We start from the raw sequence: 48,461 nt of genomic DNA, 5'->3' as shown, positions 1-48,461 counted from the left end.
TTCTTTTCGGCAAACCTTTTACCGCAAGTACAGAGATATCTTCTTTTTTTAATATGAATGAAAACATACTTGCCAAAGGCAGGAATATCCTTGATAACCTGCTCACGATAGTCGTGTATTGTGTTTGTCAGTTTGCCACAGCAAGGACATTTGTGTTTCTTACGCTCAAGTTTGCAATGTATGTGAATAGTGTTGTGATTTTCTTCAACTTTTTCTATTGAAAGCCCTTGCAATCCTGTGAGTTTTTCTGTAAAATATTTGTAGAGCATATTTATTCCTCCGTTCTGGTTTCTTGACAATTCCATTTTAACGGATTTTCGGAAAATATGCTCTACTTTTTTTGAAAATTTTTTAAATTAATTTTGTAGGCTCTTTCCTTACCCCAACATTTAGTATAGAGCCAATATAAATTGATACTATAAGCATTTGCGTGCATTTTTTGCCCTTGCAATTCATTATTTTGGATGAATATTCTGTTACTTTTCTTGCTATTTTGCCAGATCAATTTTATACGCTGTTCCATAATTTAATCCTTATACAGCCGCACACATTAATTAAGCAGAAAAACTCCGAAGTTGAGATATGCTGCGAAGGTTACCCATATTAAATACGGTATTTGCAGCAATGCGGCTGTTTTGCTTATCGGATAAAACATTTTTATCATAAGGATAATCAGCAGCCACAAAATAATTATCCATATAAATGAAAATAAATAGGCGCTCATATTAAAGAAAAATATCGGCCAGAAAAAATTTACAAGCAGCTGTATGCCATATACTATAAGCGCATTGCTCTTTTCAAGTGCGTCACTTCGATATATAATATATGCTGATATTCCCATAAGAATAAAAAGTATTGTCCACACAATAGGAAAGAGGTAGTCGGGTGGGGTGAGCGGCGGTTTGTTTGCACTTTTAAAATCGTCCATTCCCACCATTGTAATTATTCCCGACAATACACCTATTCCAAGACTGATTGCAAGGCTTATTGCAAGCTGCTTGTAATTTACTTTGTGTACGCTTGACATATTTATCACCTCAAAAAAATACTCCTGTTCTATTTTATGAACAGGAGCATTTTTTATTCGGGAATTAGAAAGTAAGGAGAACTAATTAAAGGAGTTTAAAACTTATGAATTTAAAAATTACTGGTAATCGCAAACATTTACCCATGAGAGTAAAAATTCACGCTCTTCTTCTTTGCCCTTAACAGACTGAGAAGCGGCTACAATTGGCAGCCATTCCTGAACATACTGACGAGCTGTATCTGTCTTATCGCAGAAGAGCTTTAAGTATTTTTCAGCAAGATCGTCTTGTTTGTTGAGCTTGAATAAAAGATATGTTCTTGCAGCATCAGCAGAGCCGTTGCCCTGAGTTGCGTGCGACCAGTCGAGAATATACGGTGTGCCGTCAGCAGTAATGATAATATTACTTGGGTTAAAGTCGCCGTGGCAAACCTTTGTATGCTTAGGCATACCGTTTAAGCGTGTAGAAAGCTCATATCTTGTTGTTGCGTCAAGACCTGTTTCTGAAATCTTGCGGAGCATTTTATCTTTTAGCTTGTTGAGCAAAGGAGCTTTCTTTGAGAGAACCTCGATCTGAAGATTTACGAATAACTCAAGATATTCGTCGAGCTTGTCGGGATTTTCTTCCATAAGCTGAGCAAGTGTTTTGCCCTCAATATAGTCGGTAATAATTGCCCACTTGCCGTCAATCTTTGTAACTTCCTGTAATGACGGAATGTTTAATCCTGTTTCCTCTACACGGGCCTGATTGAGTGCCTCGTTGAGTATATCTGATTTTGGGAAAGATTCGTCAAAAACCTTAATGGTCTTATCGCCATCTTTATATATAGCCTTATTCTTTCTTTCGGCAAGAATTGTTTCAAATTTCATAAAAGTCATTCCTTTCAATAAAAACACTAAGCAATTTCTTGTTTGCTTTGGCTATATTATACAACAAGTTTATGCCGAGGTATAGAGGTAAAATAACAGAAGTTTAAAAAAATCTTTGTTTAAATACACAATGGCTTTTTGCTAATTTTGTATGAGTAAATAAAAAATATTATCAAGATTAAGCAAAAAGCACAAAAATTATGTTAAAATATTAACTAAACTATTGACAAATACTTAACAATCCTTTGTGCAAATTGACAAAGTTTTAACGATAAATATTTAACAATGATACTTCCTTTTGTTGCCGCAAATAAACACAACTTATGCGTTAAGGCGCAATTCATTTATTCCTTTTTCCGGCAGATTATGTTATAATATCTGCGGATAGGTGATTTATGTGGATAACGATTATTTGGTTAAGAAAAAGCCGATGTATGCGCTTTTTGTGTTTGCGTTGCCGATTATTATAGGCAATATTTTTCAGCAAACATATACAATGGCGGATTCGGCTATTGTGGGGCGGTTTGTAAGCGAAAAAGCCTTGGCGGCGGTTGGTGCGTCATATTCGCTTACAAATATATTTATTTGCGTGGCAATAGGAGGCGGAATCGGTGCGTCTGTAATAGTCAGCCGATATTTTGGCGCAAAGGATTACAAAAAGACAAAAACAGCCGTTTATACCGCTCTCATCGCATTTACGGCGCTGAGTATTTTTCTCGGAATTATAGGGCTTGTGTTAAGCCGACTTATTCTTATGGCGCTCAACACTCCGCCTGATGTGCTCGATATGGCGGTAGATTATCTGAATATCTATTTTGCAGGCTTGCCGTTTCTATTTATGTATAATGTGCTGTCGGCAATGTTTAATGCGCTCGGAAAATCAAAAATACCTCTGTATTTCTTGATTTTTTCATCTGTGTTCAATGTTGCGCTTGATCTCTTGCTCGTCATAAATTTTGATATGGGAGTGACGGGAGTTGCGTGGGCAACGCTTATTGCGCAGGGTGTTTCTGTTGTGCTTTCGTTTGCCGTACTTGTATGGGAATTTAAAAAGCTGAACATTGGTCATGCAAAATATTTTGAAAAAAGCGAGCTTTTGCCAATGGCAAAAATTGCGTTCCCGTCAATCATACAGCAGTCAACGGTATCTATCGGAATGATGCTTGTGCAGTCGGTTGTAAACGGCTTTGGTTCAGAGGCGTTGGCAGGATATTCCGCCGCAATTCGTGTGGAGTCTCTTTGCATTGTGCCTTTTAACAGCATAAACAATGCGGTGTCTTCCTATACGGCGCAGAATTTGGGCGCAAAAAATGAAAAGCGAGTTATTGAGGGTTACCACGCCGCTAATATTCTTGTAGTTGCTTTTTCTCTCTTGCTCATTATCCTTATAGAGCCGTTTAACAGTCAGATTGTGTCAATGTTCCTTGGTGATGACGGCACAATAACCGCAATGAATACAGGCTGCGGTTACCTCAGCTTTATGGGCTGGTTTTTCTGCTTTATCGGCTTTAAAATGGCAGTTGACGGACTTTTGCGAGGTGCTGGAGATATGAAAATGTTTACAGTCGCAAATTTTGTGAATCTGTTTATCCGAGTATTTGTTGCAATGGCATTTGCACCGATTTTCGGCTTGCAAATGGTATGGATTGCAGTGCCGATCGGTTGGTTTTCAAATTGGGTTATATCCTTTTTGGAGTACAGAACAGGCAAGTGGAAACGCATATATAAAGGATAGCTATATAAGTAATAAAAATATTATATAAAATATAGGTATATGATTTATACAATAAGTCATATGCCTTGCTTTTTTGTTCAAAAATCATTTATACCCTTTGGTCAAGTAAACAAAATTGTTTTTTATTGTTGTAAATAAAATTAGGCAATGATATAATTTTAAATAAAGTTTGAATTTAGGAGTTGATTTTTATGAAAACAAGCAAAAAAATTATAAGTTTGTTGCTTAGTGCAGCTATCATTATGTCTGCCATGGTGATAACAGCTGTTTCGGCGGCTGCCGCAGCAGACGGCTCAGAGGTATATTTTGATAATTCGGTTTTTAATTGGGAAAATGTTTATATTTATGCCTATGGTACAAAAGAGAATGCCAAATGGCCGGGTCAGCCGATGAGCGCAACTGATGACGGACTTTACAAGGCAAGCTTTACTTCAGCATATAAATCAGAAAGCATTATTTTTAATAACGGCAAAGAAAAGGACGAGGGCAAGGAGCAGTATCCAAAGGCAAGCGGACTTTCTTTAAAGGCAGGTCAGTGCAAACTCCTCACAGCCGCAAAGCAGTGGGTAGATTACGGCAAGCCTGATTCTCATGGATACGGAATTGCTTACACAGCCTCCGGTACAAACTTTTCATCAGAATTTTTGCAGGTTCAGCTCGGACTAAAAAATGCCTCAGTAGGATACTATTCTGTTGACGGTTCGGCAAAAAAATCTTATACCGACGGCACAATTATTGAAATAGGCGAGGGTAAAATCGGTAACAGCGAAATTACTCTTGTGCTTACAGCAACAGGCGATGACGGTGTTGAAACCACACAGACTTTCACTTACAACAAAACATTTACAGCAGGCAAAACAACTTTTTCTGCTGACTCGGACGGACACACAACAGCTCCCGAAAGCGGCTATTACGGAACAAACCCGAATATGCAGCTGGGTAAATACAAGACAATTTCTGTTGACGGCGATGTAAGCGATTGGGACAGCTCAATGATTATTGCTCAGGGTACAGCAAACGATGACCCCCGAGTATATATGCCATCTTCAATGCATGAGCAGCCGTGGGACGCATACGCTCTCTATGGCGCATGGGACGATGAAAACCTCTACTTTATGTGGGAAATGGCAAATACAACATACATTACTTCTCCGAGCGATAATTTTGCGGCATCAAATGAGGCTCGCCCTTGGAGAAACAGTATTCCAATGTATATTGCACTTTCAATAGACCCAAGCAAGCAGGCAACAGGCAAGGCAGTAGGCACAAACAAAGACGGCTCTGTTTACACAAATCCGTTTGTATGGGGGTGTGACGGCGGCGTTGCCAGAAATGGCGGTGTAGGCTTTACAACTCACATTGACACACTTGTTGCTTTCGATTCAAACAATTCAAACGGCGGCGCATCAATCTTCAAGGCTGATGTTCAGGATACGGACGGAACATACCTGTTTGATTATGATACAAGAGTTCCGATTGGCGTAACAAACTATCAGGCACAGGATAACCGGAACGGATTCAAAATTAAATTTGCAAACGGCTCAAAGAGCGAAACTCTCTACGGTGTAAGAGAAGTAAAGGACGGCAGAACTTTAGGCGACAACACTGACCCTAACTCAAATTGGGTTGATTTCTTTAAGCTCGGCTACAAGAAAAACTACGGTTATGTTTACGAGGTTGCTATTCCTTACTCTGCACTCGGTATCGACAGAAATTATGTAGAAACTCAGGGCATAGGCGCAATGCAGATTCTCACATACGGTACTTCGGGTATGGATACACTTCCACACGACCCCTCAATGCTTGATGTTGCAGATGTTGAATACAGCTACGATCCTTCTACTTCACACGAAAAAGAGGATATAGACAACATTACAGTTCCGCTTGCAAGACTTGGCAAGCTCCTCCCTGATACACAGGTTCAGGAGGCAGAGTTTGAAGTAAACTTTGGCGCAGACAAGAGCTCATCTCAGCCTGTCGGCACAGCACTTGAGCTTAAAGCAGAGCCGTACAACAACCATGGCAATGTTACTTACGAGTTTGCGGTAAACGGCGCAACTGTAAAGACTTCATCTGACAATACATACAATTTTACAGCAAATAATGCAGGCACATACACATTGTCAGTAAAGGCTGTTGATTCAGACGGCTGTATAGCTGAAAGCACAAAGTCATTCTATATTTCGGACGGCGGCGAGCAGGAAACTATCCTCAAGGGCGATGTAAACCGCAACGGTGTTGTAGATGTAAACGATGTTACACACTTACAGGTTCACATTTCAAACGGCGATAAAAATCCGCTTATTGATGTTACAAACAAGGCTTGGTTTGACGCTGCCGATATGGACGGCGACGGCAACCTTGATATTCTTGACGCAACCGCATTACAGATTTATATCGCATAATTCGTAAAAGTTATAATCATATTCAAAAGGATTGCAGAGCAAAATCTGCAATCCTTTTTTGTGTATACAGGATGTAAGAATAGTGTAAAATTGCCTATATTGTATTGACATATAAGCTATTTGGTGTTAAATTAATATTGAAAATAAGCGGAGGTGAGATTTAATGGACAGTTGTGGTAGTTTTGATCGAAGTATTTATAAAGGTGTTATGGAAATACATAAATACAAAAAGCTGTCCGTTAAATTCTGACAGCTGTATATTGCCTTGCAATTAAATATTATTTCTGTTCCACCGAATACTATTCTATACTGCACAACAATTAATTGTTAGACTGCTATGGATAGCGGTGGTATTTTTATGCCATTTTTTAGGCTGATAGGAGGTAATAGTATGACAGATAAGGTATTAAACAAACCAATTTATGCAGACGAAATCGTAAAAATTTTTAGAAGTGGACTTTCTAAGGATGAGCTTATCAGAAAAATATCTGATTATCATACGGGCGACATTGCAGACGCTTTAGAGAAAATGACAGCGGAAGAAAGAAAAAAGCTGTATCCCGTTTTAGGCGTTGAGCTTGTGGCTGAAATTTTTTCTTATATTGAAAACTCCGAGGAGTATATTAAAGAGATTAACTCTGATAAAGTAGCAAATCTTATTTCGGAAATGGACTCCGACGATGCAGTTGATATTCTTGAAAAGTTGAATGAAAACGACAGAAAAAGAATTGTTGCATTGCTTGATAATGATGCAAAACAAGATGTCCGTATGATTTTGTCTTATGCTGATGATGAAATCGGCAGTGAAATGACAACAAACTATATTGTAATCAGCAAAAATCTTTCTATAAAAGATGCAACTCACGAATTGATTTCTCAAGCAGGTGAGAATGACAATATAAATACGATTTATGCCGTTGATGAAAATAATTGCTTTTACGGCGCAATTGATTTAAAAGATTTAATTATTGCAAGAGATTACCAAAAACTTGATGACCTAATTACAAAATCATACCCGTTTGTAAAGGCGCACGAAAAAATAACGGATTGTATTGAACAGTTAAAGGATTATGCCGAGGACTCTATTCCTGTACTTGATGATAAAAAGCATATTCTCGGAGTTATTACGGCGCATGACATTGTGCAGGTAGTTGATGAAGAAATGGGCGAGGATTACGCAAAACTCGGTGGTTTGACGGCGGAAGAAGACTTGAATGAAACGGTTTTTAAAAGTACTAAGAAAAGACTGCCATGGCTTATTATTTTGCTTTTCCTCGGAATGGGCGTATCGTCTGTTGTTGGAGTTTTTGAAACTGTGGTAGCCGTTATTCCCATTGTAATATGTTTTCAGTCGCTTATATTAGATATGGCAGGCAATGTAGGAACTCAGTCGCTTGCCGTCACAATAAGAGTGCTTATGGATGAAAACCTGACAGCTAAAGACAAAATAAAGCTCACTGTCAAAGAAATGAAAGTCGGCTTTTTAAATGGAGTTTTGCTTGGCACAATGGCATTTGTTTTTGTGGGCCTATACATTTTCTTTATAAAAGCAAATGATATCGGCTACTCGTTCATTGTATCGGGCTGCGTTGGTTTTTCGCTTTTAGCATCTATGGTAATTTCAAGTTTAATCGGCACACTTGTTCCTATGTTTTTTAACAAAATAAAAATTGACCCGGCAGTAGCATCAGGCCCGTTAATTACAACAGTAAATGACCTCGTGGCAGTGGTTACATATTACGGTATGGTGTGGATATTGCTGATAAACATTCTTCACTTAACATAAATTTATGTGGTAACTCAAAAATAAAGTAACTATATTAAGCAAGCAAAGTAAATTAAATCGTTGCTTGCTTTTTCGAGAAAAACAAACATTATAAATTAAACACCGCCCGACATTTAATTATGCCGAGCGGTGTTTTTAGGTTAAATTATTAACGGAATTAATTATTCAAGGTCAAAGAAGTCAAAGTAAATATTTTCATTTACGGTATGTTCAACAGGAGTTGGGGTAGAGGTTGTGATGATGTCCTCGTTGTTTATTTCCTAAATCTCTATTTCAATCTTCTTGTAAGCTAATTTCATTATAAAAGGCTCTCCTTATACAATAATTTATTACATACATTATAATAGCACACATACACCAACAAAACCACAACAGAGAAATGTTTTGAGTATAGAAAATACTGTGGAAATAACAAAATTATTGTGCAATAATTTTAGCGTATTCCATATTTACAACAGGCATTTGCAATGCTATACTTTTGGTGTAATACCAAGGTGTTACAATCTGAAACGGAGATGGTAATAATGAAAACATTTAATTGGGCAACCCTCGGTTGTGGAGTAATTGCGAATGAGCTTGCACAAGCAATGCAGAGCCGTGGTCAAAAGTTGTATTCTGTTGCAAACAGAACCCACGATAAAGCGGTTGCCTTTGCCGAAAAATACGGTATCGAAAAAGTGTACGACAACATTGATGATGTGTTTGACGATGAAAATGTCGATATTATTTACATTTCTACACCGCACAATACACATATCTCTTATTTGAGAAAAGCACTTAAAGCCAAAAAGCATGTGCTTTGTGAGAAGTCTATCACGCTCAACTTTGATGAGCTGAAAGAGGCAATAGATCTTGCAAAGGAAAACAATGTGGTGCTTGCCGAGGCAATGACAATTTACCATATGCCTATATACAAGGCGCTTAACGATAAAATAAAATCGGGCGACTTGGGCGAGCTGAAACTTTTGCAAATGAACTTTGGCAGTTACAAAGAATATAATATGAATAACAGATTTTTTAATAGAAATCTTGCAGGCGGAGCAATGCTCGATATCGGAGTGTATGCGCTTTCTTTTGTAAGATGGTTTATGACCTCTTGCCCAAACGAAGTGCTCTCACAAGTCAAATATGCGCCAACGGGAGTAGATGAACAGGCGGGCATCCTGCTGAAAAACAAAGAGGAAGAGATGGCTTCTGTCATACTTTCGCTCCATGCAAAACAGCCTAAGAGGGGAACTATTGCCTTTGACAAGGGATATGTTGAAATTTTTGAGTATCCGAGAGGAGAAAAGGCGGTAATTACTTACACTGAGGACGGACACACCGAAACTATCTGCGAGGGAGAAACAAAGAATGCCCTGCGTTACGAGGTGGAGGATATGGAGCAGACAGTTGCAGGAAGGGCAGACCTTATGCACCTTGATTTTACAGAAGATGTAATGAAAATAATGACAGATATTCGCAAGGAGTGGGGAATGACCTACCCTGAGGAAGAATAATAATAAATGGTTCTATGATAAATGTTGGGGTAGTAATGCTATCCTAATATCCTAAAAATTTCAACAAACTAAAAAGGCTTCCCCTCAAGGGGGAAGCCTTAATAACTATGTTCTTAACCCCAACTATTGACAAAGAACCCTTTATAACTTTGTCTAACTTTTTGGGGTCAGTTCATTTTTGACAGCCGTTTTTATTATATATTCCAAAAACCGAGTAAAATTGAAAAATAGTGAAAAACACTTCCGGCAATGGTGAACAAGTGCCATATTGAGTGAAAGTATTTTACCTTTTTTATTGCGTAAAATATAATTCCGAGTGTGTAAAATGCTCCGCCGATTATTAAAAATACAAGAGAAATGCTCGGCATAGACGCAATGAGAGGTTTAATTGCAAAGATTATTACCCAACCCATTGCCACATAGCAGAAAATTGACGGGATTCTTGCTTTTTCAAGGTTAATTGAATTCATTACAATTCCGAATATCGCCGCACCCCACACTATGCCGAATAATATCCAACCTACTGCGCCTTGCAGATAGTAAAGAGTAATGGGTGTGTATGTTCCCGCAATCAGCAGAAAAATTGTGTTGTGATCCATTATTCTGAAAAAAGCCTTGGCTTTTTTGTTTGTAAACGAGTGGTAAAGAGTAGACATTGTGTAAAGAATAATAAGAGATGCGCCGTATATGCACGAGCTTACAATTCCCCATACATTGGTGTGGATAACAGACGCAACTATCATTACAACCGTACCTGCGATTGAAAGTCCTGCGCCTACGCCATGCGAAACAGAGTTAAATATTTCTTCGCCGAGCGTGTATTTTCGTTTCTCAGACATTTTATGCCTCCAAGTATTGTTAAATTCTATTTTATTATACATTTTAATTTGATTTTGTTCAATAACCTGTATAATGCAAATTATAAAATTTAAGGCGTTTGGTATTGATTTTCGGCATAACGGTTTTTATTGATTTTTGCAAAAAATATTGAATTATGAAAAAGTTAAATATATAATAAAGATATAATGAAATTGGCGGTGAATTTATGGAAAAGATAAGATTTCTTGAATGTCTTTCAAAGCAATATCCAACCATAGACAGTGCTGCAACCGAGATTATTAATTTGCAGTCAATTTTAAATTTGCCAAAGGGAACAGAGCATTTTTTGTCTGATATTCATGGTGAATACAAGGCTTTTGCCCATGTACTGCGCAACGGCTCGGGTGCTGTGATGAAAAAAATTGACGATGTTTTTGGCGACACCCTTTTTGAAGATCAAAAAGAGGATTTGGCTTCACTCATCTATTATCCGTCAGAAAAGTTGCAGTATGTAAAAAATCAGGGCAAAGCCGACAGCAGCTGGTATCGCACCACCTTATACAGACTCGTGTCTGTGTGCCAGATTGTATCTTCAAAATACACTCGCTCAAAGGTCAGAAAGGCTATGCCTGAAAATTTCAGATATGTTATTGAGGAGCTTATTACCGAGAAAAAAGAGGTTCTAAACAAAAAGGCATATTACGATGAAATTATCAATACTATTATTGAAATCGGCTGTGCGGATGAATTTATTGTAGAAATGTCAAATCTTATTCAGCGGCTTGTTATCGACCATCTGCACATTATCGGGGATATTTACGACAGAGGCTACGGCTCACACTTTGTTATGGACAGCCTGCTCAATTATCACTCTCTTGATATTCAGTGGGGCAATCATGATGTGCTGTGGATGGGCGCTTTTGCAGGGCAGACCGCCTGCATTGCAAATATTGTGCGCACAAGCCTTTTGTACGATAATCTCTCTGTGCTTGAAAACGGATACGGAATAAGTATGATGCCGCTCGTGCTTTTTGCAATGGAAACCTATGCAGATGACCCCTGCGCTCAGTTTACAATTCGCAGTCGCCATGCCAGTGAAATGGATACCCAAACTGTGCTTGCCATGAAAATGCACAAGGCAATTACAATTATACAGTTCAAACTTGAGGGGCAGCTGATTGCAAAACACCACGAGTATAATATGGAAAACAGGCGCTTGCTTGACAAAATTGATGTGCAAAAGGGTACGGTAACTGTTGAGGGCAAGGAATACCCAATGCTTGACCGATATTTTCCGACCATTGATTTTGACAATCTGTATGAGCTTACAAGCGAGGAACAGTCGGTGATTGCAAAGCTGAGCAATTCTTTTGTGAACTGTGCAAAGCTGAAATCGCACATTAATTTACTTTTGCAAAAAGGCAGTCTTTACAAGGTTTGCAATAATAATCTGCTTTTCCATGGCTGTATTCCTATGAACGAGGACGGCAGTTTCAGAAATATAAATCTTTTTGGTGAAGATTTATGCGGAAAAGAACTTTACGATGAACTTGAGCGCTGGGCAAGAAAAGCATTTTTCTCCGTAAATGAGGACGATAAGCGTGTGGGCAGAGATATTCTGTGGTTTTTGTGGAACGGTGCGGATTCTCCGCTTTACGGCAGAGATAAAATGACCACTTTTGAAAGGTATTTTGTTGCAGATGAGAGCACCCATAAAGAGGTTAAAGATGTTTATTACAAGCTCTTTAACGACGAAGAAGTGGTGAACCGAATTTTTAAAATGTTCGGCATAAAGGGCGAGAACGCACATATAATAAACGGTCATGTGCCGATTCACCATACAGAGGGTGAAAGTCCTGTTAAGTGCAACGGCAAGGTGATTATAATTGACGGAGGATTTTCTCAGCCATACCATAAGGTGACGGGAATTGCAGGCTATACGCTGATTTATAATTCCTATGGCTTAATGCTGACGGCGCACGAGCCGTTTAAATCGGTTGATTACACAATCCGCAGCGGCAGAGATATGCAGACCAATCAGGTGGCAACTGAAGTAAGCCAAAAGCGAATACTTGTGGGGGACACCGACAACGGCAAAAAAATCAGAGAGAATATTAAAGATTTAAAAGACCTAATAAAAGCCTACCGTAACGGTACATTAAGACAAAATCAGAAGAATTAAATAAAGCCGAGCTCTTGATGGAGTTCGGCTTTGCTTATACAAAAAATCAGGACATTTTCACATTGAAAATGTCCTGAAAAATTATTAACCCTTTACAGCACCGGCTACAACGCCTTCAATAATGTATTTCTGACAAGCAAAGTAGAAAATAATTATCGGAATAATGCTGAGTACGATGAGCGCCATAATGGCACTTGTATCTGTGTGACCATAACTGCCGTTAAGATACTGAATATGAATAGGAATGGTTTTGTAAAGCGACTTATCAAGAATAAGATAAGGGAGAAGATAGTCGTTCCAGATCCACATTGTTTCGAGAATACCAACCGAAATAAATGTAGGTTTCATAATCGGAAGAACTATGCCGAAGAAAGTTTTTAGCGGACCTGCGCCGTCAACATCGGCCGCCTCCTCAATTTCAATCGGAATAGATTTTACAAATCCCGAGAACATAAACACCGCAAGACCTGCGCCAAAACCAAGATATATAACCAAAATACCAACGGGGTTTGTGAGGTGGAGAATGTCAGCCGTTTTTGAAAGTGTAAACATTACCATCTGGAAAGGTACTACCATTGAGAAAATGCAGAAGTAGTAGATGATTTTGCAGATAATTGAGTTTGATCTCTGCAAATACCATGCACACATTGATGTGCAGAGCAAAATCAGAAATACACCGCCAACGGTAATAAAAAGTGAGCATAAAATTGTTTTCCAAAATGGGAAATTACCAAAGAACATACCTGTAATATAGCTCTTGAGTCCGTAAAAGGTTTCTGCATTTGGCAATGCAAACGGATACTTACTGATGCCTGCATTTGTTTTAAACGAGTTCATAAGAACAATAAAAACAGGTGCAACATAAAATACAGAAATTATTGAAAAAATAACTGTGAGTATTTTCATACCCTTTGTTTGCTTTTTCTTAGGCGGCTTTTCTTTTTTAGCCTTAACTTTTGTTGCAGGAGCAACTTTAGTTGTTTCGTTAGCCATTACTGCTGCACCTCCCTCTTTCTTGTAAAGTAAAGCTGTGCAAGTGCTATAACTACAACGATTACAAAGAAGATTACAGCCTCAGCCTGACCAACACCTCTTGAGTTCTGATTAGCGTAGAATGTGTTGTAAATATTGAGCGCCATCATCTGTGTTTGATAAATCATTGTACCGCTTGTTTCTGATACCACGCCCGGAGCGCCGCCTGTGAGGGCAAGGTTCTGGTCAAACAATTTAAATGAGTTTGTAAGTGTAAGGAATGTACAAATTGTAATTGATGGAGCCATCATTGGAAGAGTTACATTTGTAAGTAACTGCTTTTTGTTTGCACCGTCTATTTTTGCCGCCTCATAAAGGTCTGACGGAACACTTTGGAAACCGGCTATGTAAATAATCATCATATATCCTGCTTGTTGCCAGCACATAAGAATTATAAGTCCCCAAAAGCCAAATCTTGCGTCAAGCACAAGGTTTGTGCCGAAATTCTGCAAAATACCGTCAAAAATAAGTTTCCAAATGTAACCGAGAATAATACCGCCAATAAGGTTTGGCATAAAGAAAACGGTTCTGAAAACATTTGAGCCTCTTATGCCAAGCGTAAGAGCATAGGCGACAAAGAAAGCGATTGCGTTAATGAGAATTACCGATACTACCACAAAAAGTGCGGTAAACCAGAATGAGCGGATAAACGATTCGTTCTGAAAAGCTTTTATGTAGTTGTCAAAACCTACCCAGGTTGCATTACTTGTTGTACGGAATTTACAGAACGAAAGGTATATGCCCTGAAAGAATGGGTATATAAAGCCGATCATAAAAGCAATAAGAGTAGGCACAACAAAAACAAGAAAATATATTTTTCTGCTGCGTTTTTTAAACATATTTTTACCTTTCTGTCAAAAAAACAGGGAAGACGATGCCGCCTCCCCTGCCATACATTTTAACCTTTAATGATTAATGGATTTACGGATTAGCCGTTAGCCTTAGCGTATTCTGTAGCCCAGCCCTGTACGAATGCTGTCTTAACATCGTCCCATGAGCCTGTGCCTGCTGCATACTGTGTAAGAGCTGTACCTACGCCGTTTTTCCAGTCTTCACTTGGCATTGTTGTAAAGTTCCAGCTTACCGGAGTTTTGCCTGCTGCTGTGTATTCAGCATCAGCCTTTACAAATACATTGGTAGCTTCCTTAGCAGCCTTGAAAGGAATTACAAAGCCCATATTGTCAGCCATTGCAGCTGTACCTGTTTCGCTTGTTACACACCAGTTTACGAAATCAAGTGTAGCGTTGATGTCATCTTCACTTGCGTTTTTGTTTACACACCAGTAGTTCTCAGAACCTGTGCAAAGTCCCTGATTCTCTTCGCCGTCAACACCGATGTAAATCGGGAGCATACCGAGATCGTCGTCTGTAAGACCTGCGTCCTTAATACCTGTGTATTCCCAAGTACCGTTCTGATAGAATACAGCCTCGCCTGATGTAAACTCTGTTACAGCGTCTGTAGCTGTCTTGTTTGCAAGATCAGTCGGAGCACAAGTTGAATCTGTGATGTAAAGATCAAAGATGTTCTTGTAGTTGTCAAGGTATGTACCCTTGATAGCGTCTGTAGATGTAATACCGTCTGCCTTGTACTCATAGTAGATTGGGAGGTTAGCAAGGTGAGTCTTGAATCTCCAGTCTGAAGATGAATCCATACCTGCCGATGTGAATGCGCCCTTAACGCCAAGGTCAGAAGCGTGAGCCTGAATTTCGTCTGCAACAGTCTTTAAAGCTGCAAAGTTGTTGAGCTTGTCAATTGATTTAATTGTTGCAAAATCAGAATCAAAATATTTCTTAAGAAGTGTCTTGTTGTAAATAATACCGTATGTTTCTACAACATAAGCAATGCCGTAAACGCTGTCGCCTTCTTTAAGAGCAAAATCATCCTGATTTGTTAGCTGTGAATAAAGCTGTGAATCTTTAAGGTCATAGCAATAATCTTTCCAGTTTGCAAGACCTACAGGGCCGTTTACCTGGAAGAGTGTAGGAGCGTTGTCCTTGTCCATTGCAGCTGTAAGAGTTGATTCGTATGTACCCTCGGCAGCTGTTTCAACAGTAACCTTAACGCCTGTTTCTTCAGTATACTTAGCTGCTAAAGCCTGCCAATCCTTGTCCTGCTCAGGTTTAAAGTTTAAATAATAAACCGAACCTTTTTTAGCGCCGTCTGATTTGCTGCCGCCGTCTGAGCTTGCGCTGCCACCGCAGCCTACAAGTGATGTTGCGGCCATAAGAGCAGCAACTGAGAGAGCCGAAGCTCTGATGATTGTTGATTTTTTCATAATTTTCACCTTAATTTCTTTTATTTGCTCGGTTGAGCATTTTTGAAAAGCACCTCTTGCTTTTCTTTTATCACCACAAGAATAACATATTTTTGTCACACTTGCAAGAGTTTTTTGAAAAAAGTTAAAAAAATTTATGTTTCTTATAAAAACACAGTGTTGCGTAAATCAAACAATTACAAAAGATTACGGCAAATTTTCCAGTCAAAATCTGAGCTGTTTTGGCATTATAACAGAAATAAAGCATAAATAATTTATTCTATTTACAGTTTTGTAATTAATAAATCCAAATTTACTATTGCTATAAAAGCTGATAGTATGGTAAAATTTAATAAATATTTTTTTGAAGAGAAGGTTATTATGAATAGATTTTCAAAGAGTGCATTTGCTCGATTTTTTACTGAATTTCCAAAGCTGTTGATTGCGCAGCTTATTAATGCAGGTGTTTTTGCGTTGTTTACGGTAATATTTGTACTGATAGGTTATATTACCGGATTTAACAATATAATAGTATGGTGTTTGGGTATTATACCGTCAATGCCTTTTTTTGCGGGACTTGTTATGATTATCCGAAAGATAGGAATTGAAAAGAAAGAAGTTCCTGTTGTAAAAACATATTTTAATGCCGTAAAAGAGAATTTCAAAGCTTTTTTATTGCATGGTGTTGTAACTTATGCAATCGTTGCGTGTTCCGTTTTTGCAATGATGTATTATTTTTCACTGATGAGCGAAAGTTTGGTTTACGGTTCAATGCTGACGGTATATGTCTTGTTTTCGCTTATTCTTACATCTATGATGTTTTATGTGCCGATTATGTCGGTTACCTACGAGCTGAAAATTTGGGATATTTACAAAAATTCATTTATACTTGTTTTTGGAAATATTTTAAAAAATATTTTGGCTATGCTTCTTTTTATTGCCGTTTCACTTTGCTTTATATTATGGATAGCTGCAGCGGAGGGGGTAATGTTGGTGATTGCAATAATTGCCGCAGTAATATTTTATCCGCTGATTTCGGCTTATGGCGTTAATGCAATAATAGCTAAGGGCTTGCAGGAAAATGTAGGTTCGTTTACAGGTTCTTCGGCTTATGTGGATAAGGAATTTGAAGAAAAGGTTGAAAAAATAGCGGAGCAGCAAGCCGTTGAAAGAGCAGACAGCAACAGCGACTATGTATTTGTAAACGGTAAGATGATAAAAAATGAAGCTAACACAAAATCTATTGAAAAAACAGGTAAATAAAATAAAGCAAAAAGCGCCGCTCAACTGTCGGCGTTTTTTTGTTGAAATGAAAGAGTACAGGCAGTCCCGACAAGCGGAACTGCCTTTTTTAGGAGAAACAGTAAAAAATGAAAAAGAATTAACTGTTTTGAGATGTTAAGTAAATCTGCAATGCCGTTGCATCGTTTACATCAATTTTGCCATCGTTATTATAATCGGCGGCAAGCTGTTGATTTGAAGTCGGTTCAACAGAGTGAGTGCAAATCATTTGTAAAAGTGTAACATCAAGAACGGAAAGACTGCCGTCCTCGTTGATGTCGCCAAGTAAAAATTTAGGAATTACAAGGGCATCACCTTTGCCAAGACCAATATCAAGCTTTTCCTGTTTGCTTTCGGGCAAAAGTGCGATTTTAACAATGTTTGCGTTATCCATCGGAGATTTTTTTACATCGGCAAGGAAATTACCGTTATCATCAACTTTTATTCCGAAAATATAGGTATAATCGGAGGTGTTGTTTTTATCGGTAACTCTGGTTACAGTGCCGTCTTCGTTGTTGTATCTGCAAATTGTATTGTTGAGGTTAAAGTACAGCTTGCCGTTATATTCGGCTGTACTGATAAAACTGTCCTGCCAATAGTTTAAGCCTGCGTTTGTGTACCATTTATCGGAGATAGTGGCAACAGGTTCACAATAGCCGCTCTCGGGGTCAAATGTGATTATACATTTTGAAAAATCACTGTTGTAATTGTTGTCGGCGGCATAAAATCTGCCGTTTACATAATTGAATTTGGTGTTCAGCGTTCTGTAATAGGAATTGTCAAACAAAGTGCTGCTGCAAGGATTTGAAGTTTTAAATCCGTAATGCACCGAAATATCGGCGGAAGTTTTGATTGCGCTGTCGCTCAAAAGAAAATATTTGTGCGAAACAAATCCGAGTCTGTCGGGAGTAGGATCGTCAAATGTAGCATCAACATGGTAGTAGCTGCCGTCAATTTCTACAAGATTCCATATATGGTTCATTTGTGTGGATTCAACTATCTCTGAGTTTATGCCGACCTTTTCAAGCAGATAAGACAGCGAGCTTGCATATCCCTGACAGTTTGCGTATCCGTTTACAAGGCAATCGTAAACGGAAGTGCGAAGATTACCCGAATCAGGAACATTGGAATACTCGCAGTTAAGTATAATTTCATCGTGAATAGTAACGGCTTTCTGAAAATCCGTCATATCCGGATCTATTTTTGAAAGAATTTCAGTTGTCCTTTTATCGAGTTTTTCACGCATTGTTTTAACCTGAGCGTTTGTGTAGGTGTATTTTGGCATAACCCTTGCCACGCAAGTGCCAATAGCGAGGCTGTAAGTGGTTTTGCTTACATAAAACAGCTCTGGACTTGTTTCCGATACAGTGCGCATAGCGCTTTTTACATCGTTAATTGATAATTGATACTTTTCAATGTCGATTTCATTCTGCAAATTTTCCATTCCCTGCGCAAGAGTGTTGCAAAGTTCGGTGTTTGCATTATAAAAATCTTTGTTATACGAAATATAATTTGGACTTCCAACAGATATTTCTTCGGCAGAGGCAGAAACAGAGAATAAACAGAGGGAAGAGAGAATTGCGGCAACCGTAAAAACAGACAATGCGTTAGCAAAAATACTATGTTTTTTCAAAATTCCAACCTCCTTTAATTTTGAATATAGTAAACAAAAACATATTTGTGTGCTATATATATTTTAGCGTATTTTGTAATATATAACAAGGCGGATAAACTCACAAAGTTTTCGTCTGCTTTTCATCATTATAGCTAAAACACTACCTTTTTCTTTGATTTTTACCTAAATAATCTTAGAGAAAAATGTCTGTTTTCCACAAACTATATTATCTTGCATACGCAAGTTGCGACTTTCATATAATTTAGCATAAACCATACGGAGGGGAATTTATGAAAGGCATAGTTGAAGAACGGGCGGCAATGCTCGGAGAATATATAATAGAAAGCAAGGCAACTGTAAGAAAAGCGGCAAAGAAATTCGGAATTTCAAAGTCTACGGTACATAAAGATGTGAGCCAGCGGTTGCGCAAGGTAAATCCTGCGTTGTATCGTGAGGTGCGGCAAATTCTTGAAACCAACAAAAGCGAGCGACACATAAGGGGCGGAATGGCTACAAGAAATAAATATCTGTTAAAAAAGCAGGAAAAGGAAAGGGAAAAATTGAGAAATTGTGAACAAAAGTAGTGAAAAGTTAATTTGTTTGCTTTACTTTTATAAACATATGTTGTATAATGAAGTTTAGCATTTAAAATATAAAATAAGATTTTATGGTATTTTAATATATTTGTTGTTTTCACTGAATATCCCGTTACAAGGAGAAGTTGAAATGAGAAAAATTCCGTTTTCACCGCCTGATATTACTCAGGCTGAAATTGATGAAGTTGTAAAGGTACTGAAATCAGGTTGGATTACTACCGGCCCTGAAACTAAGCTTTTTGAAAATCGTATTGCCGAGTATTGCAATGTTGAAAGGGCAGTTTGCCTTTCATCACAAACCTCTTGTGCAGAGCTTACACTTCGTATTCTCGGCATAGGCCCCGGCGACGAGGTAATTGTACCTGCCTATACTTACACTGCTACGGCATCAATCGTTTATCATGTAGGTGCAAAACCTGTTATGATTGACTGCAAGAGCGGCAGTTTTGAAATGGATTACGATAAAATGGAGGCTGCCATTAATCACAATACCAAGGCAATTATTCCTGTTGACCTTGCAGGTGTTATTTGTGATTATGACAGAATTTTTGAGGCTGTTGAGCGCCAAAAGAGCGTTTTCAGTCCTAAAAATGAAATTCAGGAAAAGTTTGGCAGAGTTATTGTTATAGCAGACGGAGCACACGCCTTTGGTGCAAGACGAAAGGGCAAAATGTGCGGCGAAATTGCCGACTTTACCAACTTCAGCTTTCATGCAGTTAAGAATATGACTACTGCCGAGGGCGGTGCAGCGGTGCATCGTCCGCACGAATGGCTTGATGAGGAAGATATATACAAGCAGTATATGCTCCTTTCTCTCCATGGACAGACAAAGGATGCCTATCAGAAAAACAAGGTTGCGTCTTGGGAATACGATGTTGTGGATACCCAGTATAAGTGTAATATGCCTGATATTTTGGCGGCATTGGGTGTGGTGCAGCTGCAGCGATATGAAAAAATACTTGAGCGCAGGCATGAGCTTATCCGCCTTTATAATGAGGAGTTCAAGGATTTGCCCATACAGGTTCTTAACCATTGCGATGAAAACCATAGGAGCAGCGGTCATTTGTACTTTGTCAGATTTATCGGCAGAGATGATGAGTACCGCAACAAGTTCTATAATATGATGGCTGAAAACGGCGTTATGTGCAATGTTCATTTTAAGCCGTTGCCAATGCTTTCTGCGTATATGAAGAGAGGCTTTAAGATAGCCGATTTCCCGAACACCTATAATATGCACAAAAATCAGCTTACACTTCCGCTTAACACCACAATGTCAGACGATGACGCTTGGTATGTAATAGAAACCTTTAAGCAGTGCATTAATACTTTAAAGTAAAATTTAATGTAATATAATAAAAACTTCCTTACAGACCGGTTAGGTAAAATTTATATTGGTTTGTAAGGGAATTTTTGTTTTAACATTTATTGACAGTAAAAATAATATATAATGATAAACTTATTGACAATGCCATTGCGGCTGCATCAATAACTTCAAACAGCACAATCACATATTCACTTGCAAAGCCGCAGGATATTCCAAAGGTGACTGTTACAAGCGAGCAGAGAAAGGCTTTAAAGGAAGCTATTTTTAATCAGGTTGCAGAATAAATCCCATAAAATCAGCCTCCGCTTGATTGCGGAGGCTTTTTGCTGTTAATCAGAGAAGAGTTTAAGAGGAATAATTAAAAAATTTAGACCAAACTTTTATAATTTTGACATATAGTTTAGTGATTGCCTGATTGTTGCTTCGCTAAAACATTATGATGTGGCATTTTGAGCAGGGAGCATTTTACCCTGCACATCGGTTGTGTAATCGCCTTTAAGTAAAATCTGACTGATTGGCACTATTTCGTATCCCTGCGCTTTTATCGCCTCAATTACCATAGGCAGAGCCTCAGGTGTATTTGTTGCGCCGTTGTGCATAAGTATTATACTGCCGTCCTTGAGCTTATTTGTAATATTGAGCGTAATTTGATTTGGCGTGGGGTCTTTCCAATCAAGGCTGTCAACATCCCACTGCACGCAGTACATATTATTAGCTTTGACCGCTTTTACAACATCGTTATTGTAGTCGCCGTAAGGAGCACGAAACAGGGTAGGGCAGTTGCCCGTTAAAGCCTTAATCTTTTCGTTGCAGGTCTGTATCTGAGTGTTCATATCATCAACCGACATTTGCGTCATATGCGGATGTGTGCTGCTGTGATTGCCCACATCGTGCCCTCGCTTTGCAATTTCCTTGACTGATTCGGGGTATTTTTCCACCCAGTCGCCAACAAGGAAAAATGTTGTTTTTACATTGTATTTATCGAGAATATCAAGCAAATGCTCGGTTTGCTCGTTGCCCCATGCGGCGTCAAAAGACAGCGCCACCTGCTTTTTGTCGGTATCAACGCAGTAAATGGGGATTTCTCGCTGTGTGCTCGCAGTTTGAATCGCCTGAACGGTAGAAGTAAGAGCAATTCCGCCTGCAATTACGCCAATCAGCAGGCAAAATCCGATTGAAAACAAGGTTCGTTTTGTAATTATATACAAACGCATAAAATCCCCTCCATATTGACTTTGCTTATGTCAAAGTATATGAAGGGGATTTTTATTTTATTCTATTCGTTTTTATCAGTTTTCAAAATGCCACTTAATGCCGTCTTTTGTATCCTCAACAACAACTTTCATCTCTTTAAGTTTGTCACGAATAGCGTCAGCAGTTGCCCAATCTTTATTTTTACGAGCCTCTGTACGCTGTGCAATAAGTGCCTCAACCTCTTCGTTTGCAAAACTATCTGTTTTGCTTTCCTGTGCCTTTGTAAGGTCGAGTGAAAGCACCTTGTCAAATTCGCCTATAAGGTAAAGCTTGGTTGCATCGCTTATGTCAGCCTTTAATACGCTGTAAACAGCGGTAAGACCGAGCGAAGTGTTGAGGTCGTTGCCGAGTGCGTCGTTAAATTCCTTAAGGTAAGGCTTAGCCGCCTCTGTATCAGGCTCGCCCTCAGGATTGAGCGCAGAAATTCTCTTGATGAGCTTATCGTAAGCAATAGCCGCATTGTCAAGGCTGTCATAAGAGAAAGTAAGCGGCTTGCGGTAGTGGCTCTGCAAGCAGAACAAACGGTAAACAAGCGGATTGTAGCCCTTGCTCTCAAGCAAAGATACAGTAAGGAAATCGCCCTTAGACTTGCTCATCTTGCCTCTTGCATCGTTAAGATGGAGAACATGGAACCAATATTTGCACCACTTATGACCGAGGTAAGCCTCGCTCTGTGCAATTTCATTGGTGTGGTGTGGGAAAGCGTTGTCAATACCGCCACAGTGAATGTCGAGGTATTCGCCGTTGTGCTTACAGCTGATAGCCGAGCACTCAATGTGCCAACCCGGATAACCAACACCCCAAGGACTTTCCCACTTGAGCTCCTGAGAGTCAAATTTTGACTTTGTAAACCAAAGAACAAAGTCAGCCTTGTTGCGCTTGTTGCTGTCCTCTTCAACGCTGTCACGAACGCCGACTGCGAGGTCATCTTCGTTCATATTTCCGAAAACATAGTAGTTGTCGAGTTTTGAGGTATCAAAGTAAACATTGCCGCCTGCAATGTAGGCATAACCCTTTTCAAGCAAAACAGAAACCATATGAATAAACTCGTCAATGCAGTTTGTTGCAGGCTCTACAACATCGGGCATTTTAATATTGAGCTTTTTGCAGTCGCTGAAAAATGCGTCTGTATAGAATTTTGCAATTTCCATTACTGTTTTGTGCTCACGCTTTGCGCCCTTGAGCATTTTGTCCTCGCCTGTATCGGCATCACTTGAAAGATGACCTACATCTGTGATATTCATAACACGCTTAACATCGTAACCTGCAAAACGAAGGTACTTTTCGAGTACATCTTCCATAATATAAGTTCTCAGATTGCCAATGTGGGCGTAGTGGTAAACAGTAGGACCGCAGGTATACATATTAACCTTGCCTTCTGTGTGCGGTATAAATTCCTGTTTTGTCTGTCCCAATGAATTGTATAAAATCATTTTACTGCTCCTTTACTTTTTGCTTTCCTTTTCTGCCTTTAGAGCGTCAATTTCTTTTTTGAGTTCTGTGATTTTCTGTTCCAGACTGCAAAGTGCAAGTGCAACAGGGTCTGAAACATGAATTTGGTCGAGTGTATCACTGCGTATGCCGTTTATCTTTACCACACGAGCAGGTACACCCACCGCAGTGGCATTTGGCGGAATTTCGCTTAATACTACCGCACCGGCGGCAATTCTTGCGTTGTCGCCTACCTTAAACGGGCCGAGCACCTTTGCGCCCGAGCCTACAAGCACATTGTTGCCAAGTGTAGGGTGGCGCTTGCCTGTATCTTTACCTGTACCGCCAAGGGTTACATTTTGGTAAATTGTGCAGTTATCGCCTATAATTGTGGTTTCGCCGATAACCACGCCCATACCGTGGTCTATAAACAATCCCTTGCCTATGGTAGCGCCGGGGTGTATTTCTATTCCTGTTTTATGCCTGCTGCGCTGAGAAATCCAGCGTGCAATAAACTTCATATTATGCCTTAAAAACCAGTTAGCCTTGCGGTGCGAGCGTACCGCCTTAAAGCCCGAATACAGGAAGAAAACTTCCGCCCTGTTTCTTGCGGCAGGGTCACGCTCCATAACGGCATCAAGGTCTGCCTTTAGTGTTTTAAACAAAGTATCACATCCGATGTGGTGTTGATTTTTTACATTTCTGATATATACTGCCAATTCTGCACAATATAAATTACGCCTGAAATAATTGCCATTAATGTGGAAATCCAAATAAGGGCAAGGGAAACTACTGTGAAAACGCATTGCAAGAGCGACAGAGTTTCCACGCCGAAAGCTGATGTCATAGTGAATATTTCAAGCAAAAACTGCATTAACAATACGGCAATAATAGCTACAAGCTGAGTTACGGTCTTGATTTTTCCGAATATATTTGCGGCAACCACCTTGCCCTTTGATGCGGCAACAAGGCGGATTGAGGTTACAGAAAATTCTCTGAACAGCACAATAATAACTGCCACGCAGTCGCACCAGCCTGTTTGCACAAAGCACAAAAGTGCGCTTAACACAAGAATTTTATCGGCAAGAGGGTCTGCAAATTTGCCAAAGTCGGTAACAAGTCCTCTGCTCCTTGCAATTTTGCCGTCAAACATATCTGTAAGAGTTGCCACAACAAATATCGCAAGGGCAACAGCTGTGTGAAAAGGAAAATCTATTAGTAAGGCTGCCACAAAGAACGGCACAAGTATTATTCTACTTAAAGTAAGTTTGTTTGGTAAATTCATAATTACCCTCGGATCTCCTTTTTGACACCATTATATTATATGCCGGTGTCTGTGTTCTGTAAATATTATTCTGCCAATTCTCCAATAGGATCGCAGTCTGTGTAATCTGTAATTTTAACCTTTACAAAGCTGCCTGCCTGCGGTTTTGTACCGCTGGTTGTAAAGAATACACATCCGTCAATTTCGGGTGCGTCAGCGTATGTTCTGCCGTAAAAGCACTCGGCAATTCTGTCATAGCCCTCAACAAGAACTTCAACTTCCTTGCCAATCAGACTTTCGCAGTATTCAGCCATAACACTCTGCTGATGTTCCATAATAATATCTGCTCTGTGCTGTTTAACTTCCTCGTCAATTTGGTCCGGAAAACTTGCCGCAGGTGTGCCTTCCTCAGCGGAATAAGCAAAACAGCCGAGTCGCTGGAACTTAATTTCAGCGGCAAATTCTGCAAGCTCTTCAAACTGTTCTTCGGTTTCACCCGGAAAACCTGTAATAAATGTTGAGCGGAGAATCATATCAGGCACTTTGGCTCTCAACTTGTTGAGCAAAGCGGTAAGGCTCTCTCTGTCGCCGTGTCTGTTCATTCTCTTTAAAATACCGCCGTTGCAGTGCTGTAACGGCAAATCTATGTAATTAACTAAATTTTCTTCCTCTGCAAAGGTATCTATAAGCTCATCAGTAAGTCTGTCAGGATAGCAGTAAAGCACTCTTATCCACTTTAAGCCGTCAATTTTGCAAAGCCTTTTCAAAAGTTTTGCAAGGTAAGGCTCGCCAAAAAGATCCTCGCCGTAACGGGTGGTATCCTGAGCAATAACAATAATTTCCTTTACTCCGTCCTTTGCAAGCTGTTCAGCCTCAGCAATAACAGCGTCAGGCTGACGACTTCTGAACTTACCTCTTATCATAGGAATTGCGCAGTAGGTACAGCGGTTGTCACAGCCCTCGGCAATTTTAAGATAAGCTGTGTATGGGGGAGTAGACTGTATTCTTCTGCCCTCAAGGCACAAAAGCTGGTTGTCGGGAAATTCCTCGATTTTTTCTTTGTGCTCGGCATTATTGTCTGAAAGCAATTCGGATACAACATCGGCTATCTGCGAGTTTGCGCCAATGCCGAGTGCGGCGTCAACTTCATACAGCTGACGGGTGATTTCGTTTTTATAACGCTCGGCAAGACAGCCTGTTACAATAATAGCCTTGATTTTGCCTTCCTGCTTGAGCTTGCCAAGCTCAATAATTTCGTTAATGCTTTCCTGTTTTGCCGATTCAATAAATCCGCAGGTGTTTACAATAACCGCATCTGCGTCTGCGGGGTCGTTTACTAATTCAAAGCCCCTGCTTTTAAGTGTAAAAAGCAGCATTTCAGCGTCAACCTGATTTTTAGGGCAACCGAGTGATACTATACCAACCTTAGAACTCATCTGTTTCATCCTCATTATATTCCGAAATAACGCTTTTTATGTCGTTCCATCGGTAACCGAGCCTTTGCAGTGCAGCAACGGCTCTTCGCTTTACCTTTTCATCGGATAAATTTCTGTATTTTTTCTCAATAACCGCTCTTATTTGCTCGTGAACATCAATATCAAGCTCGTCACACAGCTGTTCGGCGGTTTCTTTGTCAATGCCTTTTCGTGTAAGCTCAAAGGCAATGCCACGCTTTGACATATGCTTTGAGTTAAGCAGTTTTTCGGCATAATGCCTTGCAAAGCGCTCATCATCAACAAGACCAAGCTCCTCCATTCGGTCAACGGCTTTTTGTGCGGAGTCTTCGTCGGCGGTGCGGCGGATTTTTTCTTCAAGCTCCTTCTTTGAGTGTTCTCTGTAAGAGAGCAGCCAAAGCGCCTTATCTTTTGCACGCCTTTCGTTGCTGAGTTTTATAATTTCCTGCAAATCCTCATCGTCAATTTCGCTGCCGACATCAAAGCGGTTTTCAATCAGAGTTTGTGTGTCGAGAGAAACGGCAAATTCACCGTCAATATACAATGCACTCAGCCGTTTTCTGCGTGGTCTGATTTCTGTAATTTTCATTATTCGTCAACCAACACATCAATGTTTGCACTGTCCGCCTTTTCTTTCGGTGCGTCGGCAGGCTTTTTAGCGTTGGCAACTTCTGTTATTTTTGCCTTTGCGCCCTTTTTGGCAGGTGCGCTTGCGGCAATAACCTTGTCAAGGTTTGCCATGAGCTTATCCTCGATTTCCTTGGCAAGCTCTTTATCGTTTTCAAGCAGCTCTTTTACATTATCTCTGCCCTGTCCGAGACGCTTTCCGTCATAGCTGAACCATGCGCCTGCTTTCTGAACAATATCTGCCTTTACTGCAAGGTCAAGCAATTCGCCGATTCTTGAAATACCCTTGCCGTACATAATATCAAACTCGGCCTCTCTGAAAGGCGGTGCGAGTTTATTTTTAACAACCTTAGCCTTTGTGTGTGCGCCAATCATCTCGCCGTTTTGCTTGAGAACTTCCTGCTTACGAATATCAATTCTTACCGAGCTGTAAAATTTAAGCGCTCTGCCGCCTGTGGTAACCTCCGGATTGCCGTAAACAACGCCGACTTTTTCACGCAGCTGGTTGATAAAGATAGCAACGCAGTTGCTCTTGTTGATTGCGCCCGCAAGTTTTCTTAATGCCTGTGACATAAGTCTTGCGTGTAAGCCTACATGGCTGTCGCCCATTTCACCCTCGATTTCTGCCTTTGGTACAAGAGCGGCAACCGAGTCGATAACGATAACATCAATAGCGCCGCTGCGAATGAGTGCCTCGGCAATTTCGAGTGCGTCCTCACCTGTATCAGGCTGAGAAACAAGGAGAGAGTCAACATCTACACCAAGTGCAGCCGCATAGGTAGGGTCGAGTGCGTGCTCAACATCAATAAACGCAACATTGCCGTTGTTTTTCTGTCCCTCCGCAATACAGTGGAGGGAAAGTGTTGTTTTACCTGATGATTCAGGGCCGTAAATCTCAACAATTCTGCCTCGTGGCAAACCACCGATACCGAGGGCAATGTCGAGTGTGAGTGATCCTGTTGAAATGTGATCAACATTCATATGCTTGTTTTCGCCAAGGCGCATAACAGCACCCTTACCAAACTGTTTTTCTATTTGAGTAAGCGCAGTTTGCAGCGCTTTTTCTTTATCTAAAGCCATTATAAATACCTCCCGTATTGCAGGTTAAAATTTATTTAATCCGTTCTGTTACCTGTATATTATAAAATATAGCAGTAAAAAAAGCAATAAGAATAGAGTCAAAAAATCGAACTAAGTTTCTATTTTTGGAGCAAAGTCCCGATTATTGCCCTTTGAATACCGCCAAAGTCTATGCTTTCGGTAATTCCGCCAAAGCCGTTATCGGCAAGAATACGGCAAACCTTGTCATACTGCCCTTCGCCAAGCTCAAAAGCAAGCGCACCGCCTGCCTTTAGCTTTGACTTCCATAAAGGAACAATCCTTCGGTAAAAGTCCAAACCGCTCTCGCCGCCGTCAAGCGCCATTACAGGTTCGTGCTGTACTTCTTCCTGCAAGGCTGCAATATCGGCACTTTTTATGTACGGTGGATTAGAAACAATCAAATCAAGACTGTTGTCCGCAATGTCTTTGTGGCACTCAAAAATATCACCGTTCAGGGCGTTTACCGCAGAATTGTTTAGCTTAATATTTTGTGTAAGATAAGAAAATGCCTTGTCGCTCAGCTCAACTGCCGTAACTTTGCAGTTTGCGTATTTTTCGAGCGCAAGCGAAATTGCGCCGCTGCCTGCGCAAAGGTCGATTGCAGAGGGATTTTCTTTGCCTGACAAAAAGTCTATGCAAAGCGAGGTAACTACTTCTGTATCATCTCTCGGAACAAGTACGCCCTCGCCCACAAGCAAATCAATTCCCATAAAGCTCCACTTTCCGATAATGTATTGGAGCGGCTCGTGGCTAAGGCGTTTTTCTGTCAGCTCGGCAAGCAGTGCGAGTTTTTCATCGGTAGCGGCGGTTTCCTCGCCCCTTGTGATAAGCGCAAGGCGGTTAAATCCGAAAACCTTTTCAACAAGGCACAATGCCTCAAAGGCAGGAGCTTCAAATCCTGCCTCTGTTAAAATGTCTTTAGTTTTTCTGTAAGCCTCGCCGACAGTCATAATAAAGCCTCTTTTGTGCAATTATTTGTTGTTTAAAATATCTGTGCCGTCATCAGGAATAACAGCTTTCATAGCCTCAATGGCAACCTCAATCATCTTGTCATCAGGCTCTTTTGTGGTAATTCTCTGCGCCCAAAGTCCCGGAGCGGCAATAATTCTTGTAAAAGCGTTATCGTGCTTTCCGCATATTTTAATAAGCTCGTAGCCTACGCCGCAAGAAACAGGGAGGAGGAGAATTTTAAATACAGGTCTTAAAAATCCGATTCCAAACGGAGCAACAGGAATAAAAAGACCGATTACAATGCCTACAATAAGCATAAGTACCATAAAACTTGTTCCGCATCTCGGATGAAAGCGAATTTGCTTTCTTACATTTTCAACTGTAAGCTCTTCTTCATTTTCGTAGCAGAAAATAGTTTTGTGCTCAGCACCATGATACATAAATACTCGTTTCATCTCGGTCATTTGTGAGCATAGCACAATGTAGCCGAGGAATAGAACGATTTTTAATACGCCCTCAAAAACCGATTTCCAAAATACTGCGACCTCGCCGCTGCCCTGAAATACGGGAACAACCTTTGCCGAAAGGTCAAACAGGAAAGACGGCAAAAAGAAGAATAAAGCAACGGCAATGGCAACGCCTATGACAGACGCAAAAACCATAACGATTTTTACGAGCTTGTCGCCAAATTTTTCGTCAAGCCATTTTTCAAATTTGCTCGGCTCTTCCTCCTCAACCTCGCCTGCCTCTACGGCTTTGTCTGCCGAAAGCATAAGCGATTTGTAAGAAAGTCGCATTGAGTCGATAAGACCTGCAATTCCTCTTAAAAGCGGCAGCTTAAACAGCTTGCATTTTTCGGGAATTGTGGTAATTTTGATATCTTCGCTGTAAATTTCGTTTTCGCCTGTTCTTACGCATACGGTAGTACGCTTAGGTCCACGCATCATAATGCCCTCAATGAGAGCACTGCCACCTATGGAGGTGATTTTTTTTGTACTGACTTTGCTCATCGTACATCCTTTCGTTTATAGCTTTATATTTTCTGTTTGTGGCTGATCCTCGTCACCGTCTTTGTAAATAGGGAAGGTGAGAGTAACTGTTGTGCCCACACCCTCGCCGCTCTCAATATCGAGCGAACCATGGTGCAGATTCATAATTTCGTCGGCAACCGCAAGCCCGATTCCCGAGCCTCGTACTGTCTGATTTGCCTTGTAGAACTTTTCTTTTACCTTTGGCAAATCCTCGGCAGGTATTCCGCAGCCTGTATCGGTAACGATAATTTTTATAATATCGGGTTCGTCCTTGTTGTAAATAACCTGAGCCGCAACAACACCGCCCTTAGGGGTGTACTTCAGCGCATTGTCAATTACATTGAGGAAAACCTGCTTCAGACGGTTGCTGTCACCGTAAACAGGTGGATACATTGCGTCCATAGGCTCGTCATACAGCAAATGCTTGCCCTCGTTTACGGCTCTGTCTTTGAGCATATATACGGTTTCGTCAAATTCGGCAAGAATGTCGAGCTTTTCTTTATTAAGCACCATTCTGCCGCTTTGAATACGGCTGAAATCAAGCAGTTCTTCAACAATACTTGTAAGTCTGCCGCTTTCTTTTATGATAACTCCCATACCCTTGTCAAAGGTACGCCTGTCGAGCTTGCCTTTTTCGCTGAGCTGCATGGTTTCTGCCCAGCCTTTGATAGCGGTAAGCGGAGTTCTCAACTCGTGAGATACCCTTGAAATAAAGTCATTTTTAGTCTGTTCGGTAGTTTGCAAATCCTTTGCCATATCTGATATTGCGTCACAAAGGTCGCCGATTTCGTCGTCATACTTATGCTCGATTTTTTCGGATGCGGAAAAATCGCCCTGCGCAATCTGGCCCGCTCTTAGCGAAAGCTCTCTTATAGGCTTTACGATTGAGCGGATAAACATAAGTCCCGACAGGAACACAAGCGCCATAATTGCAAGACCGCCTGCAACACAGAGAACAGAAATGAACAAAATTCTTGAATGAACAGGCTCCATAGATACAATGTACCTTACAGCACCGAGAATTGCGCCGTTTGAATTGCTGATAATTCGGGTTTCACTCATTGCTCTTTCGCCCGACAGCAGCTTGCCGTTCCATACGGCATAGCCGTTAGCGTTTGTTTGAGCGTCGGTAAAATCGGGCATATCTGTTTTGTCAGATGGGGTAAAACCCGTTGAGGTCATTATAACTCTGCCTGTTGAGTTAATTACCATTACCTCCATCTGCTCTTTGCGGTCAAAGTTTTCGACATATTCTCGGGCAGTTGAGTTAAAACTTGCTGTGCTGTCGCTCTGATATTCCGAGAACACAAGCGACAATTCATTGCCTGTCGAAGAAAGCGTTTGTTCAACACTGCTTTGGTAAACATATGTAATGACAAATATAAGGCTGACAACGATCAGAACTATTATTGTAAATATTACGCTGAGTGTGTTTAACATCCAGCGCTTTGTAATACCCTTGAACATTAAGCTGTCGCCCTCCTTAAAGGTGTTTCTTTAAGCTCAGGCATTCCACTTGTAGCCAAGTCCCCATACAGTGATAATGTACTTAGGGTTAGACGGTTCGTCCTCAACCTTCATTCTCAGTCTTCTGATATTTACATCAACAATTTTATCTTCGCCCACATAAGCGTCGCCCCATACATGGTTTAAAATATCCATTCTGTCAAGCGCAGTGCCGGGGTTTGAGAAAAAGTATTCCATAATCTGAAATTCAACCTGTGTAAGCTCAATCATCTTGCCGTTTTTCATAAGCGCACGATTTCTGAGATTAAGGGTAAACTCACCGCTTTTAAGCTCTTCTTTAAAATTGTTTTCTGCGTGTGACTGTGCAAGCGCAACTCGTCTGTAAAGAGAGTCAACTCTTGCGAGCAATTCACTTGGAGAGAATGGCTTTGCAACATAGTCATCAGCGCCGAGCATAAGACCCGTTACCTTGTCCATTTCCTGTGTTTTGGCAGAAAGCATAATAATGCCGATACCGCCGTTGCGACTTCTCAGCTCCTTGCAAACCTGAAAGCCGTCAATACCCGGCATCATAACATCAAGAATGGCAACATCAAAGTCGCCGTTGTGTTCTTCGTATTTTTGCAGAGCAGCCTCGCCGCAGTCAGCCTCAACTACATCGTAGCCTGCTCTTGTAAGGTTGATAACAACAAAGTCACGAATTGCGGCTTCGTCCTCGCAAACAAGAATTTTTTTCATAAATAAACCTCCGTAAAGTGTTTTATCAAAAGTATTATATATTATTAACTGTAAGCAGTGAAAAAGCTGTTTTAATGTCATCTTCACTGACAGAAAGATTATTGTCTTCGTTTACATCAGCAAAAGCATAGGCTGTGCTGTCTGATTTATATATTAATGTATAGGCGTCACTGTCTTCACCAATATCCCACTGCTCAAGTTTAAAGGCTCTGATTTCAAAGAGCTTTTCGCCCAATGTGCCGTCATACCATTCAAAAAAGCACATAGCCTGCTTTTCTTTGTCAAATCTGACGGTGTAAGTGCCGTCAATCCAGCCTTCGGGTACAGTGAAAGAATATCCGTTGTCATAATCAATAATCTGATCTGAAATATGATTTAAAATTTCACTCTGCTGATAAAATGTATTCCAGCTTGTTTTATATGCAACATTAGACTTGTCTTCATCACTTGCAGACGGGAGTTGATTTACAACAGGTATTTCTATAACCGAGTCGTTGTTTATGTCGGCGCAAAGTACATCTGCCGAGCGCTGAGTAATATTTTTATCCTTTTCCTTAAAAAGCGGATTTCTCAGGACAGAAAGCTCGTTGTTAAAATAAATAATCTGTGTAACGGTATCGTCATTTGCAAAACAGCCGTCAACAATAAGCGCATTCTGACTGTTTTCTGTGGCTGTTACCGAAAGATTTTTAAATCTTGTAATATTCGGATCCATTTTTACTGTGGACTTTGAGTAAAGACAGTTGCGCTCCTCACTGTAAACAAGCATATTTGCCGTTGCGTCATTCTCTGTGTTGTAAAGCGACAACAGCATAACCTCGTTTATTCCGTTGCCGTCAAAATCAGCACAATAAAAACTCGAATAACTGCTTTCAACTGTGAGTCTGGTTGTTTTACCGCCCGAATATGAGTGGCAGGCAAGGTTGTTTACACTTGAATTGTATGTTGTGTAGCCCGATAAAATTTCAAGCGTGCCGTTGCCCGTAACATCGGCAAAATCAACGCAGTCAACATCGGTAGCGTCAATAGTGCAGTTTTCCGAGAGTTTCCATCCGCCGTTTGCGCAGTACATAACAAGCATATGCACCTCGGCTTTGTTTTCGCTTGCTGTGCGGTAAAAGGCGATTGCCTCATCCGTACCGTCAAAGTCAAGGTCTTTCATTACAATGGCACTTCTGTAATTGCCCGACTTGGGGTATTTCAAAGTGTAGCCACTGCCTGCCGTATCGGCAATAAGCTGTTCGATTTCAGCCTCATCGCCAACGGTTTTCGGGGGACGAATAAGATTGTCTGTGCCAAGGTCTGCTCCGTCACAACCGCTTGCAGACAGGGCAAGTGCGCACAACATTAAAGTTGAAATAACCGATTTGGCTTTCATATCCGTTCCTCCTTTATAAGTAATAGTTTAATTAACCGTGCTTTACAACAGCTCTGAGATACTTTATCTTTATGCCCTCAGCCGAAAACATTTTTTCGTGCTCGGTTTCTATATTGTCGGCAACATCACTGTTGTGAAGATCGTAGGTTTTATAAATGATTTCGTATCCGCTCTGTTCAAAGTATTCAAGGCTGTCTGCAAAAAGTGCGTCATCGTCAGTCTTAAAGCGGATTTCTGCATTTTCATCAAGAAAATTCTTATACATTTCAAGCTTTTTAGGAAATGTAAGTCGTCTTTTGTTGTGCTTTGGGCGAGGCCATGGGTTGCAGAAATTAATAAACATACCCTGGATTTTATCGTCCTTGGTAATGATTTTATCAATCTGCTCTACATTGTAATTTACAAGCAAAAGATTTTTAATATCGGCATCTGTTTTGCCTTCATTCTTAAAAATTTCAACAATGTTTCTTCTGCCCACACCGAGCATATCAATCTTAATATCAACGGCAATAATATTTTTGTCGGGATTTTTTACGGCAAACTGACCTGCAAATCCGCCCTTGCCGCAGCCTATTTCAAGGTAAAGCGGAAGTTCGTTGCCAAATGTTTCACTCCATTTTCCTGCGTGTTCCTCAGGATTTTTTACAAAAAAGTCGCATACCGCAAGTTCCGGTTCTGCCCATTTTTTCTTTCTTATTCTCATAACGCAAAATTATGCACCGACAGTGCATCTCCTCATAAATATTCATCATTCTATTATATCAAATTATTACAGATATTGCAACGAATATTTCACAAATCAGCACAATACTTAAATGTATTTAATTTTATCGTTACAAACTGCCGATTTTGTGAATACAATGTTACCGAATCTTTCAGAGAGTTTACGGCAAAGCGGATTTATTACAATATCTTCTGTTTTAAAATGACCTGCGTCTACAATTGAAATTCCGAGTTCGTTTGCAAGCAGAATTTCGTGGTGCTTAATTTCGCCTGTCAGCAGAACATCCGCCCCCTCATAAAAAGCCTCTGCAATGTTTGAGCCGCCTGCCCCCGATGATACGGCAGCCTTGTGTATTTCGCTTTTTACATCTGTGTAGCGCAGTCCGTTGCAGTCAAGGGCAGTTTTTACAGCTTTTGCAAAACTTTCAATATCTGTATCAAGCTCGCCAATAAACAGACATTCGCCGCTGCTGCAAAGTTTTGTGTTTTTTAACCCCACCGCATTTGCAAGGCAGAGATTAACGCCGAAAGTATTGGATACATCAAGGTTTGTGTGCATACATACGGCAGAAATGTTTTTCTGTGCAAGTCGGTAGGGCACAGAGTTTGAGTTTAACTTTTTTATGGCATTAAAAATAACGGGGTGATGACTTATGATAAGCTCTGCACCGAGCCTGTCTGCTTCGTCAACGACCTCGTTTGTTATGTCAAGAGCAACAAGCACTCGGCTTACAGGCTTATTTTTGTCGCCTATAAGCAAACCGCAGTTGTCAAAATCCATAGCGGTATCAATGGGTGCAAATTCCTCAAAATATTCAAGTATATCTTTAATTGTAGTCATCAGAGCATCTCCCTCAGCTTTTTTGCAATTTCGGCATAACGGGCATCGCCCTTAGCTTGTTTTTCAAGTTTAGCAATGTGCTTTTCAATAAAAAGCCTATGTACGGAATTTGTAGACGGCTGTAATTTTGCGCAGTACAGCTCGGTTTGTGTGTATTCGTGCTTTTTGCCCGAATAGCTTGCAAGAAGTACGGTGTAGCATTTTCCTGCGGCGGTACAGCAGTCTTGCTTTAAAATTTCAAATCCGTTGTCAAAAAGGTATTTAATAAGGACTTCACTCTTGGTCATCGGCTGTAAAATAAAGTGCTTTTCGCTGTTCTTTGCATATGTACAGCGGTCAAGAATAGTGGCAATAAGTTCTCCGCCCATACCGGCAATTACAAAATCGTCAGCTTCGTTTTCGCCGATATTTTCAAGACCGTTTGAAAGCCTTGTGGAAATGAGGTGTTCGGCATTGAAATTCATTATTGCCGCCTGACCCCTTGAGAGAGGGTCGGGGTTAATGTCGGCGGCAATGGCAGACGGGCAGGTGCCGTTAAGGCACAGCCACAGCGGAAGATAGGCGTGGTCTGTGCCAATATCGGCAAGCCTTGCGTTTTGCCTTACAAAATCCGCACACATTCTAAGCCTGTTGTCGAGAGATATTTTATTTTGCAAATTAATCAATCCTTTCAGCCCGAATGTGAAAAACGGACAAATTATTTGTTTGCAATCTGATTGAGAACATCAATAAGCTCATCGGCATTTGCGCCATGAACCATACAAGCCTCTTCGATTGTTTCGCCTCTTGAAGCGGGGCAGCCAAGGCAGTGCATACCAATGCTGAAGAAAGCCTCAGCAGTTTCGGGATATTTGTCGAGAACATCACCGATGATAGAATTCTTTGTGATTTCCATAATTAAAAACCTCCTTGTCGGCAAAGCCGAAATTTAAATCCGCAAAAGCAGATTTATCCGCCAAAATACAGTTTCAGCGGATAAATCATTATAACATATTCTTTAACCTAAAGTCAAAAAATATATATTAAATTTTTGGATTTTTTACTTTACCTCTGTAAAGGTAAATTCTCCGTCTGCAAAGTCGCATTTAACCTTGCTGTTTGCCTTGACAGAGCCGTCAAGCATTTTTTCCGAAAGCGGATCTTCAATGCCTGATGTTATAGCTCGGCGAAGAGGTCTTGCACCGTAGATTTCATCAAAGCCCTTGTCGGCAATAGCTGAAATAGCCTCGTCTGTAAACTCAATCTCAATTTCCATATCGGACAAACGCTTTTTAAGACCTGCAAGCATCTTGACTGCGATTTCCTTGATCTCGTCCTTGCTGAGTCTGTCAAATACGATGATGTCGTCAATACGGTTAAGAAATTCGGGACGGAAAGCCTTTTTAAGTTCGCCGAGCACAAGCTCCTTGGTGTTTTTGATTTCCTTGTTTTCACTGTTGTCATCGGTAAATCCGAGTGAACTATGATTTTCCGTAAGAAGTTTTGCACCTATGTTAGATGTCATAATGATAACAGTGTTTTTGAAGTCAACCGTTCTGCCCTGTGAGTCGGTAAGTCTGCCGTCATCAAGGATTTGGAGAAGAATGTTAAATACATCCGGGTGTGCCTTTTCGATTTCATCAAAGAGGATTACCGAGTATGGTTTTCTTCTTACCTTTTCCGTAAGCTGACCGCCCTCGTCAAAACCGACATATCCTGGAGGTGAACCAACAAGACGGGATACCGTATGCTTTTCCATATATTCACTCATATCTATACGGAGCATTGCGTTTTCATCGCCGAACATAGCGGCGGCAAGCGCCTTTGAAAGTTCGGTTTTACCTACACCTGTCGGGCCGAGGAAGATAAACGAACCGATAGGACGCTTAGGGTCTTTAAGACCTACTCTGCCACGACGGATTGCCTTGGCGATAGAGCTTACTGCCTCATCCTGACCAACAACTCTTTCGTGGAGTTCTTTTTCAAGATTAAGGAGTCGCTCGCTTTCCTCTTTTGTAAGCTGAACAACAGGGATTCCTGTCCATTCGGATACAATTTCTGCAATGACCTCAGGTGTTACTTCACCGTTGCGGTTTTCTCGGCTTTCGTACCATTCCTTTTTGGCTGTGTCAAGCTGTGACTGAACATTTTTCTGTTCATCTCTTAATTTTGCGGCACGCTCAAAGTCCTGCTCGTTAATGGCGCTTGCTTTTTCCTGCTCAAGTTTATCAATCAACTCTTCAAGTGACTTAATGTCAGGCGGCGAGGTAAGACCTTTTAACTTTACCTTTGACGCACCCTCATCAATAAGGTCGATAGCCTTATCAGGCAGGTATCTGTCGGCAATGTAACGAGAAGAAAGATTTACGGCGGCCTCAATAGCCTCGTTTGTAATTCTTACCTTGTGGTGTGCCTCGTAGCTGTCACGCAAGCCTTTAAGAATTTCAACAGCCTGCTCCTTTGTAGGTTCGCCAACCTTTACAGGCTGGAATCTACGCTCAAGAGCCGCATCCTTTTCAATGTATTTTCTGTATTCGTTAATGGTTGTTGCGCCGATAACCTGAAAGTCGCCTCTTGCAAGCGACGGCTTTAAGATGTTTGCTGCGTCCGCACTGCCCTCGGCAGAACCTGCGCCTACAATGGTGTGGAGCTCATCAATAAAGAGAATAGTGTCCTTTGATTTTTTAACCTCATCAATGGCGGATTTAATTCTCTCCTCAAAGTCGCCACGATATTTTGCACCTGCAATCATACCTGTAAGGTCAAGGCTTACAACCTTTTTGTCACGCAGAATCTCAGGTACATTGCCGTTTACGATTTCAAGGGCAAGTCCCTCGGCTACGGCCGTTTTACCTACGCCCGGCTCACCAATAAGAACAGGGTTGTTCTTTGTACGCCTTGAGAGAATCTGAATAACCCTCTGAATTTCTTTTTCTCTGCCAATAACAGGGTCAATTTCGCCGTTCTTGGCAGCCTTTGTCAAATCTCTGCCGAATTTCTCAAGTGCGGAGCCACCCTCGTCCTTGCCTTGTGGGTAGCCGTTTTCCATACCTGAGAATTGCGCCTCGGACGCACCCTTCTGCAAACCGCCTGCAACTGCATTTGCGATTGCATTGGAGCTTACACCGAGCTTTCTGAGAATACTTGTTGCGTAGCTGTCGCTTTCGGAAATGATTGCAAGCAAAATGTGTTCAGTGCCTACATAGCTACTGCCTGCCCTTGCCGAAATCATCATTGCTGTTCTGAGCACACGCTTTGTGCGTGGGGTAAAGCTGTCGGGGGAGAGGGAAGTCTGAATACCTCTGCCGTCAACATTGGCAATCTCTTTTTCGAGTGCCTCCGCCGTTACGCCGCATTCCTCAAGAGCGGCGGCTGCAACACCGCTGCCCTCTTTTATAAGACCAAGCAGAATATGCTCGGTGCCAATATAGTCGTGACCGAAATTTTGAGCTGACTCAATAGAAAGGTTTAATGCCTTGTTTGCCTTTTGAGTAAATCCTCTGAATTCATACATAATCGTCAGTCCTTTCGATAATTTTTTACTGATTATTTTTTACACTTCTTCAAGTGTTTTTCTGAGCAAATCTGCTCGTGCTACATCTCGCTGAGCAGCGGATAAATTCTTGCCGCTGTTTACCATAAGTGTAGCAGGTTCAACATCTGTCATCAGCTTGTCTATGGTGAGCAAAGGAATATCCTTTAACTGTCCGCAAACAATGCCAAGACGAACATTTGAAAGCAGCTGCAAAGCCTCGTCATGTGTGATTGTACGGGCATATTTAAGAATACCCAAGCTGCGGCTTATGCTGTCCTGAACATCAATGTTTGAACAAATACGCTCTCTTGCAAGTTCCTCTTGCGAGATAAGCTGTGATGTTATATTTTTAAGGTTTTCAATGGCTGCCTTTTCGGATATGCCAAGTGTAACCTGATTAGAAAGCTGGTACAAACTGCCCTTTGGCTCTGTGCCCTCGCCGTGAGTGCCTCTTATGGTAAGACCGAGTTTTGAAAGATTGCCTGCAATTCTGCCGATTGCTCGGCTCTTTTCAAGGGCAGGCAGGTGGAGCATTACAGAGGCTCTCATACCTGTACCAAGGTTTGTAGGGCACTGGGTAAGATAACCGAGCTTTTTGCTGAAAGCAAAGTCAAGGCTTTCATCAAGCAAGGTGTCGAGCTTATCGACAAGGTCATATGTCTGCTCAAGTGCAAGTCCCTTTGTGATTGCCTGTATTCTGATGTGATCCTCTTCGTTAATCATAATAGAAAGGCTTTCATCGGAATTTACAAGCAATGCTCTGCCCTCTGTATTGCTTATGAACTCAGGACTTACAATTCTGCGTTCCACAAGCGATACGCACTGTGCCTCGGTGAGGTCACTCATTTTAATGAATTTAAAGTCGGAGGCAATAGAGCTGTTGCTGTTTTTAACGGCAGATCTTACCTTTTCAATAACCTTTTCCATTCCCTCGGCAGAAAGCTTACAGGGGAAAGGAAAATCCTTTAGGTTTCTCGCAAGTCTTACTCTTGTGGAAATTACTGCATTGTCACTCATTATTATGCCTCCATTCCTTTGATTATATCTCTTAATTCAGCGGCTCTCTCAAAATTTTGTTCCTTAACCGCTGCGTCAAGCTCGCTCTTCAACTGAGCAATTTTTTCTTCCTTGGTAGGTTCGTGCTTTTCGGTTTTCTCAACCTTTTTGCCGCTGTTCTTGCCGCAATGTGTTGTGTTGCCGTGAATTCTTCTTATCAGTGGGAAAAGCTCGTCACCAAAGACATCATAGCAATCGGCACAGCCTACATGACCTGTTTTTGCAATTTCCGAATAAGTGCTGCCGCAGGTTTCGCATCTTCTCGCCTGAGTTCTTGCAGGAAGAGCGTTTCCAAAGAAACTTCCGAGGAAGTTTGAAAACTCGTCTTCAATATCTGAGAACACATTTGTGTATCCCATCTTCTTTGCACATTCACTGCAAAGGTCATATTCCTTAATTTCTCCGTTGATTATAGATTTAACATGAGTGTTAGCGTTATTAACACCGCATTTTTGACATTTCATAATAAATACCTCCTGCTCTTATGATATTGCTAAAAGCATATTTTTAAAAAGATCGGCTCTGAGCGAATCTCTTTTTTCCTGCTCAACGGTATGCAACGCTCGGTCAGACAACGCAGATGCCATAACCTTTGCAATGCTCAGCTCAATAATTGACCTGTTGACCATATTGTTAAGCATTGCCTCGGCTGACGCTTTGTCAAGCGAATTGCCTACCGAGTTAATTATATGCATTATCGCAGTACCTCTATCCATACTTACACGGCTTATTCTAATGTAACCGCCGCCGCCTCGTCTGCTCTCGACAATGTAACCTTGTTCGGGGGTAAAGCGTGAGGTGATAACATAGTTTATCTGACTTGGCACACAGCCAAGATTTCCTGCCAACTCATTTCGCTGAATTTCCGCACTGCCGTTTTGCTCGTCAAGCATTTCTGTAATATATTTAGCGACCAAATCGCTCATTCTCATCTTTTCTCGCCTCTCTTTCAGATTGTGACCTTATTATAAGACTAAAGTCAGAGAAAGTCAAAGTCAAATAAAGTCAAAAATTAAATGCTAATTTAAAAAATACTCGCAAATACTCCCGAATACTCGCAAATACTAAATTTTAAAATATTTTTGACTTTTTCTGACCTTTTAGCTTTTTGCCGATATTTACTTGACTTTTCACAACATACATATCAAAAATACTCATATAATAAGCATAGAAAAAGCAAAACGGAAGTGATAAAATGGCGGCAAATGAAAATATAAACATAGACAGCGAGCTTAAAAAATTGGCGCAGGAATTGTACTCGGACTTGGGGCTTGATTTGTCAACGGCGGTAAATCTGTTTTTAAAGCAGTCACTGCGTGAGCAGAAAATCCCGTTTGAAATAAAGCGTGAAAGTGATGAAGAAGGCTTTTTTGATACTTTAAAAAGTTTTTCGAAAAAGTCGGAATATTCATCTTTTGCAGAGATTGTTAATCATACTGCCGATTAAAATTATAAAGGCTGTCCCATAAATTACCCAATACAACAGCATTACCTATGCAACAGTGCTTTTTGCGCTTTGCATAGGCAGTGCGACATAATGCAGTAAGAAAAAATTATTTTGTGCCTTGAATGCCTTTTTAGCCTTGCTTTACTTAAAAACGGCTTGAATACTGATAAAAATAAGCATAAGGATTATTTTTACCGAATATAAATTAATTAATTTAGCAAGCAATAATATTTCTACAAAAGAATATATAAACTGCCATCCACATAGTGACAAAACGATTGTCGGCGAAAATTTATAATATATGTAAAGGTTGCAGACAATGCTATCTATTATAATAAAGAAAAGGATGTTAAAAAATGGAGGCAAAAAAAGCTCTGGTTCGCAAAAATATTGATGGCTCGGCTGAATTTGCAAGAACTGTAATTACAAACATTGTGTATTTTGTGAGCGGTGTTCTGGTGTCAAAGGGGGCAATGCTCGGAAATTTATCGCCTTTTGGTGCATCTTTTGCGGCGGCAGTACCAAAAAAGTATTTACTGTCGGCTCTTGCAGGTACGGGACTCGGGTATATTTTGCTCACACCCTCAGACAGCTTTAGATACATAGCCGTTGTGGTTGCAATAGGCGGTATAAGGTGGCTTACAAGCGACATAAAGCGAGTGAAAAACAGCGTTCTGTTTGCTCCGCTGACTGCGTTTTTGCCGATACTCGCAACAGGAGTTGTACTTACCTTTGTCAGCACAAGCACCTTGTCATCTATAACAGACTGCATCATTGAGGCTGTGCTCGCAGGTACGGCGGCTTACTTTTTCAGCAGTACGGTAAGACTTGCAAGCGAAAGACGAAGTATTGCAGCTTTTTCTCAGCAAGAAACCGCCAGCCTTGTGCTTACAGGCTGTGTGCTTATGCTTTCGTTCGGCAGTGTTGCCATTGAGGGTATATCCGTAGGCAGGATTCTTGCAGTCCTCGTCACCTTGCTTTGCGCAAGATACGGCGGTGTTGCAGGCGGTGCGGTTTGCGGAATTGCAACGGGCGCAATATTCAGTATTGCAAGCCGCAATCAAGGCTTTATCTGCGGCGGATATGCTTTTGGCGGTCTAATGGCAGGACTTTTCTCAACAGTAGGAAAGCTCGGCTGTGTGATAGCCTTTATTATTTCCGATGCGGTAATGTGCCTTGCTTTCAGCGACAGAATAGCGCTTGCCGAGGTGCTTATAGAAAGCTTTACGGCATCTGTAATTTTTATGATTTTGCCAAAGGAAATAGGAAGCTTTATAGCTCCTGTTTTTTCGCACGAAAAAAATGCCTCGCTTGGCGAAACACTGAGAAAAAATGTGGTTATGAGGCTTGATTTTGCGTCTAAAGCTATTAATAATGTTAAAAATGATGTCAACGGAGTATCCGACAGGCTGAAAAGGCTGTATTCACCCACGCTTGATATGGTATGCGACAATGTCAGAAAAAATGTCTGTTCGGGTTGTGGATTAAAGGTATATTGCCATGATAAGCAGGAGGGGGTGACCTATGATGATTTTCGCCGCCTTGAAGAAAGGCTTGAGCAACAGGGCAGAGTTAGCGAAAATGATATAGAAGAAGTCTTTGTTAAGAAATGCTGTAAAAAACGAGAAATTGCCGACAGTATGAACATCAATTACAGGGAATATATTTCCTGCCTTGAGGCTCAGCGCAGGGTTGACGATGTGCGCAGTGTGGTAGCAGGTCAGTTTTCGGGAATCGGCGATATATTAGCCGATTTGTCAGACGAATTTAAAAGTGCCATGCAGTGCAACACCGAGGCATCGGAAAGGATAATTTCAGTACTTTCCGCAATGGGAATTATCCCCATGGAGTGCGTTTGCCTTGTGACCTCGGGCGGCAGAATGAATGTGGAGCTTTCAATTTCTCCAAAGTCAAAGCGCTTTTCAAAAGGTGTGCTTATGCGTGAAATTTCCAAATGCTGTGGCAGAAGATTTGACTTGCCTCTGATTACAAAAGAGGGCGGAACTATCAGAGCAAAGCTATGCGAAATGCCTGTTTATGATGTTGAGATAGGTACGGAACAGCACATTGCAAATCGTGGCAAGCTGTGCGGCGATTGCCTGAATTACTTTAATGACGGTACAGGCAACACCTATGCCATTGTGTGTGACGGTATGGGTACAGGCGGCAGAGCGGCGGTGGACGGCAATATGGCAACTTCTATTATGACAAGGCTTTTAAAATCGGGACTTACTCCCGAAAGCTCACTGCAAATTGTTAATTCCGCACTTATGGTAAAGAGCGAGGACGAATCTCTCTCTACTGTTGATGTTGCAAAGGTAGATTTATACAGCGGCAGGGTAACGCTTAACAAAGCCGGAGCGCCGCTCACTTTTATAAAGAAAAACGGCAGGGTAATGACGAAAGAAATGCCGTCACTGCCTGCCGGAATACTAAACAATATTAAATTTTCGACCGATACGGTTAGCTTAACAACAGGAGATATGGTGGTTATGGTGTCTGACGGAGTATTGACCGGTGATGAAAAATGGCTTGAAAATCTGATTAGAACATGGAACAAGGGCAGTACGCAGGAACTTGCGCAGGCGGTTGTGGCAGAAGCAATAAAGCACCGAGATGACGGTCACGATGACGACATTACGGTGCTTGCGCTAAAACTGACTGATAATGAATAATCAGAAATCAACTGTTCCTATGTAAAGAGGAATGTCGCTTTCATTGTCTATCAGCATAAATATGAACGGACGGTCAAATTTTAAAGTGCCGTCGGCTTTTTTAGAATCTTTATTAAGTGTATTGGCTGTAACTGTTGCCTTAACGCTTTCACTGCCGCCTACACCCACAGGATTTACGGTGATTGACGGCTGAATTTCCGAGATGTCATTTACAAAGAGATCATCGGAGAGGGTGATGTTTGAAAGGTTAATGTTATCGGTAAATAAATCCGCAAGACCGCACTCCTCAAGCTCGGATTTAAGACTTGCAGGCTTGCCGTCGGATTTAATGCTGAATTCGGGAACAGCCGCATTTGTGAGTGAAGTGATTTTAAAGCTTTCGAGCATATCGGAATACTCAAGATTTGTCAATGAGGATATGTAGCTTTCGAGTGAGATATCCTCATTTGGCATAATAGCGGCAAATTTTACGGGAGTGTTGCGCATATATTTTATAATGCCCTGAGCCTTGCTTGTGTGGATGTAGTTTTCGGCAGAGGTCATATATTTTACGGTTTTTTCTCCGCTTTCCGAGTAGAAAGTGCCGTCGGCAACCGCATCGGTTTCGTAAGCTGTAAGCCACTCATCATACACATCAGAGGTGCTTGTGCAGAAAAGGTTGTTTGAGTTGTCAAGCGAAGAAACGGCATTTTCACCGAGAACGGAATTAACCTTTTTCACTGCATTTTCATCAGAGAAAACAAATCTGAAAATGTCTGAACCGTAAAAGTTTGCGTTTGCGGTGAGAAAGTTCTTTCTTATGTCAACGGTGTCGTTAAAGAAGATTGACTGGTTAAGTTTTAGGTAAGCCTTTTCTTTGTTTTTGTCCTTTTCATCGGTGCTTGTGCCGTCATTTGAAAAGGCTTTAAGTCTGCTCTGAAAATACGATGAACATTGATTTAACGCATCAAGAGTAAGCTCGTCACTCAGTGCGTTTACAATATTTGTCTGGCTTTGTTTTGCCGCACCGTTTGCCATAAGACTGAGTGTGAGGGTTGTGTTGGCAGGCGAAAAAACAAAGCTTTTTTTGTCGGAATTATTTTTATAATAATTGCGGAAGAGCTTTAGTTCAAAATCGCTGACCTCGCTTGAATATGAGTTGTATTCGGTAGGAGCGGTAACAGCGCCGTCACCGTAGTTGAATGTGGTTTCAATGTCGCTGTTTCTTTCCGCATCATTTGAGAGAGTTTCTTTATCAGAAAAGCTGTCTGCGCTTGAGCAGGCAGTAAAAGTAATGGTGATCAAGCCTGCGCAAAGCAGTGCTGAAATTGATTTTTTCATCAGTTATAAATCTGTCCTTTCTTATTCTTCATTGACAAGCCTTTTGGCGAGGTTATATATTTTTTCTGCCGAGTTTTCCTGCGCAAGGTTTTTGCATAGCTTTTTCATCTCGGCAAGTTTGTCGGGATTACCGAGCAAACGGCAAACCTGTTCAGCGCCGTTTACCTTGTCAAGCATAATCGCAGCGCCTGTTTTTACGAGAAATTCCGCATTATCTCTTTCTTGCCCCGGAAAAGCATTGTAAATAGCAAGCGGAAGTTGGCAGGCAAGACTTTCCGTAACCGTAAGTCCGCCCGGCTTTGTTACAATAAGGTCTGAAATATGCATATAGTCCTCAACATTGTTAACAAAGTACAAAAGTTTAGTGCAGTCCTGAGCATTGGTTTCTTCCATAACCTCTTCAAGATGAGAATAAAGATGCTTATTTCTGCCGGCAATTACAATAAACTGTATCTGCTTTTTTTGCATAACAAGGCTTTTGTAAAACTTCAGCACGCTTGTTACACCAAAAGAACCAGCCATAAGCAGAACGGTAGGAATATTAGGGTTTAACCCCTCTCTTTTGCAAATTTCGGCTTTATCATACGGCTGAGAAAATCTGTCAAAAATCGGAATACCGAGCGGATAAATTATATTTTTATCTACATCATATTCGTCTGTGAGCTTTTCTGCCATCTGCGGTTCGGCAAGCACATATGCGTCAATATTCGGCACAATGTAGGTGCGGTGAGCGTCATAATCGGTAATAAGGCTGATTGCCTTAGCGGTAATCTTGCCCTTTTTTCTGAGCTTTGAAACCATAGTTGTTATAAACGGATGGCACATAATAATGACATCGGGCGCAAAGTCATCGATAATGCTCAAAAGTTTGTTTGACATTGCGGTGTTTGACTTCATAACAGCGTCATAAATAATAGTTTTGCGGTCGGTAACCTTGTAGCATACACCGTAAACCTTTGGAATTTTGGTCGCCATAAAGTGATAACCGCCGCATACCGTCTTATCGTAAACCTTGCCGATTGCCTTTAAAGCGTCAACAACCTTTACTTCGCTTTTGGGGTCAAGCGACTTTATTTTATCCTCAAGTGCGGCGGCGGCTCTTTTATGACCTCCGCCCGTTGAGGCGGTAAAAATCAATATTCTCATAATAAATTAGCTCCATTAATAATAATGTCTTTTAAGTATATTATATCGTTAATATAAACAATTTTCAACCTAAAAGTAAAAAAGATTAATAAATAATTTTAAGCAATAAAAATCAGTCATAAAAATATGGCATAGCATAAAAATTAATGCTGAAAGTATAAATAAAATTTGGGAATTATTTTAGCTTGAATTTTGAATTTTTCCCTTTATTTTTATAAAAAAGTGTAGTAAAATTATAGTATTAGCATACATAATAAAGAAATTGCAAACATAATTTCCCGGATGGAGGAATTTTTTAATGGTCGATTATGACAAGGATTTTATTTTCTACGATGATACGGATGATGATTTCGTAGATGTTTCAAAAAGTGTAAACAACACTGAAAATAAAAATAATTCAAAAGGCAAAAACGATACTAAGCACTCGGGCGGCGCTCACCATTATGCCGATATCGTGTCTTACGAAGAAGAAAAGCCGAGAAAAAAGAATAACGGTAAAAAGACTGATAAAAATGACGGCAAAAGCAATAAAAAGAAGATTATTATTGCAAGCTGTGCGGCAGGTGCGGTTGTTGTAGGTATAGCGGTTGCAGGTGTTGTTATGCTTATGCCAAGCAAAAACGGACAGACAAATGCCGACAATCTCGGCTTGGGTTTCCATTTTTCCGATGATGCGCAGGTGTCGGGCATTTCGCTTGCAGGCAAGACCTATGACGAGGCACTTAAACTTTTGACAGCAAAGCAGGAATCCTTTATAAAGCCTGTTTCAATTTCCGTTAAGGCAAAGGACAAGACCTACACAATTACGGAAAAAGATTTAAAATATACATACAACACAGAAAGCGTACTTACTCAGCTGAAAAATGACGAGATAAGCAATGATAAGTCGGACAAAAGCACAAAGACATACACTATAATCGCAACCTGCACAGATGACTCCATAAAGAGCAATGCAGAGAAGATTAAAAAGGATGTTGATGTAGCGGCAACAAATGCTCGTGTATCGGAATTTAATCCGTATGACGGAGATAACAGATTTAAGTATGAGGACGCTAAAAAAGGCGCTGTGCTTGACAATAAGGATCTCATCACTCAGCTTTCATCTGCTGTAAAAAGCGGTACAGGCACAATGGCAATTAATGCTGTTGTAAAAGATGTAGACGCAAAAATTTCTGCCGATATGGTTAAGAAGAATATAATAAAGCTTTCTACTTACGAAACCGTATCTTACAATAACGCAAACGGCAACTCAAATATGAAAACCGCACTTGAGGCTTGCAACGGTTCTGTACTTGAGCCGGGCGATGTGTGGTCTTTCAACGAATGCACAGGCGACTCTAACCTTTCTGAAAACGGCTACAAGCCGGCAGGTGTAATTGCAGACGGCAAGCTGGTACAGGGCAACGGCGGCGGAATTTGTCAGGCAAGCTCAACTATTTATAATGCGGCTATCAGAGCCAATGTTGAGATTGAGGAAAGATATTGCCACCTTTGGGCATCTGACTATGTGCCGACAGGTCTTGACGCAACTATTGACTATCCTAACCTTGATTTGAAATTCTCTAATCCTACCGATTATCAGATGTTCATTGAATGTAAAATGGACGGCACAACACTTTCGGTTACATTTTGGGGTTGGAAGAGCTCGGATTATGATGAAATAAAGACAGAAAACGAAATCGGCTCTACAAGCGGAAAGGAATTTTCTGCAAGAGCATGGAGAGTATATTATAAAGACGGCAAAGAGGTTGATCGTGAGGAACTCCCGTCATCAACATATGAGAGCAGCGGCGGCATTGGCGGCGGTTCGGCAGACGGCGATAACGGAGTCGTTTCAACACCAAGCGACAATAACAGCTCAAGCTCGTCAAGCAATAACTCATCGTCAGGCAGCAGCTCATCATCGCAGGTTACTCCCGATATTCCAGCCCCTGCTCCTGAGCCGACTCCTGAGCCGACTCCTGAGCCAACTCCGGAACCAACCGTAACTCCCGAACCCGATCCCGAACCGACTCCAACAGAGCCTGAACCCGCTCCTGAACCAACTCCGACAGAACCGACGGTTGAAGAATAATCAGCAAAAACCTCCGTACTTTTGTGCGGAGGTAAAATTTTAGAAAAGAGGTGTGGTTATGCCGTATTCCGTAACGATAGATTTGCATGGGCAGACTGTTGAAAGTGCAGGCCAACTGTTGACGCAAAGGCTGAAACAGCTTTCTGACGAGGTGCGAGAGGTTACCGTTTTGCATGGATTTCATGGCGGCACTGCACTTAGAGATATGGTTCGCAGATATAAAAATCCGAGAATTGAGCGGAAAATACTCGGACTTAATCAAGGCGAAACGATATTTGTTATTATTCCAAAAAGCAAAAAGAAAGGTGAAATGTAATGTATATAGATTTTGACGGTATGCAGACAAAGAATTTGCCAAATTTCAAAGGCGGAGAAAAAGTATTTAAGGCGGATATGTTCGATGACGGAGATACTAAAATTATGCGTGGCAGACTTGAAAGCGGCGCATCTATCGGACTTCACACTCATGAGGACAACTGTGAGATAATTTATATTCTCAGCGGAAACGGCAAGGTAAAGTATGATGACACCGAGGAGCGACTTTCGG

The 48,461-nt window shown here is 40.9% G+C and carries 44 protein-coding genes (1 of these 44 only partly in view); 14 read left to right on the top strand and 30 right to left on the bottom strand.

Features of this window, described 5'->3' with window-relative positions; translation table 11 throughout:
* The 3 genes from DXC23_RS09015 to DXC23_RS09000 form a co-directional block, all read right to left on the bottom strand.
* Nucleotides 1-269: transposase family protein (locus DXC23_RS09015; protein ID WP_199523062.1), on the bottom strand; the 269-nt coding region annotated here is incomplete at its 3' end.
* Nucleotides 270-550: 281 nt separating this feature from the next.
* Entirely contained in the window at nt 551-1,027 is a 477-nt protein-coding gene (locus DXC23_RS09005; RefSeq protein WP_117705782.1) for a TspO/MBR family protein, read from the bottom strand.
* A gap of 117 nt (nt 1,028-1,144) precedes the next feature.
* Nucleotides 1,145-1,894, bottom strand: coding sequence for a phosphotransferase (locus DXC23_RS09000; protein ID WP_117705781.1), 750 nt, complete (start codon nt 1,892-1,894; stop codon nt 1,145-1,147).
* Between the two features lie 397 nt (nt 1,895-2,291).
* Between DXC23_RS09000 and DXC23_RS08995 the strand changes: the two genes are divergently transcribed.
* The 4 genes from DXC23_RS08995 (at nt 2,292) to DXC23_RS08980 (ending at nt 9,319) form a co-directional block, all read left to right on the top strand.
* Nucleotides 2,292-3,629: an MATE family efflux transporter gene (locus DXC23_RS08995; RefSeq protein WP_242997468.1), complete on the top strand. Its 1,338-nt coding sequence runs from the start codon at nt 2,292-2,294 to the stop codon at nt 3,627-3,629.
* Between the two features lie 191 nt (nt 3,630-3,820).
* Nucleotides 3,821-6,034, top strand: a complete 2,214-nt coding sequence (locus DXC23_RS08990; protein ID WP_117705780.1) for a starch-binding protein — start codon at nt 3,821-3,823, stop codon at nt 6,032-6,034.
* A 391-nt stretch (nt 6,035-6,425) separates the two neighbouring features.
* Complete coding sequence (gene mgtE / locus DXC23_RS08985) at nt 6,426-7,820, top strand: magnesium transporter (protein ID WP_117705779.1); 1,395 nt, start codon at nt 6,426-6,428, stop codon at nt 7,818-7,820.
* A gap of 524 nt (nt 7,821-8,344) precedes the next feature.
* Entirely contained in the window at nt 8,345-9,319 is a 975-nt protein-coding gene (locus DXC23_RS08980) for a Gfo/Idh/MocA family oxidoreductase (RefSeq protein WP_117705778.1), read from the top strand.
* A 194-nt stretch (nt 9,320-9,513) separates the two neighbouring features.
* Here the strand turns inward: DXC23_RS08980 and DXC23_RS08975 are convergent, their stop codons facing one another.
* Nucleotides 9,514-10,158, bottom strand: coding sequence for a hemolysin III family protein (locus tag DXC23_RS08975; RefSeq protein ID WP_199523061.1), 645 nt, complete (start codon nt 10,156-10,158; stop codon nt 9,514-9,516).
* A 206-nt stretch (nt 10,159-10,364) separates the two neighbouring features.
* On the opposite strand from DXC23_RS08975, the gene DXC23_RS08970 reads away from it, so the two are divergent.
* Nucleotides 10,365-12,320: a fructose-1,6-bisphosphatase gene (locus DXC23_RS08970; RefSeq protein WP_117705776.1), complete on the top strand. Its 1,956-nt coding sequence runs from the start codon at nt 10,365-10,367 to the stop codon at nt 12,318-12,320.
* Nucleotides 12,321-12,404: 84 nt separating this feature from the next.
* Here the strand turns inward: DXC23_RS08970 and DXC23_RS08965 are convergent, their stop codons facing one another.
* The 3 genes from DXC23_RS08965 to DXC23_RS08955 all read right to left on the bottom strand — a co-directional run bounded on the left by DXC23_RS08965 (nt 12,405) and on the right by DXC23_RS08955 (nt 15,627).
* Nucleotides 12,405-13,226 (bottom strand): carbohydrate ABC transporter permease, encoded by an 822-nt coding sequence (locus tag DXC23_RS08965; RefSeq protein WP_117705787.1) that lies wholly within the window; start codon nt 13,224-13,226, stop codon nt 12,405-12,407.
* Between the two features lie 86 nt (nt 13,227-13,312).
* Nucleotides 13,313-14,191 carry a sugar ABC transporter permease gene (locus DXC23_RS08960; protein ID WP_117705775.1) on the bottom strand — a complete coding sequence of 293 codons (879 nt, stop codon included), beginning with the start codon at nt 14,189-14,191 and terminating at the stop codon, nt 13,313-13,315.
* 89 nt (nt 14,192-14,280) lie between these two features.
* A complete protein-coding gene (locus tag DXC23_RS08955) occupies nt 14,281-15,627 on the bottom strand; it encodes an ABC transporter substrate-binding protein (RefSeq protein WP_117705774.1) in 1,347 nt (448 codons plus the stop codon).
* A 360-nt stretch (nt 15,628-15,987) separates the two neighbouring features.
* On the opposite strand from DXC23_RS08955, the gene DXC23_RS08950 reads away from it, so the two are divergent.
* Entirely contained in the window at nt 15,988-16,869 is an 882-nt protein-coding gene (locus DXC23_RS08950) for a DUF624 domain-containing protein (RefSeq protein WP_158552535.1), read from the top strand.
* A 118-nt stretch (nt 16,870-16,987) separates the two neighbouring features.
* On the opposite strand, the gene DXC23_RS08945 is transcribed toward DXC23_RS08950, so the two are convergent.
* A complete protein-coding gene (locus tag DXC23_RS08945; protein WP_117705772.1) occupies nt 16,988-18,520 on the bottom strand; it encodes a dockerin type I domain-containing protein in 1,533 nt (510 codons plus the stop codon).
* A gap of 272 nt (nt 18,521-18,792) precedes the next feature.
* On the opposite strand from DXC23_RS08945, the gene spoIIID reads away from it, so the two are divergent.
* The 3 genes from spoIIID (at nt 18,793) to DXC23_RS08930 (ending at nt 20,706) form a co-directional block, all read left to right on the top strand.
* Nucleotides 18,793-19,086, top strand: coding sequence for a sporulation transcriptional regulator SpoIIID (spoIIID, locus tag DXC23_RS08940; RefSeq protein WP_117705771.1), 294 nt, complete (start codon nt 18,793-18,795; stop codon nt 19,084-19,086).
* Between the two features lie 142 nt (nt 19,087-19,228).
* Nucleotides 19,229-20,434: a DegT/DnrJ/EryC1/StrS aminotransferase family protein gene (locus DXC23_RS08935; RefSeq protein WP_117705770.1), complete on the top strand. Its 1,206-nt coding sequence runs from the start codon at nt 19,229-19,231 to the stop codon at nt 20,432-20,434.
* An 89-nt stretch (nt 20,435-20,523) separates the two neighbouring features.
* Entirely contained in the window at nt 20,524-20,706 is a 183-nt protein-coding gene (locus DXC23_RS08930; protein WP_117705769.1) for a hypothetical protein, read from the top strand.
* Nucleotides 20,707-20,856: 150 nt separating this feature from the next.
* On the opposite strand, the gene DXC23_RS08925 is transcribed toward DXC23_RS08930, so the two are convergent.
* The 20 genes from DXC23_RS08925 to DXC23_RS08830 form a co-directional block, all read right to left on the bottom strand.
* Nucleotides 20,857-21,636 (bottom strand): polysaccharide deacetylase family protein, encoded by a 780-nt coding sequence (locus DXC23_RS08925; protein WP_117705768.1) that lies wholly within the window; start codon nt 21,634-21,636, stop codon nt 20,857-20,859.
* A 75-nt stretch (nt 21,637-21,711) separates the two neighbouring features.
* Nucleotides 21,712-23,109 (bottom strand): cysteine--tRNA ligase, encoded by a 1,398-nt coding sequence (gene cysS / locus DXC23_RS08920; RefSeq protein ID WP_117705767.1) that lies wholly within the window; start codon nt 23,107-23,109, stop codon nt 21,712-21,714.
* Between the two features lie 12 nt (nt 23,110-23,121).
* A complete protein-coding gene (epsC, locus tag DXC23_RS08915) occupies nt 23,122-23,772 on the bottom strand; it encodes a serine O-acetyltransferase EpsC (protein WP_242997467.1) in 651 nt (216 codons plus the stop codon).
* 29 nt (nt 23,773-23,801) lie between these two features.
* Nucleotides 23,802-24,392: a CDP-diacylglycerol--glycerol-3-phosphate 3-phosphatidyltransferase gene (gene pgsA, locus DXC23_RS08910; RefSeq protein ID WP_117705765.1), complete on the bottom strand. Its 591-nt coding sequence runs from the start codon at nt 24,390-24,392 to the stop codon at nt 23,802-23,804.
* Nucleotides 24,393-24,457: 65 nt separating this feature from the next.
* The gene (rimO, locus tag DXC23_RS08905; RefSeq protein WP_117705764.1) at nt 24,458-25,807 is read right to left on the bottom strand and encodes a 30S ribosomal protein S12 methylthiotransferase RimO; all 1,350 of its coding nucleotides are present in this window, start codon (nt 25,805-25,807) and stop codon (nt 24,458-24,460) included.
* Complete coding sequence (locus tag DXC23_RS08900) at nt 25,797-26,414, bottom strand: regulatory protein RecX (RefSeq protein WP_117705763.1); 618 nt, start codon at nt 26,412-26,414, stop codon at nt 25,797-25,799. Before DXC23_RS08900 ends, rimO begins: the two co-directional genes overlap by 11 nt.
* Entirely contained in the window at nt 26,414-27,532 is a 1,119-nt protein-coding gene (recA, locus tag DXC23_RS08895; protein ID WP_117705762.1) for a recombinase RecA, read from the bottom strand. Before recA ends, DXC23_RS08900 begins: the two co-directional genes overlap by 1 nt.
* A gap of 119 nt (nt 27,533-27,651) precedes the next feature.
* Entirely contained in the window at nt 27,652-28,503 is an 852-nt protein-coding gene (prmC, locus tag DXC23_RS08890; RefSeq protein WP_117705761.1) for a peptide chain release factor N(5)-glutamine methyltransferase, read from the bottom strand.
* Between the two features lie 21 nt (nt 28,504-28,524).
* Nucleotides 28,525-29,514 carry a DUF1385 domain-containing protein gene (locus DXC23_RS08885; RefSeq protein WP_117705760.1) on the bottom strand — a complete coding sequence of 330 codons (990 nt, stop codon included), beginning with the start codon at nt 29,512-29,514 and terminating at the stop codon, nt 28,525-28,527.
* Nucleotides 29,515-29,529: 15 nt separating this feature from the next.
* Nucleotides 29,530-31,002 (bottom strand): HAMP domain-containing sensor histidine kinase, encoded by a 1,473-nt coding sequence (locus DXC23_RS08880; RefSeq protein WP_117705759.1) that lies wholly within the window; start codon nt 31,000-31,002, stop codon nt 29,530-29,532.
* A 36-nt stretch (nt 31,003-31,038) separates the two neighbouring features.
* Complete coding sequence (locus DXC23_RS08875) at nt 31,039-31,740, bottom strand: response regulator transcription factor (RefSeq protein WP_117705758.1); 702 nt, start codon at nt 31,738-31,740, stop codon at nt 31,039-31,041.
* A 34-nt stretch (nt 31,741-31,774) separates the two neighbouring features.
* The gene (locus DXC23_RS08870; RefSeq protein WP_117705757.1) at nt 31,775-33,118 is read right to left on the bottom strand and encodes a hypothetical protein; all 1,344 of its coding nucleotides are present in this window, start codon (nt 33,116-33,118) and stop codon (nt 31,775-31,777) included.
* A 31-nt stretch (nt 33,119-33,149) separates the two neighbouring features.
* A complete protein-coding gene (gene trmB, locus DXC23_RS08865; RefSeq protein WP_117705756.1) occupies nt 33,150-33,821 on the bottom strand; it encodes a tRNA (guanosine(46)-N7)-methyltransferase TrmB in 672 nt (223 codons plus the stop codon).
* Nucleotides 33,822-33,929: 108 nt separating this feature from the next.
* On the bottom strand, nt 33,930-34,682 hold the full coding sequence (locus DXC23_RS08860) for a Nif3-like dinuclear metal center hexameric protein (RefSeq protein ID WP_117705755.1): 753 nt from the start codon (nt 34,680-34,682) through the stop codon (nt 33,930-33,932).
* Nucleotides 34,682-35,338, bottom strand: a complete 657-nt coding sequence (locus DXC23_RS08855; RefSeq protein WP_117705754.1) for a class I SAM-dependent methyltransferase — start codon at nt 35,336-35,338, stop codon at nt 34,682-34,684. The genes DXC23_RS08860 and DXC23_RS08855 overlap by 1 nt, the downstream gene beginning before the upstream one ends.
* 41 nt (nt 35,339-35,379) lie before the next feature.
* The gene (locus tag DXC23_RS08850; protein ID WP_117705753.1) at nt 35,380-35,577 is read right to left on the bottom strand and encodes a DUF1858 domain-containing protein; all 198 of its coding nucleotides are present in this window, start codon (nt 35,575-35,577) and stop codon (nt 35,380-35,382) included.
* Nucleotides 35,578-35,721: 144 nt separating this feature from the next.
* Nucleotides 35,722-38,175 carry an ATP-dependent Clp protease ATP-binding subunit gene (locus DXC23_RS08845; protein WP_117705752.1) on the bottom strand — a complete coding sequence of 818 codons (2,454 nt, stop codon included), beginning with the start codon at nt 38,173-38,175 and terminating at the stop codon, nt 35,722-35,724.
* 39 nt (nt 38,176-38,214) lie between these two features.
* The gene (locus tag DXC23_RS08840) at nt 38,215-39,213 is read right to left on the bottom strand and encodes a protein arginine kinase (RefSeq protein ID WP_117705751.1); all 999 of its coding nucleotides are present in this window, start codon (nt 39,211-39,213) and stop codon (nt 38,215-38,217) included.
* 2 nt (nt 39,214-39,215) lie between these two features.
* The gene (locus tag DXC23_RS08835; protein ID WP_117705750.1) at nt 39,216-39,716 is read right to left on the bottom strand and encodes a UvrB/UvrC motif-containing protein; all 501 of its coding nucleotides are present in this window, start codon (nt 39,714-39,716) and stop codon (nt 39,216-39,218) included.
* Nucleotides 39,717-39,734: 18 nt separating this feature from the next.
* Nucleotides 39,735-40,184 (bottom strand): CtsR family transcriptional regulator, encoded by a 450-nt coding sequence (locus tag DXC23_RS08830; RefSeq protein WP_117705749.1) that lies wholly within the window; start codon nt 40,182-40,184, stop codon nt 39,735-39,737.
* Nucleotides 40,185-40,447: 263 nt separating this feature from the next.
* Between DXC23_RS08830 and DXC23_RS08825 the strand changes: the two genes are divergently transcribed.
* Nucleotides 40,448-40,699: a type II toxin-antitoxin system RelB/DinJ family antitoxin gene (locus tag DXC23_RS08825; RefSeq protein WP_117705748.1), complete on the top strand. Its 252-nt coding sequence runs from the start codon at nt 40,448-40,450 to the stop codon at nt 40,697-40,699.
* A gap of 356 nt (nt 40,700-41,055) precedes the next feature.
* Nucleotides 41,056-43,374, top strand: a complete 2,319-nt coding sequence (locus DXC23_RS08820) for a SpoIIE family protein phosphatase (RefSeq protein WP_117705747.1) — start codon at nt 41,056-41,058, stop codon at nt 43,372-43,374.
* Here the strand turns inward: DXC23_RS08820 and DXC23_RS08815 are convergent, their stop codons facing one another.
* Both DXC23_RS08815 and DXC23_RS08810 read right to left on the bottom strand, forming a co-directional pair.
* Entirely contained in the window at nt 43,375-44,694 is a 1,320-nt protein-coding gene (locus DXC23_RS08815; RefSeq protein WP_117705746.1) for a serpin family protein, read from the bottom strand.
* A 21-nt stretch (nt 44,695-44,715) separates the two neighbouring features.
* A complete protein-coding gene (locus DXC23_RS08810) occupies nt 44,716-45,840 on the bottom strand; it encodes a glycosyltransferase (RefSeq protein ID WP_117705745.1) in 1,125 nt (374 codons plus the stop codon).
* A 298-nt stretch (nt 45,841-46,138) separates the two neighbouring features.
* Here DXC23_RS08810 and DXC23_RS08805 point away from each other — a divergent pair, with 298 nt between their 5' ends.
* The 3 genes in view from DXC23_RS08805 to DXC23_RS08795 are tightly spaced (at most 58 nt apart) and all read left to right on the top strand, a layout consistent with a single transcriptional unit that may run on beyond the window.
* On the top strand, nt 46,139-47,914 hold the full coding sequence (locus DXC23_RS08805; protein WP_117705744.1) for a VanW family protein: 1,776 nt from the start codon (nt 46,139-46,141) through the stop codon (nt 47,912-47,914).
* Nucleotides 47,915-47,972: 58 nt separating this feature from the next.
* Nucleotides 47,973-48,230, top strand: a complete 258-nt coding sequence (locus DXC23_RS08800; RefSeq protein ID WP_117705743.1) for a Smr/MutS family protein — start codon at nt 47,973-47,975, stop codon at nt 48,228-48,230.
* On the top strand, nt 48,230-48,461 hold the 5' portion of the coding sequence (locus tag DXC23_RS08795) for a cupin domain-containing protein (RefSeq protein WP_117705742.1). 101 nt of this gene lie beyond the right edge of the window; 232 of the gene's 333 nt are visible here — the first part of the coding sequence; its start codon is at nt 48,230-48,232; its stop codon lies off the right edge, out of view. Before DXC23_RS08800 ends, DXC23_RS08795 begins: the two co-directional genes overlap by 1 nt.

The sequence above is a fragment of the Eubacterium sp. OM08-24 genome (assembly GCF_003438075.1).
In the GTDB taxonomy this organism is placed as follows: Bacteria; Bacillota; Clostridia; order Oscillospirales; family Acutalibacteraceae; genus Ruminococcoides.
This window is presented reverse-complemented; position numbering and strand designations above follow the sequence as displayed.

Coding starts and splice junctions, on each gene's coding strand:
- DXC23_RS08875 (WP_117705758.1), bottom strand. CDS start 31,740: ATGAAAAAAATTCTTGTTTGCGAGGACGAAGCCGCAATTCGTGACTTT.
- DXC23_RS08845 (WP_117705752.1), bottom strand. CDS start 38,175: ATGTATGAATTCAGAGGATTTACTCAAAAGGCAAACAAGGCATTAAAC.
- DXC23_RS08800 (WP_117705743.1), top strand. CDS start 47,973: ATGCCGTATTCCGTAACGATAGATTTGCATGGGCAGACTGTTGAAAGT.
- DXC23_RS08835 (WP_117705750.1), bottom strand. CDS start 39,716: ATGAAATGTCAAAAATGCGGTGTTAATAACGCTAACACTCATGTTAAA.
- spoIIID (WP_117705771.1), top strand. CDS start 18,793: ATGAAAGGCATAGTTGAAGAACGGGCGGCAATGCTCGGAGAATATATA.
- DXC23_RS08900 (WP_117705763.1), bottom strand. CDS start 26,414: ATGAAAATTACAGAAATCAGACCACGCAGAAAACGGCTGAGTGCATTG.
- DXC23_RS08830 (WP_117705749.1), bottom strand. CDS start 40,184: ATGAGAATGAGCGATTTGGTCGCTAAATATATTACAGAAATGCTTGAC.
- DXC23_RS08825 (WP_117705748.1), top strand. CDS start 40,448: ATGGCGGCAAATGAAAATATAAACATAGACAGCGAGCTTAAAAAATTG.
- DXC23_RS08990 (WP_117705780.1), top strand. CDS start 3,821: ATGAAAACAAGCAAAAAAATTATAAGTTTGTTGCTTAGTGCAGCTATC.
- DXC23_RS08925 (WP_117705768.1), bottom strand. CDS start 21,636: ATGCGTTTGTATATAATTACAAAACGAACCTTGTTTTCAATCGGATTT.
- DXC23_RS08820 (WP_117705747.1), top strand. CDS start 41,056: ATGGAGGCAAAAAAAGCTCTGGTTCGCAAAAATATTGATGGCTCGGCT.
- DXC23_RS08850 (WP_117705753.1), bottom strand. CDS start 35,577: ATGGAAATCACAAAGAATTCTATCATCGGTGATGTTCTCGACAAATAT.
- DXC23_RS08810 (WP_117705745.1), bottom strand. CDS start 45,840: ATGAGAATATTGATTTTTACCGCCTCAACGGGCGGAGGTCATAAAAGA.
- DXC23_RS08840 (WP_117705751.1), bottom strand. CDS start 39,213: ATGAGTGACAATGCAGTAATTTCCACAAGAGTAAGACTTGCGAGAAAC.
- DXC23_RS08970 (WP_117705776.1), top strand. CDS start 10,365: ATGGAAAAGATAAGATTTCTTGAATGTCTTTCAAAGCAATATCCAACC.
- cysS (WP_117705767.1), bottom strand. CDS start 23,109: ATGATTTTATACAATTCATTGGGACAGACAAAACAGGAATTTATACCG.
- prmC (WP_117705761.1), bottom strand. CDS start 28,503: ATGACTGTCGGCGAGGCTTACAGAAAAACTAAAGACATTTTAACAGAG.
- pgsA (WP_117705765.1), bottom strand. CDS start 24,392: ATGAATTTACCAAACAAACTTACTTTAAGTAGAATAATACTTGTGCCG.
- DXC23_RS08860 (WP_117705755.1), bottom strand. CDS start 34,682: ATGACTACAATTAAAGATATACTTGAATATTTTGAGGAATTTGCACCC.
- DXC23_RS08870 (WP_117705757.1), bottom strand. CDS start 33,118: ATGAAAGCCAAATCGGTTATTTCAACTTTAATGTTGTGCGCACTTGCC.
- DXC23_RS08965 (WP_117705787.1), bottom strand. CDS start 13,226: ATGAAAATACTCACAGTTATTTTTTCAATAATTTCTGTATTTTATGTT.
- DXC23_RS09000 (WP_117705781.1), bottom strand. CDS start 1,894: ATGAAATTTGAAACAATTCTTGCCGAAAGAAAGAATAAGGCTATATAT.
- DXC23_RS08805 (WP_117705744.1), top strand. CDS start 46,139: ATGGTCGATTATGACAAGGATTTTATTTTCTACGATGATACGGATGAT.
- recA (WP_117705762.1), bottom strand. CDS start 27,532: ATGGCTTTAGATAAAGAAAAAGCGCTGCAAACTGCGCTTACTCAAATA.
- DXC23_RS08975 (WP_199523061.1), bottom strand. CDS start 10,158: ATGTCTGAGAAACGAAAATACACGCTCGGCGAAGAAATATTTAACTCT.
- mgtE (WP_117705779.1), top strand. CDS start 6,426: ATGACAGATAAGGTATTAAACAAACCAATTTATGCAGACGAAATCGTA.
- DXC23_RS08880 (WP_117705759.1), bottom strand. CDS start 31,002: ATGTTCAAGGGTATTACAAAGCGCTGGATGTTAAACACACTCAGCGTA.
- DXC23_RS09005 (WP_117705782.1), bottom strand. CDS start 1,027: ATGTCAAGCGTACACAAAGTAAATTACAAGCAGCTTGCAATAAGCCTT.
- DXC23_RS08935 (WP_117705770.1), top strand. CDS start 19,229: ATGAGAAAAATTCCGTTTTCACCGCCTGATATTACTCAGGCTGAAATT.
- trmB (WP_117705756.1), bottom strand. CDS start 33,821: ATGAGAATAAGAAAGAAAAAATGGGCAGAACCGGAACTTGCGGTATGC.
- DXC23_RS08960 (WP_117705775.1), bottom strand. CDS start 14,191: ATGTTTAAAAAACGCAGCAGAAAAATATATTTTCTTGTTTTTGTTGTG.
- DXC23_RS08885 (WP_117705760.1), bottom strand. CDS start 29,514: ATGAGCAAAGTCAGTACAAAAAAAATCACCTCCATAGGTGGCAGTGCT.
- DXC23_RS08815 (WP_117705746.1), bottom strand. CDS start 44,694: ATGAAAAAATCAATTTCAGCACTGCTTTGCGCAGGCTTGATCACCATT.
- DXC23_RS08950 (WP_158552535.1), top strand. CDS start 15,988: ATGAATAGATTTTCAAAGAGTGCATTTGCTCGATTTTTTACTGAATTT.
- DXC23_RS08980 (WP_117705778.1), top strand. CDS start 8,345: ATGAAAACATTTAATTGGGCAACCCTCGGTTGTGGAGTAATTGCGAAT.
- DXC23_RS08955 (WP_117705774.1), bottom strand. CDS start 15,627: ATGAAAAAATCAACAATCATCAGAGCTTCGGCTCTCTCAGTTGCTGCT.
- rimO (WP_117705764.1), bottom strand. CDS start 25,807: ATGAGTTCTAAGGTTGGTATAGTATCACTCGGTTGCCCTAAAAATCAG.